The sequence below is a fragment of the Roseateles oligotrophus genome, assembly GCF_014204525.1.
GTDB lineage: Bacteria > Pseudomonadota > Gammaproteobacteria > Burkholderiales > Burkholderiaceae_C > Paucibacter_A > Paucibacter_A oligotrophus_A.
In genome coordinates, this window is record NZ_JACHLP010000006.1 from 166,360 (window position 1) to 222,848 (window position 56,489).

At 67.4% G+C, this 56,489-nt stretch carries 49 protein-coding genes and 1 riboswitch (1 of these 50 running past the window's edge); of the genes, 25 read left to right on the top strand and 24 right to left on the bottom strand.

What is annotated here, in order from left to right; translation table 11 throughout:
- From HNP55_RS15425 to HNP55_RS15435, 3 genes are all read left to right on the top strand, one after another.
- The coding region (locus HNP55_RS15425) for a YDG domain-containing protein (protein ID WP_246448445.1) at positions 1-1,718 on the top strand (1,718 nt) is incomplete at its 5' end.
- Between the two features lie 212 nt (positions 1,719-1,930).
- Complete coding sequence (locus tag HNP55_RS15430; protein WP_184301131.1) at positions 1,931-2,365, top strand: DUF4440 domain-containing protein; 435 nt, start codon at positions 1,931-1,933, stop codon at positions 2,363-2,365.
- Between the two features lie 360 nt (positions 2,366-2,725).
- A complete protein-coding gene (locus HNP55_RS15435; RefSeq protein ID WP_184301135.1) occupies positions 2,726-3,649 on the top strand; it encodes a TonB family protein in 924 nt (307 codons plus the stop codon).
- Positions 3,650-3,659: 10 nt separating this feature from the next.
- On the opposite strand, the gene HNP55_RS15440 is transcribed toward HNP55_RS15435, so the two are convergent.
- From HNP55_RS15440 to HNP55_RS15485, 10 genes are all read right to left on the bottom strand, one after another.
- On the bottom strand, positions 3,660-5,327 hold the full coding sequence (locus HNP55_RS15440; protein WP_184301137.1) for a bifunctional hydroxymethylpyrimidine kinase/phosphomethylpyrimidine kinase: 1,668 nt from the start codon (positions 5,325-5,327) through the stop codon (positions 3,660-3,662).
- The gene (locus tag HNP55_RS15445; protein WP_184301140.1) at positions 5,324-6,124 is read right to left on the bottom strand and encodes a thiazole synthase; all 801 of its coding nucleotides are present in this window, start codon (positions 6,122-6,124) and stop codon (positions 5,324-5,326) included. Before HNP55_RS15445 ends, HNP55_RS15440 begins: the two co-directional genes overlap by 4 nt.
- Before the next feature lie 4 nt (positions 6,125-6,128).
- On the bottom strand, positions 6,129-6,338 hold the full coding sequence (thiS, locus tag HNP55_RS15450; protein ID WP_184301143.1) for a sulfur carrier protein ThiS: 210 nt from the start codon (positions 6,336-6,338) through the stop codon (positions 6,129-6,131).
- Positions 6,339-6,341: 3 nt separating this feature from the next.
- Positions 6,342-7,394 (bottom strand): FAD-dependent oxidoreductase, encoded by a 1,053-nt coding sequence (locus HNP55_RS15455; protein WP_184301146.1) that lies wholly within the window; start codon positions 7,392-7,394, stop codon positions 6,342-6,344.
- A 2-nt stretch (positions 7,395-7,396) separates the two neighbouring features.
- A complete protein-coding gene (thiC, locus tag HNP55_RS15460; protein WP_184301149.1) occupies positions 7,397-9,280 on the bottom strand; it encodes a phosphomethylpyrimidine synthase ThiC in 1,884 nt (627 codons plus the stop codon).
- A 103-nt stretch (positions 9,281-9,383) separates the two neighbouring features.
- Positions 9,384-9,506, bottom strand: a riboswitch (TPP riboswitch).
- A 31-nt stretch (positions 9,507-9,537) separates the two neighbouring features.
- The gene (locus tag HNP55_RS15465; RefSeq protein ID WP_184301152.1) at positions 9,538-11,994 is read right to left on the bottom strand and encodes an EAL domain-containing protein; all 2,457 of its coding nucleotides are present in this window, start codon (positions 11,992-11,994) and stop codon (positions 9,538-9,540) included.
- Entirely contained in the window at positions 11,991-13,820 is a 1,830-nt protein-coding gene (locus tag HNP55_RS15470; RefSeq protein WP_184301154.1) for a PAS domain-containing protein, read from the bottom strand. Before HNP55_RS15470 ends, HNP55_RS15465 begins: the two co-directional genes overlap by 4 nt.
- Before the next feature lie 117 nt (positions 13,821-13,937).
- The gene (locus tag HNP55_RS15475) at positions 13,938-14,147 is read right to left on the bottom strand and encodes a DUF2892 domain-containing protein (RefSeq protein WP_184301157.1); all 210 of its coding nucleotides are present in this window, start codon (positions 14,145-14,147) and stop codon (positions 13,938-13,940) included.
- Positions 14,148-14,171: 24 nt separating this feature from the next.
- A complete protein-coding gene (locus HNP55_RS15480) occupies positions 14,172-17,402 on the bottom strand; it encodes an efflux RND transporter permease subunit (protein ID WP_184301160.1) in 3,231 nt (1,076 codons plus the stop codon).
- On the bottom strand, positions 17,399-18,514 hold the full coding sequence (locus tag HNP55_RS15485; protein WP_184301163.1) for an efflux RND transporter periplasmic adaptor subunit: 1,116 nt from the start codon (positions 18,512-18,514) through the stop codon (positions 17,399-17,401). The genes HNP55_RS15480 and HNP55_RS15485 overlap by 4 nt, the downstream gene beginning before the upstream one ends.
- A gap of 154 nt (positions 18,515-18,668) precedes the next feature.
- On the opposite strand from HNP55_RS15485, the gene HNP55_RS15490 reads away from it, so the two are divergent.
- Together HNP55_RS15490 and HNP55_RS15495 are read left to right on the top strand one after the other, a co-directional pair.
- Positions 18,669-19,028, top strand: coding sequence for an ArsR/SmtB family transcription factor (locus HNP55_RS15490; RefSeq protein ID WP_184301166.1), 360 nt, complete (start codon positions 18,669-18,671; stop codon positions 19,026-19,028).
- Positions 19,029-19,208: 180 nt separating this feature from the next.
- Entirely contained in the window at positions 19,209-20,210 is a 1,002-nt protein-coding gene (locus HNP55_RS15495) for an SGNH/GDSL hydrolase family protein (protein ID WP_184301853.1), read from the top strand.
- Between the two features lie 3 nt (positions 20,211-20,213).
- Here the strand turns inward: HNP55_RS15495 and cueR are convergent, their stop codons facing one another.
- On the bottom strand, positions 20,214-20,621 hold the full coding sequence (gene cueR, locus HNP55_RS15500; protein WP_184301169.1) for a Cu(I)-responsive transcriptional regulator: 408 nt from the start codon (positions 20,619-20,621) through the stop codon (positions 20,214-20,216).
- Entirely contained in the window at positions 20,618-23,044 is a 2,427-nt protein-coding gene (locus HNP55_RS15505) for a heavy metal translocating P-type ATPase (RefSeq protein WP_184301171.1), read from the bottom strand. The genes cueR and HNP55_RS15505 overlap by 4 nt, the downstream gene beginning before the upstream one ends.
- Positions 23,045-23,179: 135 nt before the next feature.
- On the opposite strand from HNP55_RS15505, the gene HNP55_RS15510 reads away from it, so the two are divergent.
- Positions 23,180-23,392, top strand: a complete 213-nt coding sequence (locus tag HNP55_RS15510; RefSeq protein ID WP_184301174.1) for a heavy-metal-associated domain-containing protein — start codon at positions 23,180-23,182, stop codon at positions 23,390-23,392.
- 7 nt (positions 23,393-23,399) lie between these two features.
- Here the strand turns inward: HNP55_RS15510 and HNP55_RS23995 are convergent, their stop codons facing one another.
- The 3 genes from HNP55_RS23995 to HNP55_RS15525 all read right to left on the bottom strand — a co-directional run bounded on the left by HNP55_RS23995 (position 23,400) and on the right by HNP55_RS15525 (position 27,088).
- On the bottom strand, positions 23,400-24,302 hold the full coding sequence (locus tag HNP55_RS23995; RefSeq protein WP_221439624.1) for a PEP-CTERM sorting domain-containing protein: 903 nt from the start codon (positions 24,300-24,302) through the stop codon (positions 23,400-23,402).
- A 121-nt stretch (positions 24,303-24,423) separates the two neighbouring features.
- On the bottom strand, positions 24,424-26,598 hold the full coding sequence (locus tag HNP55_RS15520) for a xanthine dehydrogenase family protein molybdopterin-binding subunit (RefSeq protein ID WP_184301177.1): 2,175 nt from the start codon (positions 26,596-26,598) through the stop codon (positions 24,424-24,426).
- A 1-nt stretch (position 26,599) separates the two neighbouring features.
- Positions 26,600-27,088: a (2Fe-2S)-binding protein gene (locus HNP55_RS15525; RefSeq protein WP_184301180.1), complete on the bottom strand. Its 489-nt coding sequence runs from the start codon at positions 27,086-27,088 to the stop codon at positions 26,600-26,602.
- A 143-nt stretch (positions 27,089-27,231) separates the two neighbouring features.
- Between HNP55_RS15525 and HNP55_RS15530 the strand changes: the two genes are divergently transcribed.
- A complete protein-coding gene (locus tag HNP55_RS15530) occupies positions 27,232-28,500 on the top strand; it encodes a DUF3142 domain-containing protein (protein WP_184301183.1) in 1,269 nt (422 codons plus the stop codon).
- A 31-nt stretch (positions 28,501-28,531) separates the two neighbouring features.
- Positions 28,532-30,904, top strand: a complete 2,373-nt coding sequence (locus HNP55_RS15535; RefSeq protein ID WP_184301185.1) for a hypothetical protein — start codon at positions 28,532-28,534, stop codon at positions 30,902-30,904.
- A gap of 130 nt (positions 30,905-31,034) precedes the next feature.
- Here HNP55_RS15535 and HNP55_RS15540 read toward each other — a convergent pair whose 3' ends face one another.
- The 3 genes from HNP55_RS15540 to HNP55_RS15550 form a co-directional block, all read right to left on the bottom strand.
- Positions 31,035-31,754 carry a DUF2306 domain-containing protein gene (locus HNP55_RS15540; protein ID WP_184301188.1) on the bottom strand — a complete coding sequence of 240 codons (720 nt, stop codon included), beginning with the start codon at positions 31,752-31,754 and terminating at the stop codon, positions 31,035-31,037.
- Positions 31,755-31,765: 11 nt separating this feature from the next.
- Positions 31,766-32,575 carry an alpha/beta fold hydrolase gene (locus HNP55_RS15545; protein WP_246448446.1) on the bottom strand — a complete coding sequence of 270 codons (810 nt, stop codon included), beginning with the start codon at positions 32,573-32,575 and terminating at the stop codon, positions 31,766-31,768.
- Between the two features lie 133 nt (positions 32,576-32,708).
- A complete protein-coding gene (locus HNP55_RS15550; protein WP_184301191.1) occupies positions 32,709-33,368 on the bottom strand; it encodes a class I SAM-dependent methyltransferase in 660 nt (219 codons plus the stop codon).
- 94 nt (positions 33,369-33,462) lie between these two features.
- On the opposite strand from HNP55_RS15550, the gene HNP55_RS15555 reads away from it, so the two are divergent.
- On the top strand, positions 33,463-34,389 hold the full coding sequence (locus HNP55_RS15555) for a LysR family transcriptional regulator (protein WP_221439625.1): 927 nt from the start codon (positions 33,463-33,465) through the stop codon (positions 34,387-34,389).
- Positions 34,390-34,464: 75 nt separating this feature from the next.
- Complete coding sequence (locus tag HNP55_RS15560) at positions 34,465-35,205, top strand: TetR/AcrR family transcriptional regulator (protein ID WP_184301194.1); 741 nt, start codon at positions 34,465-34,467, stop codon at positions 35,203-35,205.
- Here HNP55_RS15560 and HNP55_RS15565 read toward each other — a convergent pair.
- Complete coding sequence (locus HNP55_RS15565; protein ID WP_184301197.1) at positions 35,202-36,155, bottom strand: DMT family transporter; 954 nt, start codon at positions 36,153-36,155, stop codon at positions 35,202-35,204. The two genes, HNP55_RS15560 and HNP55_RS15565, sit on opposite strands and share 4 nt — an antisense overlap.
- Positions 36,156-36,339: 184 nt before the next feature.
- Between HNP55_RS15565 and HNP55_RS15570 the strand changes: the two genes are divergently transcribed.
- Positions 36,340-36,801 (top strand): Lrp/AsnC family transcriptional regulator, encoded by a 462-nt coding sequence (locus HNP55_RS15570; RefSeq protein WP_184301200.1) that lies wholly within the window; start codon positions 36,340-36,342, stop codon positions 36,799-36,801.
- Positions 36,802-36,913: 112 nt separating this feature from the next.
- On the opposite strand, the gene HNP55_RS15575 is transcribed toward HNP55_RS15570, so the two are convergent.
- Positions 36,914-37,552 (bottom strand): TetR/AcrR family transcriptional regulator, encoded by a 639-nt coding sequence (locus HNP55_RS15575; RefSeq protein ID WP_348648724.1) that lies wholly within the window; start codon positions 37,550-37,552, stop codon positions 36,914-36,916.
- A gap of 294 nt (positions 37,553-37,846) precedes the next feature.
- Between HNP55_RS15575 and HNP55_RS15580 the strand changes: the two genes are divergently transcribed.
- The 12 genes from HNP55_RS15580 (at position 37,847) to HNP55_RS15635 (ending at position 51,270) form a co-directional block, all read left to right on the top strand.
- Complete coding sequence (locus tag HNP55_RS15580; RefSeq protein WP_184301203.1) at positions 37,847-39,475, top strand: carboxyl transferase domain-containing protein; 1,629 nt, start codon at positions 37,847-37,849, stop codon at positions 39,473-39,475.
- A gap of 29 nt (positions 39,476-39,504) precedes the next feature.
- Entirely contained in the window at positions 39,505-40,776 is a 1,272-nt protein-coding gene (locus tag HNP55_RS15585; protein ID WP_184301206.1) for an alpha/beta hydrolase family protein, read from the top strand.
- A gap of 8 nt (positions 40,777-40,784) precedes the next feature.
- A complete protein-coding gene (locus HNP55_RS15590; protein ID WP_184301865.1) occupies positions 40,785-41,597 on the top strand; it encodes an enoyl-CoA hydratase/isomerase family protein in 813 nt (270 codons plus the stop codon).
- A 26-nt stretch (positions 41,598-41,623) separates the two neighbouring features.
- Positions 41,624-42,274 carry a DUF4126 domain-containing protein gene (locus tag HNP55_RS15595; RefSeq protein ID WP_184301209.1) on the top strand — a complete coding sequence of 217 codons (651 nt, stop codon included), beginning with the start codon at positions 41,624-41,626 and terminating at the stop codon, positions 42,272-42,274.
- Positions 42,271-43,629: an adenosylmethionine--8-amino-7-oxononanoate transaminase gene (gene bioA / locus HNP55_RS15600; protein WP_184301212.1), complete on the top strand. Its 1,359-nt coding sequence runs from the start codon at positions 42,271-42,273 to the stop codon at positions 43,627-43,629. The genes HNP55_RS15595 and bioA overlap by 4 nt, the downstream gene beginning before the upstream one ends.
- The gene (locus HNP55_RS15605) at positions 43,619-44,848 is read left to right on the top strand and encodes an 8-amino-7-oxononanoate synthase (RefSeq protein ID WP_184301215.1); all 1,230 of its coding nucleotides are present in this window, start codon (positions 43,619-43,621) and stop codon (positions 44,846-44,848) included. The genes bioA and HNP55_RS15605 overlap by 11 nt, the downstream gene beginning before the upstream one ends.
- A 163-nt stretch (positions 44,849-45,011) precedes the next feature.
- On the top strand, positions 45,012-45,707 hold the full coding sequence (gene bioD / locus HNP55_RS15610; protein WP_184301218.1) for a dethiobiotin synthase: 696 nt from the start codon (positions 45,012-45,014) through the stop codon (positions 45,705-45,707).
- Positions 45,704-46,804, top strand: coding sequence for a biotin synthase BioB (gene bioB, locus HNP55_RS15615; RefSeq protein WP_184301259.1), 1,101 nt, complete (start codon positions 45,704-45,706; stop codon positions 46,802-46,804). Before bioD ends, bioB begins: the two co-directional genes overlap by 4 nt.
- 17 nt (positions 46,805-46,821) lie before the next feature.
- Complete coding sequence (locus tag HNP55_RS15620) at positions 46,822-47,265, top strand: GNAT family N-acetyltransferase (RefSeq protein WP_184301263.1); 444 nt, start codon at positions 46,822-46,824, stop codon at positions 47,263-47,265.
- Positions 47,266-47,316: 51 nt separating this feature from the next.
- On the top strand, positions 47,317-47,613 hold the full coding sequence (locus tag HNP55_RS15625; protein WP_184301266.1) for a YciI family protein: 297 nt from the start codon (positions 47,317-47,319) through the stop codon (positions 47,611-47,613).
- A 736-nt stretch (positions 47,614-48,349) separates the two neighbouring features.
- Positions 48,350-50,359, top strand: a complete 2,010-nt coding sequence (locus HNP55_RS15630; protein ID WP_184301269.1) for an acetyl/propionyl/methylcrotonyl-CoA carboxylase subunit alpha — start codon at positions 48,350-48,352, stop codon at positions 50,357-50,359.
- A gap of 2 nt (positions 50,360-50,361) precedes the next feature.
- Entirely contained in the window at positions 50,362-51,270 is a 909-nt protein-coding gene (locus HNP55_RS15635; protein WP_184301270.1) for a hydroxymethylglutaryl-CoA lyase, read from the top strand.
- Here HNP55_RS15635 and HNP55_RS15640 read toward each other — a convergent pair.
- Both HNP55_RS15640 and HNP55_RS15645 read right to left on the bottom strand, forming a co-directional pair.
- Positions 51,267-51,737, bottom strand: a complete 471-nt coding sequence (locus tag HNP55_RS15640; protein WP_184301272.1) for a hypothetical protein — start codon at positions 51,735-51,737, stop codon at positions 51,267-51,269. The two genes, HNP55_RS15635 and HNP55_RS15640, sit on opposite strands and share 4 nt — an antisense overlap.
- Positions 51,738-51,949: 212 nt before the next feature.
- Positions 51,950-52,666, bottom strand: a complete 717-nt coding sequence (locus HNP55_RS15645; protein ID WP_184301274.1) for a VC0807 family protein — start codon at positions 52,664-52,666, stop codon at positions 51,950-51,952.
- 171 nt (positions 52,667-52,837) lie between these two features.
- Between HNP55_RS15645 and HNP55_RS15650 the strand changes: the two genes are divergently transcribed.
- Positions 52,838-53,323: a GreA/GreB family elongation factor gene (locus tag HNP55_RS15650; RefSeq protein ID WP_184301276.1), complete on the top strand. Its 486-nt coding sequence runs from the start codon at positions 52,838-52,840 to the stop codon at positions 53,321-53,323.
- A gap of 257 nt (positions 53,324-53,580) precedes the next feature.
- Positions 53,581-54,948: a HipA domain-containing protein gene (locus HNP55_RS15655; protein WP_184301278.1), complete on the top strand. Its 1,368-nt coding sequence runs from the start codon at positions 53,581-53,583 to the stop codon at positions 54,946-54,948.
- A gap of 219 nt (positions 54,949-55,167) precedes the next feature.
- Here the strand turns inward: HNP55_RS15655 and HNP55_RS15660 are convergent, their stop codons facing one another.
- Together HNP55_RS15660 and HNP55_RS15665 are read right to left on the bottom strand one after the other, a co-directional pair.
- Positions 55,168-55,626 (bottom strand): VOC family protein, encoded by a 459-nt coding sequence (locus tag HNP55_RS15660; RefSeq protein WP_221439626.1) that lies wholly within the window; start codon positions 55,624-55,626, stop codon positions 55,168-55,170.
- A 38-nt stretch (positions 55,627-55,664) separates the two neighbouring features.
- Positions 55,665-56,489 carry the 3' end of a CHASE2 domain-containing protein gene (locus tag HNP55_RS15665; RefSeq protein WP_184301279.1) on the bottom strand. Its footprint extends 1,224 nt past the window's final position, so the window shows 825 of its 2,049 coding nt (coding positions 1,225-2,049); the start codon falls outside the window, past its right edge; its stop codon occupies positions 55,665-55,667.

The window sequence follows — 56,489 nt, forward strand, 5'->3', positions numbered from 1 at the left end:
AGACTGTGACGGCCGGTGAGGTGGCCGTGGCGGCCAAGGTCTACGACGGCAATCGCAAGGCCGAAGTCAGCGGCGGCAAGCTGAACGGCTTGATCGAAGGCGACCAGGTCGACACCACCCGCGCAGGCGAGTTCGCCGACAAGAACGCCGGCAAAGGCAAGGACGTGGCGGTGATGCTGGGCCTGAGCGGTGCCGATGCGGGCAACTACCAGCTGGACGGCGCCCAGCGTCAGGCCAAGGGCGATATCACGCCCAAGACTGTGACGGCCGGTGAGGTGGCCGTGGCGGCCAAGGTCTACGACGGCAATCGCAAGGCCGAAGTCAGCGGCGGCAAGCTGAACGGCTTGATCGCTGGCGACCAGGTCGACACCACCCGCGCAGGCGAGTTCGCCGACAAGAACGCCGGCAAAGGCAAGGACGTGGCGGTGACGCTGGGTCTGAGCGGTGCCGATGCGGGCAACTACCAGTTGGACGGCGCCCAGCGTCAGGCCAAGGGCGATATCACGCCCAAGACCGTGACGGCCGGTGAGGTGGCCGTGGCGGCCAAGGTCTACGACGGCAATCGCAAGGCCGAAGTCAGCGGCGGCAAGCTGAACGGCTTGATCGCTGGCGACCAGGTCGACACCACCCGCGCAGGCGAGTTCGCCGACAAGAACGCCGGCAAGGCCAAGGACGTGGCGGTGACGCTGGGTCTGAGCGGTGCCGACGCCGGCAACTACCAGCTGGACGGCGCCCAGCGCCAGGTCAAGGGTGATATCACGCCCAAGACCTTGCAGACCACGCCCCTGGTGGTGAAGGACAAGTACTTCGACGGTTCGCGCGAAGCGCAGCTGGAGTCGCCTGGTCTGATCGGTGTGGTGGCGGGAGACAGCGTGCAAGCCCAGGCCAAGGGTCAGTTCGATGATTTGCTGGCCGGTGAGGGCAAGCAGGTCAGCGTCAAGCTGAACCTGGACGGCGTCGATGCCGGCAATTACCAGCTGGCGCAGAACCCGGTCGAGGCTCGCGGCCGTATCCAGGGTCTGGATACGCAAGGCCAGACGGCCGGACTGGTGCTGAAGCCGCAGGGCGGCAATGGCACCGGTGGCGCGGGCCATGGCAATGCGGGCGGGAATGGCGGTGGCAATGGCGGTGGCAATGGCGGCGCCAACGCGGGCGGCACCGTGGCCGGCTTGCAGGGCGCGAATGCCTTGCCGGCGACGGGGCCGGCATCGTCCTTGCTGGCGCTGGCCGACGGCGCGGGCGCGGGTGCGGCGGTGGCCGTTGACGGCAGCCAGCAACTGTTGCGCAACGGCGGCCAACTGAGCATGAGCCTGGCGGGCCATGCGCCGAGCGAAACGGTGCAGAACGTGTTGCCCCTGTTCCGCGACGCTGGCGCCAACGGTGGCCTGGATCGCCTGGGCCACTATCTGGTGCAAGACCAGGGTGACAGCCTGAGCCTGGTGCCGCGCAGCTTGGCCGAGGCCGAGCTGCCCCAGCTGGACAGCCAGGCCGTCAGCGCCCGCGCCGAGACCCTGCTCGATCTGGGCCGGGGCGAGACGGCCAGCATGACGCTGGAGCTGCTGGCCAATGGCACCTTGCGTGCCGCCATGCCGCCGCAGGCCGCGCAGCTGGGTACCGAGCTGCTCAGCGCCCATGGCTTGAGCGCGCTCAAGCGCAAGGCCGGCGTGTCGGTGGACCAGGTGCGCAGCATCGTGCTGCGCTTCGACGCCAAGCGCTAAGACGGCGCTGAGCCGCCCTCCTCACGCAGCCGGGTTGCAAGCGAGGCTGCCGCAGGAGGGCCCAGGCCCGGCCGCTCTTGCCTGTGTGAGCAGGTGAGGGCGGCCGGTTTTTCGTTGGGGCTAGTCGGCCGATGCGTTTGGCCTGGACTTTTCGGCGGGCGACGAGAGGTTATCGTGGCGCCGCAAACCTTTCCGCCACCCATCGAGCCGCCATGACGCAAGCCGACACCGAACTCACCCACCTGCTGCCGCAATTGCAAGCGCTCGAATGCGAGCTGCATCTGGACAAGACGGCGGCGGATTTGCCCCGCCTCCAAGCCCTGCTGCATCCAGACTTCCGCGAGATCGGCTACTCGGGCCGCAGCTACCAGCGCGAGGAGATGCTGGCCTTGCTGATCGCCGCGGGCGCGGCGCCCGCGCCCAGCCTGCACCAGGTTCAGGCACGCAACTTCCAAGCTCAGCTGCTCGTGCCCGGCCTGGTTTTGTTGAACTACGAGTCCGCCCACTGCGACGCTCAGGGCCGCCTGCACCGGCATAGCCGTCGCAGCTCCCTCTGGCGCTTGGGAACCCAGGGCTGGCAGATGCAGTTCCATCAGGGCACGCCTTGTGCGGACTGGGCGGCGGCGAATGGCAGTCCGGCAGAGTGAAAATTGCCGCAATTTGTGCGAGGCGTGGCAATTTTGCACGTCGGGCTCATCACCCCCAATTTTGATGTTGACTTTTTTGTAAGCCACCCGGATTTCCTAGGGTTGACCCGAGCATCGCAACAGGGGCTTCCATTCATACACTGCGAACCTTCCATCGCCCAGAGGGAGTCGCGGCAGGGAGGGCAAAAGTCAAAGAACTTCAGGTCCGCTGGCGCTTGGCCGACCGGTGGCGCCGCGTCAAAGCAGCGTTTGCGGGTCCAAGGTTCAGTCGCCAAGATCTACAGCCTAGCGATTCGGGGTGTTGGTTCAAGACCTGAGGGGGAGTGCTTGACCATGCGCTTGTGTGCCGGCTCATCGCCGTTGAAATTTTTCTTTGCTTCATCTGCAGCGTCGTCGGCCCTGGCCCTGAGCCTGCTGATGGGCGCCAGCCTGGGGGTCTATGCGCAGGCGCCGGGCGCCACCAAGGCCAAGGCCGACACCGATGCCGACGCCGACAGCGCCGAGGAGCGCGCGAAAAAGACCGCCGACCGCGTGTTCACCTGGATTCGCTTCCATAACGAGGCCACGGCCAAGAAGCAGAGTGCTGCCGCCGCCGCAGCCGCTCCGGCGGCGACCGCCACGGCTACGGCGAGCGATAAAGACAAGGACAAAGACAAGGCGGGCGCTTCGGCCCAGGGCAAGTCAGCCAGCAATAGCAAGACGGCCCCCGGCAATGCCTCGCGCAGCGAAGCCGAGCGGCTGGCCCAGGCGCATCGGGCCGCGCAGCAAGAAGGTGGCAGTGCAGCGGCCACGGCCGTCGCGGAGGTGCCAGCCGCGCGTGGCAACGGCAGCGGTAGCGGCAATGCGCAGGCGGCCACAACCGCCCCCGCGGCCCCTGCTGCGCCCGGCAGCAACGGCAGCGCCTTGGCCGCGGCCGAACCGGGCAAGGCCGCGCCTGCGACCCAGCTGGCCCTGGCTCCGGCCTCGGCCCGCCCGGCCGAGGCCAAGCCCTCCGCGGCCGCGCAGGCCGTCGCCGCGGTGGCGGACGAGGAGCCGGTGCTCAAGCTGATCCACCGCATCGAACCCCAGATCCCGCGCCGCTTGATGAAGGACTTCAACGGCGGCACCGTGCTCTTGCGTTTCATGGTGCAGACGGACGGCAGCGTCAAGCAGGCCGAGGCCATGCGCTCGACCAGCAGCCGCCTCAGTGCGGTCGCCATCGAAGCCATTTCGCAATGGCGTTTCGAGCCCATTGCTCGGCCGCGCGAAGGCCGGGTCGAGGTGGGCTTCCGCCCGGCGGAGTAAGCAGCGGCTCTTAGCCGCGCGGCTGAGCCCCTCTGCGCGCCCGCCCTTGCCGCCAGGCCTCCTCGAAGGCGGCCAGGCCTTGGCCCGCGCCGGCCTCGGCGTCCAGCGCCCGCACCAGGCAGGCCGCCGCCGCACCCGCGGCGGCGCAGTCGGCCACCTGGGCCGGCGCCAGCAAGCCGCCGATGGCCACCACCGGCCGGCCCGCCATCCGCACCCACCAGGCCAGATTGCGCAGGCCTTGCGGCTGCCAGGGCATGTCCTTGGTCGTGGTGGCGCAGACCGGGCCGCAGGCGATGTAGTGCGGCGCCAGGCCGCGTGCCCGCGCCAGCTCCCACAGGCTGTGGCTGGAGAGGCCCAGCTTGGCGCCGCTGCGCAGGATCTGCGTGCGCTCGCCGGGCTTAAGCGCGGCCCAATCCTCCTGGCCCAGATGCAGGGCCGTGGCACCGGCGTCCAGGGCCAGGCGCCAGTGGTCATTGATCCAGAGCTGGCTGGCGCCGCGTCGATAGCCCAGGGTGGATTCCAGCGCGGTCTGGATGCCGTACTGCAGCGCCAGTTCCGAATGCGTGTGCTGGGCCTTGATGCGCAGCTGGATCTGGCGCAGGCCCAGGCCCACCAGTTCGGCCACGCGCTCGGCCTTGTCGGTGATGGCGTACAGGCCCAGATCGAACTCCTCCTCTTGCTCGCCGCCCTCGCCGCGCAAGACCTGGGTCCAGCGCGCCAGGGTGCTGGCCTCGGGCGCCCACTCGTCATTGAAGCCCATCACCGGCATGCTGCGGGCGTCCTCGGCGAAGCCGCAGCTGGCCCTGACCGGCCCGGCCCCGGCGCCGGCGGCGGCACTGTTTTGCAGCGCCGACCAGCTCAGCATCTTGGCTAGCACCACGGCATCTGGCACCGGGTAGCCCAGGGCCAGGGCCCCGGCGGCCGCGCTGGCAAAAGTGCAGCCACTGCCGTGGTGATGGGGATTCCGCAGGCGCGGCAGGGCCAACCAGCCTTGCACGGGGGCGTTCAGCAGCTGTGCGTCCAGCCAGTCCAGTGACAGGCCTTCGGCGCCCGGCGTGCTGGCGATATCGTCGCCGCCGGTGATGCAGACCGCCTGTGCGCCCAGCTCGCGCAGGGCTTGCGCTAGCAGCGGCGTGGCCTGGCCTTGCTCCTCCCATTGCAGCAGGCGCAAGGCCTCGCGGCGATTGGGGGTGATCAGCGTGGCGCGGGGCAGCAAATGCTCGCGGTAGGCCTGGAGCAGATTGGCATCGGCGAAGGCCGCGCCACCGGCCGTGGCGCCCAGCACCGGGTCGATAACCAGGGCCACCGGCTCTTGCTGACGCAAATCATCGACGCACTGGGCCACGCAGGCGAGCGCCGCCGCGCTGGCCAGCAGGCCGCACTTGATGACGCGGGGGCGCAGGTCTTGGGCCAGGGCCTGCAGCTGCGCCCGCAACTGCTCGGGCGGCAGCGGGAAGACGGCGGCGACGCCCAGCGAGTTCTGCGCCGTCACCGCCGCCACGACGGGGCAGAGATGCACGCCCAGGGCGGCCGCCGCGCGCGTGTCGGCGGCCAGGCCGGCGCCGCCACCGCTGTCGGTGCCGGCGATGGCCCAGACGATGGGCGGTCTATCGTCCGGCGCTTCCGGCCAGGCCGGGGGCAGGCAGGGGCTGGGTAAATCATGAGTTATTTTTGTCATGCCGACCCCAGCAGAAAGGCGTGGCCGCTGACCGGGGTGGAGGCCACGGCAAAGCTCTGCGGCGCCATCAGCCCGGCCAGAAAGCCTTGGCGGCCGCCACGCACCGCGTCGCGGAAGGCGGCGGCCATGGCCACCGGTTCGCGCGCCTGGGCGACGGCGGAGTTGAGCAGCACGGCGTCAAAGCCCAGCTCCAGGGCCTGGGCCGCATGCGAGGGTGCGCCGAGGCCGGCGTCGACGATCAGCAGCGCCTGCGGCAGGCGCTCGCGCAGAGTGCGCAGGGCTTGCAAATGGATCAGGCCCTGGCCCGAGCCTATCGGCGCGCCCCAGGGCATCAGCACGGCGCAGCCGGCCTCGTCCAGCAGCCGGCGGCAAAGCACCAGATCGTCGGTGCAGTAGGGGAAGACGGTGAAGCCGGCGCGGCCGAGTTCGGTGGCGGCGGCCAGCAGCTCGAAGGGATCGGGCTGCAAGGTGTGCTCGTCGCCCACCACCTCCAGCTTGATCCAGTGCGTGCCGTAGAGCTCGCGCGCCATCTGCGCCACTTGCACCGCCTCGCGGGCCGTGCGGCAGCCGGCGGTATTGGGCAGCAGGCGCACGCCGCGGGCCTGGGCCGCTTGCAAGGCCTGGGCGACAAAGCCGTTGTCGCCCGCCAGCAGGGTGCGCTTCAGGCCCAGCGTCAGCACCGAGCATTGCGAGGCCTCGATTGCCTCTACCAAGGTTTGCGGGCTGGGATAGCCGGCCGTGCCGAGGAAGAGGCGGCTGCTCAGGCTGTGGCCATCGATGATGAGAGCGTCTTGCATGGCTTCAGCCTCCGACGATGGGTTTGAAGAGCAGGACCGAGTCACCTTCATGCAGTGGGGTGCCAGGTCTTGCCTCACGCGGTACAAAGCGGCCGTTCAGCGCCGTGGCCACGCTCTCGGGGGCGCGCTGTGCGTGCGCCAGCAGCTGGGCCAGCGTGCTGCCGGCGGGCAGGGTCAGGGCTTGCTCGTCGAGTTGCAGGGTGATGGTGTTCATCTTTCAGTTCTCCAGATTGCCCAGCGCCGTTTGCACGAGCAGCTGCTGCACCAGGGCCGGCGCTAACAGCCAGCCATGGCGGTACAGGCCGTTCAGGTGGATCAGGCCGGGCTCTGCTCGGGCCAGCGGCTTGTTATCGGGCAGGGCGGGGCGCAGATTGCGGTCCAGGCGCAGGATGCGGGCCTCGCTGAGCGCGGGCATGATGCTGTGCGCCGCCGCCATCAGCTCCACCGCCGATTGCAGGCTGACGGGCGAGCGGTCCTCGCTCTCGATCTCGCTGGCGCCCAGCACCAGCTCGTTTTGCGTGCGCGGCACCAGGTAGACGCGGTGGCGCGGGTGCAGCAGGCGCACCGGCCGGCGCAGGCCATGGGCCGGCAGTTCCAGGCCGATCACCTCACCGCGGACACCGCGCAGATTGCTCGTCAGCGCAGCGTTGCGGGCGCCCAAGCCGCGGCAATCGATGACCCAGTCGAAGTCCAGCGCCTGGCCGTTTTGCAAGAGCAGGCGGCCGGCTTGCAGCTCGCGCACCGGGGTTTGCCAATGCCATTGCACGCCATGGGCCGCGGCCTGCAGCGCGGCCATGGCCTGGGGCGGGTGGATCAGGCCCTCGCCGGCCAGCAACCAGGCCTGCAGGCCGGTGTGCAGCAGGGCGGGCTCCAGCTCGCGCAGGGCGGCGGCGTCCAGCCGTTCGAGGCCCGCGCTATCCGCGCCCAGCCTGGCCAGCACGCGCTGGGCGGCCGCCAGGTCGGGGCGGTGGGCGATCAGCAGGCTGCCTTCGCATTGCAGGCGAACGGGCGCGCTCAGGCGCGCAACGATCTGCGGCCACAGGCGCAGCGAGTCCCAGCCCAGCCGGGCGACCTCTTGCTCGGCCTTTTCCAGCTCCGCCAGCGGGCTCAGCATGCCGGCGGCCGTGAAGGCGGCCGCGCCCTGGCCGTCGAACAGCGGCGCCGGGCCGGGCCCGGCCTCGAAGACCTGCACCGCGTGGCCGGCCTGGCCGAGCGCCCAGGCAAACAGGCGGCCGGCCAGGCCGGCGCCCGCAATCGCAATGCGGGCCATGCTCAAGCCTTGTGGATGGGGATGTAAAGCTCGCCGCCCTGGGCCTTGAACTCGGCGCTCTTGTCGGCCATGCCTTCCTGCTGGGCTTCCAGGCTGGCGGCGTAGTCGCGCACGTCTTGGGTGATCTTCATGGAGCAGAACTTGGGTCCGCACATGGAGCAGAAATGCGCCACCTTGGCGCTGTCCTTGGGCAGGGTTTCGTCGTGGTAGGCGCGGGCGGTGTCGGGGTCCAGGCCGAGGTTGAACTGGTCTTCCCAGCGGAACTCGAAGCGCGCCTTGGACAAGGCGTCGTCACGCGCGCGGGCGCCGGGGTGGCCCTTGGCGATGTCGGCGGCGTGGGCGGCGATCTTGTAAGCCATCAGGCCTTGCTTCACATCGTCGCGGTCGGGCAGGCCCAGGTGCTCCTTGGGCGTCACGTAGCACAGCATGGCGCAGCCAAACCAGCCGATCATGGCCGCGCCGATGCCGCTGGTGAAATGGTCATAACCGGGCGCGATATCGGTGGTCAGCGGGCCCAGGGTGTAGAAGGGCGCTTCGTCGCAGTGCTTCAACTGCTCGGTCATATTCACCTGGATCATGTGCATGGGCACATGGCCGGGGCCCTCGATCATGGTTTGCACATCGTGCTTCCAGGCCGTCTTGGTCAGCTCGCCCAGGGTGCGCAGCTCGGCGAACTGGGCCTCGTCATTGGCGTCGGACAAGCTGCCCGGCCGCAGGCCATCGCCCAGCGAGAAGCTGACGTCATAGGCCTTCATGATCTCGCAGATGTCCTCGAAGTGGGTGTAGAGGAAGTTCTCCTTGTGGTGGGCGATGCACCATTTGGCCAGGATGGAGCCACCGCGCGAGACGATGCCGGTGCGGCGCTTGACCGTCATCGGCACATAACGCAGCAGCACGCCGGCGTGGATGGTGAAGTAATCCACGCCTTGCTCGGCCTGTTCGATCAGCGTGTCTCGGAAGATCGCCCAGGTCAAGTCCTCGGCCACGCCGCCCACCTTTTCCAGCGCCTGATAAATCGGCACGGTGCCGATGGGCACGGGGCTGTTGCGCACGATCCAGTCGCGGGTGGTGTGGATATTGCGGCCGGTGCTCAGGTCCATCACCGTGTCCGCGCCCCAACGGGTGGACCAGACCAGCTTCTCCACTTCCTCCTCGATGCTGGACGTGACGGCCGAGTTGCCGATATTGGCATTCACCTTGACCAGGAAGTTACGCCCTATGGCCATGGGCTCCAGCTCGGGGTGGTTGATATTGGCCGGGATGATGGCGCGGCCGCGCGCCACCTCCTCGCGCACAAACTCGGGCGTGATGATCTTGGGGATGCTGGCGCCAAAGGGGTTGCCCAGCAGTCGGGCTTCGCGCTCGGCGTCCGCCTCGTACTCGCGCATCCACTCGTGGCGCTGGTTCTCGCGGATGGCCACGTATTCCATCTCGGGCGTGATGATGCCTTTGCGGGCGTAGTGCATCTGGGTGACGTTGGCGCCCGACTTGGCGCGGCGCGGCTGGCGGCGCAGGCCGGCGCTCATCTCGAGCAGGCGCTGCTGCTGGGCTTCTTCGCGCAGGCCGTCGTCCACCAGCTTGATGGGGCGGCCGCTGTAGAGCTCGGTGTCGCCGCGCGCTTGCACCCAGTCGGCGCGCGGGGCGGGCAGGCCTTTGTGAACGTCGATGTCGGCCGCGCGGTCCGTGTAGGGGCCGGAGGCGTCGTACACCGTCACCAGCTCGCCATTGGTGAGCGTGATGGCGCGCTGCGGCACGCGCAGCTCGGGGTGGATCTGGCCGTGCAGGTATTGCTTGGCTGAGGCCGGCAAGGGCTCGCGGCTTTGCTGCAGGCGGGCTTGGAAATCGATCTCGGCTTCGGCCAGCTTGGGGGTGGTGAGGGTGTTCATGCGCGCAGGCTCCGGTGGGTGGGTGCTCCGGAGTGCCAGCCTTGATGAGGCTGAGGCGCAGGGCTTGCTCGGGGCCGCCGGCCGGCCAGGGGTGGCGGGCAGCAGGATCTGAGCGGGCTCTTCTTACGCCGGTATCAACCGGATCAAGTTCAGCGGGTCCGTGGCTTCCACCACATCTCAGCCCGGCACATCTTGGATGTGCGGCAGGGCTCCCCGGAGCGAAGCGCGAGTATAGGGCAGCGGCGCCGACCTCGGCCTCAAATGCCCGCAGGCTTGTTGAACCAAGTCGCCAGCTCCTGCGCCGACACGGCGGGGCTGTACAGCCAGCCCTGCGCCTCCTGCACGCCCATGGCCAGCAGGAGCTCGCGTTGCTCGGCGCTTTCCACACCTTCGGCCGTCACGGCCAGGTCCATGGTGCCGGCCAGGGCGGCGATGGCGCGGGCGATGGCCAGGTCATTGGGGTCGCGGGCCAGGTCGCGGACAAAGCTGCGGTCGATCTTGAGCCGGTTGATGGGCAGCATCTTGAGCATGGACAGCGATGAAAAGCCGGTGCCGAAATCGTCCAGCGCGAGTTGGACGCCCAGGGCGCGCAAGCCATGCAGGGCGCGCAGCACCGAGTCGCCGTTTTGCAAGCAGGACTCGGTCAGCTCCAGCTCCAGCTTCTCGGGCGCCAGCCGGGCCTGCCGCAGGGCGGCGTCCACCCGCTGGGCAAAGCCTTCGTGCTGCAGCTGGCGTGGCGAGACGTTGACGGCCACGCGCTCAAAGTGGCAGCCGGCCTGGAGCCAGCGCGCGGCCTGGCCGCAGGCTTGTTGCAGCACCCAGTCGCCGATGGCGTCGATCAGCCCGCTCTCCTCGGCCACCGGGATGAAGCGCTCGGGCGCGATGGGGCCATGCTCGGCATGGGTCCAGCGCAGCAAGGCCTCGGCGGCGCGGAGGCGGCCGTCGCGCATCGAGACCAGTGGCTGCCAGTGCAGCCGCAGCTCCTGCGCCGCCAGGGCACGGCGCAGGCCTTGCTCGATCTGCAGGCGCTCCACCGCGCGGGCCGAGAGGGCGGCGCTGTAGAAGGCGTAGCGGTCACGGCCGGCGGCCTTGGCGGCATACATGGCGCTGTCGGCGGCCTTGATCAAATCGTCCACGCTGGCGGCGTGGTCGGGGAAGAGGGCGATGCCCATGCTGGCCGAGACCTGCACCGCCTCGCCCATGCCCACATCGACCGGCTGGCGGACGGCGCCGAGCAGCTTGTCGGCCACGCCGGCCAGGTCATCGGGCCGCTGGATGGCGTGCAGCAGCAGCACGAACTCGTCGCCGCCCAGGCGTATGGGCACATCGCTGCTGCGCAGCTGGCGGCTCAGCCGGGCGGCGATCTCGATCAGCAGCAGATCGCCGGCCGCGTGGCCCAGGGTGTCGTTGATGGTCTTGAAGCCATCCAGGTCGATGAAGACCAGGGCGAAACTCTCGGGCGCCCCGCCGCCGGGGCCGCGGTTCATGCATTCGCGCAGGCAGTGGTTGAGGTGGTGGCGATTGCCCAGGCCCGTCAGCGCGTCGTGGAAGGCGAGGTGGTGGATCTTCATCTCGGCATCGCGCAGGGCCGAGGTGTCGCTGAAGCTCAGCACATAGTGCGAGACCTGCTGTTCCTTGCCCAGCACCGGCGCCACATGCTCCCAGGCCGGGAAGATGCCGCCGTCGCGGCGCTGGCAGTAGACATCGCCCTGCCAGGGCGTGCCGGCCGCGCCCGCGGCCAGGCTTTCGCGCGCGGCCACGCGGTCGCTGGAGCGCTTGGCGTGCAGGAATTCGTCCGGGTGGCGGCCCTGCACCTCCGCCTGGCTCCAGCCGGTGAGGGCGCTGAAGGCGGGGTTGGCGGCCCGCACCCGGTAGGCCGCGTCCAGGATCATGATGGCCTCGGCGGCGGACTCGAACACGACGGCCGCCTGCTGCAGGCGCTCCTCGTTATGGACCTGGGCGCTGACGTCACGGAACACGCCGATGACCTTGTCTTCGTCGGCGAAGTGGCTGGCATGGATCTCCAGCCAGATCAACTCATCGTCATCACGCTGCCACAGGGCCAGGGTGTGGACCACGCCGCCCGGCTGCAGCAGGGAGCCGAGGCGCTCGCGCACCGCAGGTTCGACCAGGCGAGCCAGAAACTCCTGGCGCGAGAATTTGAAGCCCAGCGGGCTGCCGCGCATCAGGTGGGCGATGTGGCCGTCCAGCTCCAGGGTGTCGGTGTTGCGGTGGAACTCCAGCACGCCTAGGCTGGCGGCGTCCAGGGCCAGGCGGAAGCGCTGCTCCAGGCGTTCGGTCTTTTGCTCCACCTCGCGCCGGGCCAGGGCCATGCGCAGCGTGGCATTGAGTTCGCGCAGCTCAAAAGGCTTGAGCAGATAGCCATAGGGCGCGCTCAGGCCGGCGCGTTCCAGCGTCTCCGGCTCGGCGTAGGCGGTCAGGAAGATCACCGGCAGGCCGAACTCCTGCTTGAGCTGGTGGGCGGCCTGGATGCCGTCGCCGCCGCGGCCCAGATTGATGTCCATCAGCACCACATCGGGCCGCTCGCGCCGCACCTGGGCCAGGGCCTCGCTTTCGCTATTGGCCATGCCGGTGACGACAAAGCCCAGCTGCTGCAGATTGAATTTGATATCGAGCGCGACGATGCGTTCGTCCTCGACGATCTGCACCCGCAGCGGCTTGCTCTGCGGCTTGTTTTCGATCAGTGCATTCATGCGGAGAGGCCCTCATGGCGGGGGACTTGCAGGCGCACCCGAGTCCCCGGGCCGGGCAGCAGGGCCAGGCTGGCCCCCATCTGATCGGCCAGCAGGGGGAGCAGTTGGAAGCCCAGGGAATTGGCGCTGGCCAGGCCCATGCCTTCGGGCAGGCCGATGCCGTCGTCGCTGACCTCGAGGGTCAGGGTCTTGCCCGGCGCCGCCGGGTCGTCGGCCGCGCAGACGCGGATCAGGCCGGCGCGGCCGCCGGGAAAGGCGTGCTTGAGCGCATTGACCACCAGCTCGTTCACCACCAGGCCGCAGGGCACGGCGGTTTGCAGATCGATGTGCAGGCCCTGCTCGGGGGCTTGTACCTCCACCCGCACGCGCGAGGGCTGGCCCAGATAGGACTCGCACAGCAAGGTGGTCAGCTGATGCAGATATGGCCCCAGCTCCATGCCGGCGAAGTCCTTGCGCTCGTAGAGCAGCTGATGGGTCAGGGCCATGGCGCGCACCCGGGACTGGCTGTCCTGCAGGGCGGGGCGGGCCGCCTCGGGGGCATTGGCGGACTGCAGGCGCAAAAGGCTGGAGATGATTTGCAGATTGTTCTTGACCCGGTGATGCACCTCGCCCAGCAGGGCGGTCTTTTCTTCCAAGGCCTGCTGGATCTTGGTCTGCGCCGCGACGCGCTCGCTGACGTCGGAGACGGTGGCCAGCACCTCGGGCGGGTCGCTGCCGGGAATCGGGCTCAGGCCGACCTCCAGCGGGAACAGGCTGCCGTCCAGCCTCTGCCCATGCAGGGGCTTGCGCGCGGCCATGGGCCGCACCTGGGGCGTGGCGAAGAAGCGGCCCACATGGCCGACATGGGCCTGGCGCATGGCGGCCGGCAGCAGCTCGTCGATGCAGCGCCCGGTCAGCTCGCCCGCCGCGTAGCCGAACAGGCGGTTCATGCTTGCATTGGCCAGCAGGATGCGGCGCTCGGCGTCCACCAGGGTCATGCCATCGGGCGCGGCCTCGAAGGCGCTGCGAAAGCGTGCCTCGCTGGCGCGCAGGGCACGCTCGCTGGCCACGCGGTCGGAGATGTCGATGGCCGAGGGAATCAGATGGGTGACGCGGCCCGCCTCGTCGCGCAGCGGGGCCAGCATGAAGTCGATGGTGACCAGCTTGCCGCCGGCCATGCAGACCTTGACCTCCTTGCGCACCAGGCCGCCGGCGGCCACTTCCTTGACGGCCTGTTTGAGCCAGGCTTGCTGCCCGGCGTCGTGGCGCCACCAGTAGGTGTCCCAGACATACTGGCCCTGCACCTCTTCCAGGCTGATGCCGGCCGCCTCCAGCGGCGCGCGGTTGGCCTCCTGCAGCACGCCCTCGGGGCTCAGCACGCCCACCAGCACAAACAGGCTGTCCAGCACCCGGCGCACCCGCTCCTCGCTCTCGCGCTCGCGGCGCAGGGCCAGCTCCTGCACGGTGATGTTGACGGCCTGGACCAGGATGCCACAGGTGTGGCCCAAGTCATTCTTGACCGGCAGATAACTCGCTTCCCACTCGGAGAGTTCGCCGGGAAAGCTGGGAACCTCGGCCTGGACGCGAAAGCCCTGCAGGCCGACGCCGCTGTCCAGCACCTGCTGCAGCAAGGGGCCCAGGGTGGCATAGGCCTCGGGCAGCACGGCTTTGACGCTGCGGCCCAGGGCCTGCTGGGCGGGCACGCCGTTGAAGTCCGCCAGCGTCTTGTTGATGCGGACGTAGCGGAACTCGGTGTCCAGCAGGGCCAGGCCCACGGGCAGCTCGGTGTTGAACAGCAGGTCCAGGCCCTGGCTGAGCAGGCTGGGGAAGGCAGTTGTCGCGTCCATCCATTCTCCCGATCCTTGCATGAGCATGGTTCTAACAGAGAAAGCCAGCGCAGCATACCGCTCTTCGTCCGCCCAGGCTCGCTGCTGCGCGGACGGATTTGGCGGGCCGCCGGGCCGTCAATCGCCGCGGCGCAGGCCCAGCCTGGCCAGCATGGACTCCAGCAGGCACCAGCGGCTGAAGCCGCTTTGCAGCAGATTGAAGCCCACAAAGGCGGTCAAGGCCAGCCACCCGCTGGAGTGGAAGATCGGGCTGCCGGGCAGGCCCAGCGCCAGTGACAGCAGGATGAAGCTGCCCGCGATGACGCGGACGATTTGCCAGGTGCTCATGAGTTTATCCGTTTCACTTGAAAGTTATGTTGCCGTCTTGTTCCGGTAGGCCAGGTAGTACAGCAGCGGGATCACCACCAGGGTCAGCAGCGTCGAGAGGGCGATGCCGAAGATCAGGGAGATGGCCAGGCCGTTGAAGATGGGGTCGTCGAGGATGAAGAAGGCCCCCAGCATGGCGGCCAGGCCGGTCAGCAGGATGGGCTGGGCGCGGGTCGTGGCGGCGCTGACGATGGCTTGCTCGATCGCCATGCCGCCGCGCTGCTGCAGACGGATGAAGTCCACCAGCAGGATGGAGTTGCGCACGATGATGCCGGCCAGGGCGATCATGCCAATCATGCTGGTGGCCGTGTACGGCGCGCCCAGCAGGGCGTGGCCGGGCATCACGCCGACGAGGGTCAGCGGGATGGGGGCCATGATGATCAGCGGCGTCAGGTAGGAGCCGAACTGGGCCACCACCAGCAGATAGATCAGGATCAGGCCCACGCCATAGGCCAGGCCCATATCGCGGAAGGTTTCATACGTGATCTGCCACTCGCCATCCCATTTGAGGCTGTAGTCGCGCAGGGCGTCGGAGGGGGGGCGGATGAAGAACTCCTGCAGCGTTCCGCCGCCCGGCGTCTGGATTTTCTGCAGCTCGGCACGCATGGCGAAGAGGCCGTACAAAGGGCTGTCGAGCCCGCTCTTGGCATCGGCCATATCGGCCGTCACATAGACCACCGGCAGCAGGTCCTTGTGGTAGACCGGCTGCTCGCGCACGGTGTCCGAGACCGTCAGCAGCTCGCGCAGCGGCAACAGGGTACCCGCGCGGCCGCGCACGCCCAGGGCCAGCAAGGCGTCCAGATCGCCCTGCGACTCGGGCGGCAGCTGCAGCACGGCCGGCACCGGGTATTTGCTCTGCTCGTGCAGATAGGTGACGGCTTCGCCGGCCAGGCCGGCGCGCAGGGTGCTGACGATCAGTTCCTGCGGCACGCCCAGCATGGCGGCCTTGCGGCGGTCTATCAGCAGCAGCTGGCGCGGGGCGGCGGCGATCAAGCTGTCGTCCACATCGACGACGCCGGGCTGGCGCTCGAACACCGCGCGCACCTGGCGGGCCAGGGCCGCGCGGCCGGCCGCCTCGGGGCCGTAGATCTCGGCCACGATGGGGGCGAGCACCGGCGGGCCGGGCGGCACCTCCACCACCTTGATATTGGCCTCGAAGCGCTTGCCGATTCTTTGCAGCTCGGGGCGCAAGCGCATGGCGATGGCATGGCTTTGTTCCTTGCGCGCATGCTTGTCCACCAGATTGACCTGGATGTCGCCCTGATTCGGGTCGCTGCGCAGATCGTACTGACGCAGCAGGCCGTTGAAGTTGATCGGCGAGGCGCTGCCGGCATAGGCCTGGTAATGCCTCACCTCGGGCACGCTGGCGAGGTAGGCGCCCAGCTCGCGCAGGGCGGCGGCGGTTTTCTCCAGCGGCGTGCCGGCGGGCAGGTCTACCACCAGCTGCAGCTCGGACTTGTTGTCGAAGGGCAGCATCTTCAAGAGCAGCAAGCCAGTGGCGGGCAGGGCCAGCGAGACCGCGATCAGGCCGGCCAGCCCCAGGCCCAGCAGGCCGCGATTGCGGCGGCCGCGCCGCGCGTCCAGCAAGGGCTGGAAGATGCGCTCGAACAGCGGTGCCAGCCGGGCACTGAGCCCGTGGACTTGCTGCGTTTGGGGCGACTCGGCGCTGGGCGGCAGGGGCTTCATCAAGAGCCGGGCCAACCAAGGCGTCACGGCGAAAGCGATGGCGAGCGACAGCAGCATGCCCAGGCTGGCGTTGATGGGGATGGGGCTCATATACGGGCCCATCAGGCCGGACACAAAAGCCATGGGCAGCAGGGCGGCGATCACCGTCAGCGTGGCCAGAATGGTGGGGCCGCCCACTTCGTCGACGGCGCCGGGGATGATGTCCTTCAGGCTGCGGCCGGGGTAGAGCTGCTGGTGGCGGTGGATGTTCTCCACCACCACGATGGCGTCGTCCACCAGGATGCCGATGGAGAAGATCAGCGCGAACAGCGAGACCCGGTTGAGCGTGAAGCCCCAGGCCCAGGAGGCAAACAAGGTGGCGGCCAGGGTCAGGATCACCGCCGTGCCCACGATGGCGGCCTCGCGGCGGCCCAGGGCGAGGAAGACCAGGGCCACCACCGAGGCGGTGGCGAAGAGCAGCTTGTGGATCAGCTTTTGGGCCTTCTCGTCGGCGCTGGCGCCGTAGTTGCGTGTCTCGCTGACTTCGACATCGGCCGGGATCAAGGTATTGCGCAGCTCATCCACCCGCTGCATCAAGGCATTGGCCACGTCGATGGCGTTCTCGCCCGCCTTCTTGGTGATGGCCAGGGTGATGGCCGGGTAGTTCTGCCCGCCCTCGCCGTGCCAGACATAACGCGTGGGCCGCAGGGGGCCGTCGCGCACCCGGGCCACGTCGCGCAGAAAGATGGGCTTGCCCTCCTGCACGCCGACGATCAGTTCTTCGAGCTCGCGCGCCGAGCCCAGCAAGGCGCCCGCCTCCAGCGCGATCGCCTGGTTGGCGCGCAGCAAGTCGCCGATGGGCGCACCGGCATTGGCCGACTGCAGGGCGCGGCGCAGATGGTCCACGCTCAGGCCGGTGCTGGCCATGCGGCCGGCGTCCATCTCGACGGTCACGCCGCGGCCCGGCCCGCCTATGCTGCGGACCTCGCGGCTGCCGGGCACGCGCTTGAGTTCGGCCTCCATGCTGTGGGCCACGCGCTCCAGATCGGCCGCGCCGATCTCCTCATTCGTCTTGCTGAACAGGGTCAGGCTGAGGATGGGCACGTCATCAATGCCCTTGGGCTTGATGATGGGGGGCAGGGCGCCCAGCTGGGCCGGCAGCCAGTCGGCATTGGCATCGACCGTGTCGTAGAGCCGGACCAGGGCCTCGGTGCGCGGCACGCCGACCTTGAACTGCACCGTCAGCACGGCCAGGCCGGGGCGCGAAAGCGACATCACATGCTCCACCCCGGCCATCTGCGCGAGCAGCTGCTCGGCCGGGCCGGCAATCATCTGCTCCACCTCGCCCACGCCGGCGCCGGGGAAGGGCAGCAGCACATTGGCCATGGTGACCTTGATCTGCGGCTCTTCCTCGCGCGGCGTCACCAGCACGGCGAACAGGCCCAGCAGCAGGGCGACGAGGGCGAGCAAGGGCGTGATCTGGGCGCTCTGGAAGAAGGCGGCGATGCGGCCGCTGGCGCCCAGCCGGCTTGGGGTCTCAGGGGAATTCATGGCTTGGGGCTGTGGAGGACACGGGCGGCGGCGGCCGGGTCGGTGGCAACGCGCTCGCCGGCGCTCAGGCCGCTCAGCACCTCCACCCACTCGCCCTGGGCCGCGCCCAGGCGCAGCTGGCGCAGGAGCGGTCGGCCCTGCTCGTTCAGCACATAGGCTGCTTGCAGCTCGGCACGGCGCAGCACCGCGCTGCGTGGCAGCAGCAGCTGCTGACCGGCCGGGGCGCTGCCGCTGTCGCTGAGCCAGACACGGGCGAACAGGCCGGGCGCATAAGCCTGGCTCAGGCCGGTGCTGCCGGTCCTGGGCAGGTCCAGGCGCAGCTGCACCGTGTGGGTGTTGGCGTCCACCCTGGGCAGGATCTGCACCTGGCTGGGCTGCACGCCGCTCTGGCCGTTCAAGTCCAGACTGAAGCTGGGTTTGGCGCTCAGGCCCGCCACCACGCTTTGCGGCAGATGGACCGTCACCCGCAAGGCGCTGGGGTCGTAGAGCGTCAGCAGGGGGCGGCCGGGTAAGGCCATATCGCCCAGGGCCACGGGCAGCTCGGAGACGATGCCCTCGTAAGGGCTGCGCAGCACATGCAAGTGGGTCTGGGTGCGCGCGCCGCCCGCCTGGGCCAACTGGGCATTGAGCTGGGCCTGGGTGGCTTTGAACTGGCTCTCGGCCTGCTCCAGCGCCGCCTGGCTGATATAGCGCTGCTTGAAGAGTTGCTGCTGGCGCTCGAAGTCGCGCGTGGCCAGTTGCAGGCTCGCGCGCGCGGCCTGCGCCTGGGCCTCGCTGGCCTGGGCGGCCTCCTGCGCGGCGCGGGCGTCCACCCGCAGCAAGACCTGACCCTTGGCGACACGGTCACCCACCTTGACATCGATCTGCACGATGGCGCCCGCCACCTGGGCGGCCAGCACGGTCTGGCGCACGGCTTCCACCACCCCGTCAAAGCTGCTGCTGCGCTGCAGCCCGCCAGCCTTCAGCTGATAGCTGGCCAGCGGCGCTGCCGCCTGCGACTGGGCCCGGACGGGCAGGGCGGGGGCGACAAGCCAGGCGAGCCAGCCACTGCCCATCAACAGGCCTAGCGCCACGGCCGAACGGCGGGCGAAGGAGGGAGGTGTTCTATTCATGGCAATCGTTGATGACGCGAGTGTGACGATGTATTTCGTTAAATCATTATTTGCACAATCATGCAAATAGTCAAGCAAGCAGGAGTGCAAGCACTCATCTAAACTGCGCTCCTCCAATGAAGAAGACCCCGCTCTGGCGGGTTGAGAGCCGCCCATGAAAGATCTACCTCCGGCCGCCCTGGTTCAGATCGCCGCCTATTTCCAGGCCCTGGCGGAGCCCACGCGTCTGCACATCCTCAATCTGCTGCGCCAGCAGGAGCGCAAGGTCGGCGAACTGGCCGAGCTGTGCGGTTTCAGTGCCGCCAATGTCTCGCGCCATCTGACCCTGCTGCAGCAGCATGGCCTGGTCTCGCGCGAGAGCCGTGGCACCAGCGCCTTCTACAAAATCGCCGACCCCGCCGTTTACAAAATCTGCGATCTGGTCTGTGGGAATATTGCCCGGCAGAACGAGCGGGTGGCGCAGGAGCGTGCGGCCTTCTTCCCTCTCAAACCCGCTGCCGGCAGCAAGCGCTGAGGCGCCGGGCCGATCACAAATCGACGGGCCGGGCAGGCCGTCCCGGTTGACAGTGATCGACCCCTTGCGCGATGCTGCGCCCGCATGAGCCGAGAGGCTCTGTCGGGTTGTCTTTCGACTTTTTGTGTTACGGGTCCACAGCGATCAAACGACCCGAGACCTTTTTCCTAGCGAGCACCCATGACACATTTTTCTCATCGATTGGCTCTCACCGGCCTGCTGCTGTCTCTGTCGATGGCCGCTCAGGCCGCCAGCTTCTCCCAACTGGTCATTTTTGGCGACAGCCTGTCCGATGCGGGCAATAACGCCACCCTGGTTGGCAATAGCGGCCTGGCGCCGCTCACCGATCAGGACTTCTCCAAGATTCCCTATTTCTCCGGCCGCTACAGCAATGGCCCGGTGTGGAGCGAGTACTTCGCGGCCAAGCTGGGCCTGTCGGCCCAGGCCTCCTTGCTGGGCGGTACCAACTACGCCTTCGGCGGCGCCCAGACCGGCATCGATGGCAACGACGGCCCCGGCGGCTTCCCCTTCAGCCTGCGGACCCAGCTGAATATGTTTCTGGGCGACCCCAGCAAGGCGGTGACGGGCAGCCAGCTCTTCATCATCTCCGGCGGCGGCAACAATGTGCGCGCGGCCCTGGACGCGATCGCCGCCGACCCAGGTGCGGCGGCCGGCATCATAGGCTCGACGGCCACGGCCTATGCCCAGGACGTGGGCGCCATGGTGGATGCCTTGCAGGCCCGCGGTGCCCAGCACATCCTGGTCTTGAACACCCCCAATTTCGGCCTGACGCCGGCGGCGGCCGGTGGCGGCCCGCTGGGCCAGGCGACGGCCTCCATCGCCTCGGCGGCGATGGACGCGGCCCTGGCCGCCCGCCTGAACGGCGAGGCCGGCGTGCAAACCTTTGATTTCTACGGCTTCCTGACCCATACGGTGAACTCGGCCAGCAGTCTGGGCCTGACGAACGTCAGCAATGCCTGTGGCCGCACGGACAATATCTGCGACCCCGCCACCTCGCTGTTCTGGGACTCCATCCACCCCACCACCAACGGCCACCGGCTGCTGGCCGATGCGGTCTTCGCCCAGGCCGTGCCCGAGCCCGCCAGCTACGGCCTGATGGCCCTGGGCCTGGTCGGCCTGGGCCTGCTGCGGCGCAAGCAGATGGCGACGGCAGCGGCCTGATTCTCAGGCCGCCAGCCCGTCCAGAATCGGGCAGTCCGGCCGCTCATCACCCTGGCAGCAACAGACCAGTTGCTCCAGGGTTTTTTTCATCGCGCTCATCTCGGCCAGGCGGCGCTCCAGGTCCTCGATATGGTTTTGCGCGATGCGTTTGACATCGGCGCTGCTGCGGCGCCGGTTCTGCCAGAGCTTGAGCAGGTCGGCAATCTCGGCCATAGCGAAGCCCAGGTCGCGCGCCCGGCGTATGAAGCGCAGGGTGTGGACCTCGCGCTCGGAGTAGAGCCGGTAGCCCGCCTCGGTGCGCGCCACCTTGGGCAGCAGGCCCAGCGACTCGTAATGCCTCAGCATCTTGGCCGAGACGCCGGAGCGCGCCGCCGCCTCGCCGATATTGAAGAGTTCAGCCGCTGATTTCATGGTTTGGCCTTCCAGCGCTTGAGCAGCAGCGCATTGCTGACGACCGAGACGCTGGACAGCGCCATGGCCGCACCCGCCAGCATGGGGTTGAGCAGGCCCAGCGCCGCCAGCGGGATGCCGACCACGTTGTAGGCAAAGGCCCAGAACAGGTTCTGGCGAATCTTGCCTACGGTGCGGCGGCTCAGGTCTATGGCTTGCGCGACCAGGCGCACATCGCCGCGCATCAGGGTCACGCCGGCCGCGGCCATGGCCACATCGGTGCCGGTGGCCATGGCAAAGCCCACATCGGCGGCGGCCAGGGCGGGGGCGTCGTTGATGCCGTCGCCCACCATGGCCACGCGCAGATGCGGGCCCTGGCCCGCCAGTTCTTGCTTCAGCTCCGCCACGATGCGGGCCTTGTCGGCCGGCAAGACCTCGGCGCGCACCTCGTCCAGGCCTAGCTGCCGGCCCACAGCCTGGGCGGCTGCCTCGTTATCGCCGCTGACCAACAGGCTGCGCACCTCCAGCCCATGCAAGGCCTGGATGGCCGGGGCGGCGCTGGGCTTGAGCGCATCGCCAAAGGCCAGCGCCGCCAGCAGGCGGGGCGCGCCGCCCTCGCTGGGCGCCGCCTCGGCCAGCCAGGAGATGCTGTGGCCCTGGCTTTGCGCCAGATCGGCGGCCGCTTGCAGGGGCGCGAGATCGGCGCCTAACTCCTTGAGATAGCGGCTGCTGCCCAGCAGATAGGCTCGGCCCCCCAGCTGGGCACCGAGGCCGCGGCCGGGCAGGGCGCGCAGCTGCGTGGCCTCGGGCACGGCCAGACTCAGCTGCTGCGCGCGCTCGCGCACGGCCTGGGCCAGCGGGTGTTCGCTGCCTTGCTGCAGGGCGGCGGCCAGGGCCAGGGCGGTGTTGTCCTCCAAGCCTTCGACGGCTTGCAGATGCATCAGCTTGGGCGCTCCCTGCGTCAGCGTGCCGGTCTTGTCAAAAGCCACCAGGCGGATCTCGGCGGCCAGCTCCAGGGCCTCGGCGTCCTTGACCAGAATGCCTTGGCGCGCCGCCACCCCGGTGCCGACCATGATGGCCGTGGGCGTGGCCAGGCCCAGGGCGCAGGGGCAGGCGATCACCAGCACGGCCACGGCGTTGAGGATGGCGTGCTCCCAGTCGCCGCTGGCCAGGCCCCAGGCCAGCAGGGTCAGCAGGGCGATGCCCATCACCACCGGCACAAAGATGGCGCTGACCCGGTCCACCTGGCGCTGGATGGGTGCCTTCTTGGCCTGGGCCGACTCCACCAGGCGCACGATGCGGGCGAGCGTGGATTCCGCCCCCAGGGCCGTGGTGCGCAGCATCAGCAAGCCCTCGCCATTGACGGCGCCGCCCACCACCGTGTCGCCGGGGTGTTTGTCCACGGGCAGGCTCTCGCCGGTGATCAGCGACTCGTCGACCGGGCTTTCGCCGCTGATCACCTCGCCGTCCACCGGGATGCGTTCGCCCGGCCGCACGATCACCTCGTCGCCCAGGCGCAGGGCGGCCAGGGGCAGCAAGGTCTCGACCCCTTCGCGGCGCACTCGGGCGGTCTCGGGGCGTAACTTCTTGAGTGCGCGGATCGCCGCCGTGGTCTGGCGCTTGGCGCGCGCCTCCAGCCACTTGCCCAGCAAGACCAGGGTGATGACGACGGCGGCGGATTCGAAGTAGAGATTCATGCTCAGCGGCCCGCGCAGCCAGAGCTCGTAGACCGAGAGCCCAAACGCGGCCGAGGTGCCCAGGGCCACCAGCAGGTCCATATTGCCGCTGCCCGCCCGCAGCGCGGCCCAGCCGGCCTTGTAGAAGCGCGCACCCAGCAGGAACTGCACGGGCGTGGCCAGCAGCAGCTGCCACCAGCCGCTGAGCATCCAATGCCGGCCGAACAGATCGCCCAGCATGGGGACGAGCAGGGGCGCCGACAGCAGGGCGGCCAGGGCCACCGGCCCGGCGCTATGCGACCAACTGGCGGGGGCGTTCTGTTCGCCGGGCGAGTGGGCGTCCAGGCGCTGCGCCGTGTAGCCGGCCTTGATGATGGCGCCCAGCAGCGCGTCCGGCTCCACCGTGGACAGGACGCGGACCACGGCCGTCTCGGTCGCCAGATTGACCTCGGCCTCCAGCACGCCGGGCAGCTTCAATAGCGCCTTTTCGACCCGGCCCACGCAGGAGGCGCAAGTCATCTCGCCCACCTGTAGCCTGTGGGTTTGTTCGCGCAGCGCGTAGCCGGCCTTCTTCACGCCGGCCTGCAGGGCCGCCAGCGTCAGCTCGGGCCCACCCTCGACGCTGGCCGTCTCGGTCGCCAGATTGACCTGGACCGAGCGCACGCCGGGCAAGGCCTTGAGGGCTTTTTCCACCCGGCCCACGCAGGAGGCACAAGTCATGCCCTCGACGGGCAGGGTCCAGGCGCTGTTTGCTTTGTTGATCATCATGGCGACAGTATCAAGCTTGCCATGATGGCAAGGTCAAGCCCGCCCCCGGATGAGCAGAGATTTTTCTGTCGCTTGACCTTGCCATCGTGGCAAGGTCTATGCTCCTGCCAATCCCAAAACTCAGGAGAGCCTTTGATGAGCAATACCCTTCAAGCCCATGATTTCAAGCTGCCCGATATGAGCTGCGGCCACTGCGTGGCGGCCATCACCGCCGCGCTGGGCGAGCTGGACCCGGCCGCCCGGCTGGACTTCAAGCGCGACAGCCGCGAGCTGCAGGTGCAGAGCGGCTTGTCGCGTGAGGAGCTGGCGGCCGCCTTGGCCGAGGCCGGCTACCCGCCAGCGGCTTGACGCAGCTTCAGCCTTGCCGGCGCTTGCGCGCCAGGCCGGCCAGCAGGGCCAGGCCGCTCAGCGCCAGCGCGTAGCTGGCCGGTTCTGGCACGGCGGCGGTGGGGGCAATGGTGACGACGCCGCCGCCAAAGCTCAGGCCGTTGTGGCCCACGGGCAGATCGGGGTCGCCGATCTGCGGCGGCAGGGGGTTGACGATGATGCTGTCGCTGCCCATGCGGGTGATCAGGGTCCAGGCCGTCTGGTCCGGGCCCAGCATCTTGCCGGCCTGGGCCTGGAAGCCGAAGCCCAGGCCCGCGCAACCCTCGTTCCACAGCATCAGCCCGCACTGGGTGCCGCCGAACTTGGCTTGCGCCTGAGGGTCGGCCATCGCTTCGCTCAGGGAGGTACGCGTCAGCCATTCGGAGGGATGGATGGCGTGGTTGGCGATGTGCTCGATGGCATTGCTCGCGTTGGCGCTGTCCACATACCACTGCAGCAGGCGGTAAGGCTTGTCAAAACGTGCGTCGCCGGTGGTGTTGACCCAGGCGCCGGGCTCCTGGCTGAGGTCGATGAAGCGGTAAGACCAGCCCTCGGGCTGGAAGATGCTGCCCGGTTGGATGGCGTTCAGCGCAAACTCGCTCATGATGGGCGCCTCGTAGGTCCGCATCATGGGCGTGTCCGTGCGCCAATCGCGCTGCCAGCTGTTCGGGCCGGTCTGGGTCGTGCGCTCCTGATAGGCCACCGTGCCCAGATTGATCACCGCGTACTGGAACAGCTTGTTGCCCGCCCCCAGGTCTTCGGTGAACCAGGCGGTGGCGTAGTCCTGGGTATAGGGGCCGGGGTTGGGGAAGAGTGTTTGCGGGTCTGCCATGGCAGCGGCACTGCAAACGCTCAGGCCCAGCAGGGATGTCTTCAGAAGGCTTTTGGTCATGATGGGAGGCAAGAGTTGAGCCCGCATTCTGGCCAAACATTGCCCCCGCATAACCCCCTCTCTTTGGGGAGTTTTGCCTTCAAACTAGGGGTGATGCGGGCGGGCCCGGGCCCGCGCGGCATCAGGATTTTTTCAGCAAGCCTGGTTCGATCGGTAGCTTGCGTATGCGCACCCCCGTGGCCGCAAAAATGGCATTGGTGAGCGCAGGCGCGATCGGCGGGGTGCCGGGTTCGCCCACGCCGCCGGGGGCGGCCGTGCTGGGGAGGATGTGAACCTCGACCTTGGGCATCTCGCTCATGCGCAACACCGGGTAGTCGTGGAAATTGCTTTGCTCCACCCGGCCGTCCTTCAGCGTGATCTGGCCGTAGAGTGCGGCGCTGAGGCCGTAGACGATGGCGCCTTCGATCTGGCGGGCAATGGTCTGCGGGTTGACGGTCTGGCCGCAGTCCACGGCGGCGACCACGCGGTGGACCTTGGGCCTGCCATCGCTTGAGACCGACACCTCGGCCACCTCGGCCACAAAGCTGCCAAAGCTCTCGGCAAAGGCAATGCCGCGCTTGACGCCCGCTGGCAAGACCTGACCCCAGCCGGCCTTGGCCGCGGCGGCCTCCAGCACGGCGCGGGCGCGCGGCTGCTTGTCCAGCATCTGCAGGCGGTATTGCAGGGGGTCGGCCTTGGCGGCGGCGGCCAGCTCGTCGATGAAGCTTTCGATGAAGAAGGCGTTCTGCGAGTGGCCCACCGAGCGCCAGAACCAGACCTGCGGGCCGGGCTCGGCGCGGCCGTAGGCGATGCGCTGGTTGGGGATGTCGTAGAGATGATCCGCCAGGCCCTCGACGGCCTGAGCGTCCACGCCACTCTCGGGCAGCTGCATGAAGCCGGAGCCGGCCATGATGGAGGGCGAGGCCACATCGGCGCGCAGCGAGCTGGCACGGCCGGCCTCGTCCAGCGCGGCCTCGAACTTGACCAGGGCCGCCGGGCGGTAATAGGCCGCCGCCATATCGTCCTCGCGGCTGTAGATCAGCTTGACCGGTCTGCCGCTGAGTTTGGACAGCAGGGTGGCGTCGACGGTGAAGTCGGGTGCGAAGCGGCGGCCAAAGCCCCCGCCCAGCAGCAAGGTGTTGACCTTGACCTTGGCCGGCGTGACCTGGGCGATCTGGCCCAGAATGCCTTGCGCGGGGCCTTGGCTTTGGGTGCCGGCCCAGATCGTCACTTCATCGTTCTTGACCCAGGCCAGGCAGTTCAGCGGCTCCATGCAGGCATGGGCCAGATAGGGCACCTCGTAGCTGGCGCTCAGGCGCTGGGCCGAGTTGGCCGCGGCGTCCTTCAGATTGCCCTTGTCCACCGCGATGGCGCCGGCCGTATTGGCCGCGTCGTTCAGCATCTCGCTGATCTTGGCGGTGTTGAGCTGCGCTTTCTCGCCCAGCTCCCATTGCACGGCCAAGGCGTCCCGGCCCTGCTTGGCCGCCCAGTAGCCCTCGGCCAGCACGGCCACGCCCTGCGGGATGCTGATGATTTTCTGCACGCCCTTGATGGCGCGGGCCGCGCTCTCGTCCATGGACTTGAGCTTGGCCTCGGCAAAGGGGGCGCGCGCCATCACGGCGACCAGCATGCCCTCGATCTGCGCGTCGATGCCGAACCTGGCCTTGCCATTGACCTTGGCCGGCGTGTCCAGGCGGGCGGTGGGCTTGCCCAGGATCTTGAAATCGGCCCGGCTCTTCAGCAAGGGCTTGTCGGGCACAGGCTGGCGGCTGGCGGCTTCCACCAGGGCGCCGTAGCTGAGCTTTTTGCCGCCGGGCGCGATCACATGGCTGCGCTCGCTACGCAGGTGGCTAACGTCGATTTTGAGCTGCTCGGCCGCGGCGGCCAACAGCATCTCGCGCGCCGCCGCGCCGGCCTGGCGCAGCGGCGTCCAGTGCGCCCGTATGGTGGTGCTGCCGCCGGTGGCTTGCATGCCGAATAGGGGGTTGTTATAGGCCGTGTGGGCGGGGGCTTGTTCGACGGCCACCAGTTTCCAGTCGGCATCCAGCTCCTCGGCCACCAGCATGGGGATGGCGGTCAGCACGCCCTGGCCCATCTCGGCCGCGCCGCACAGCACGGTGATGCGGTTGTCCGGCGTGATGCGCAGCCAGGCATTGGGGGCAAAGGTATTGGTTTGCGGCGCGCTGGCGGTGGCGGCCTGGACCTTGGCGGCCAAGCCGCCGGCCAGGGGCAGGCTGAAGCCGACGACCAGGGCCGAGCCGGCGCTACGTTGCATGAAGCCGCGGCGGGTGGTGCTCAAAGCGGTGTGGTCCTTCATCTCATGCTCCCACGGTCTTGACGGCTTTGCCGGACTTCAGCGTGTCGGCCGCCACATGGATGGCCTCGCGGATCTGGTTATAGGTACCGCAGCGGCAGAGATTGCCGCTCATGGCGGCGTCGATGTCAGCGTCGTTGGGTGACTTTTTGCTGGCCAGCAGGGCACAGGCGCTCATGATCTGGCCGCTCTGGCAATAGCCGCATTGCGGGACATCGATCTTGACCCAGGCCGCTTGCACGGCCCGTCCGGTCTTGCTGCTAGCCACGCCTTCGATGGTGGTGATTCTTTTACCGGCCGCGGCCGACAAGGGGGTGGCACAGGCGCGCACCGGCTGGCCGTCGAGATGCACGGTGCAGGCGCCGCACAAGGCCATGCCACAGCCGAACTTGGTGCCGGTGAGTTGCAGGTCTTCACGCAAGGCCCACAGCAGGGGTTCATTCGCGTCGGCATCCAGCGCGACGGCGCGGCCGTTGACGGTCAGTTTGATCATGGCTGGGGCTCCGTGATTGAGGTTGTGGGCGGCGGCTGCGTCGGGCCTTGCTCGACAATGGCCGCAATTCGAGACGGGGAAGGCGGGCTAGAGCGTAACGCCTTCTGAGCAAATCTGCTGGGGCGTGGGTGGTTGGCGGGACGATGAATCTGGGGGGGCGAAGACTGTGGATCGCGTTGGCGCTGGGGGCGGCCCTGGCTGCGGGCTGGGCTTGCTTGCGCCCGCCGGCCGCCCTGGCCCTGAGCCAGGAGGCCTATATCTGGCAGATGCTCTGGCAAGAGCCCTTGCGCGCGGCCCTGCGTGAGGCTTCGCAGGCCGGGCAGGGTGCGCCGCTACGCCGCTGGCGGGTGCTGATGAGCCATATCGCCGCCGATGGCAGCCAGCGTTTTGCGGCCGTGGATGCCGCCGCCCTGCAGGCCACGGGCGGGGGCGTGGTGGCCGTCGTGCGCATCGAGGGCCAGTTGCAGCGCCTGGACCCGGCCCGCGTGCGCGCCGCCGTGCTGGCGACGCTGGCGCGTGCCCGCGCCCAGGGCCTGGCGCTGGAGGCGCTGGAGATCGACCATGATTGCGCCACCGCCCGCCTGCCCCAGTACCGCGAGTTCCTGCAAAGCCTGCGCGCCGAAGCGGCGCTGGCGGGCCTGCCGCTCTTCATCACCGCCTTGCCGGCCTGGCTGGGTTCGCGCGAGCTGCCGGCGCTGTGGCGGCAGGTGGATGAGTTGACCTTGCAGCTGCATGCGGTGCAGAACCCGGGCCAGGGCCTGTTCGACCCGCTGCTCGCCCTGCGCTGGGCGCAGCAGATCGAGGCCATCGCCGCGGCAAGCCCCGGCCCGCTGCGCTATCGGCTGGCCTTGCCCACCTACTCGGCCCAGCTGCGCTTCGATGACTTCGGCAATCTGCTGGCGGTGGAGAGCGAGACGCCCTTGCTGGGCGGCGCCGCCGGCAGCGCCGAATGGGCGGTGGACCCGCAGCAGCTGCAGGACTTTGTGCACCAGGCCTTGCCGCGCGCCCGGCCGCGCCTGGCCCATCTGCAAGGCATCGTCTGGTTCCGCCTGCCCACGCTGGCCGACCAGCGCGCCTGGCATCCCGCCACCTGGCGCATGGTGATCAGCGGCGCGCCGCTGCGGCCCGGGCTGCGTGCGCAAGCCCAGGCGGATGTGAGCGCGCCGGGCCTGTATCGCCTGCAACTCGTCAACACCGGCACCAGCGATGCCTTGTGGCCCAGCCGTCTGGACCTGCCCGCCGATTGCGGCACGGTGCAAGGCCGCCTGGGCTATCGCAGCGTGATCGGCGAGCGCGGCGCCTGGCAGTTGCAGCGCTCAGGCAGCCGTTTGCTCAAACCGGGGGCGAGCAGCGAGGTGGCATGGCTAAGATGCTCGCGCTTTCCAGTGATAGAGATCCATGAAAACCGCTAAGAACAAAGAGAATAGACGCGCCGCATCCCCCTTGACCCGAGCCGCTTCCGACTTTATCCGCCGCCCCCTGTGGCTGGCTTTGGCCGCCAGCAGCGTGCTCGGTGTGGCCCTGGCTTGCGGGCCGGACTTCCAGGTCTACCTGAATTCGCGCGCCGTATTTTTGAAGGCCGCCATCCCCGGCAACTTCTTCCGCGATGCCGCCCAGCTGCACCCGGCGCCGGCCAAGAAGTTTCCCAGTGGACAGGGGCAGGACACGGCCGATGGCAAGGACGGCGAGCAGGACCCCGAAGGCCAGGGCCTGAGCGCGGCCCAGCGCAAACTGGTGCGCGAGATGCGTGCCGCCGAGCAAGGCGACCAGGCCTATGCCCTGGGTGCGGCCCTGCCCGCGGCCCTGCGGCTCTACACCGCCGCAGCGGTGGACTATCGCCGTGTCGTGCCCCTGTCCGGCGACGCTGAGGGCGAGCCCGAGGAAAGCAGTTGCGAGCTGGAGGCCGAGGCCGCGGAGACGCCCGCCTCGGCGGCTTCCCAGGCCGCCAGCCCGGATCAGGCCTGCCCCAGGCCCTGGCCCCACGCCCCGGGCCTGAGCGAGGCCGATAGCAAGCCCTTGCTGGCCAAGGTGCGCCAGCGTTTTGAGGCCGTCCTGATGCTGCCCGAGAAGGAGCGGGCGATACGGGCGACCTGGGCCGCCTATTCCCTGGGCCTGGTCGACATCGCCGAGGCGGGCGAGGGCTATCTGGCCAAGGCTGACGCCCATTTTGAGCTGACCCGCAAGCTGGCCGCCGCCGGCGCGCCCGACCCCGAGTTCCTGGGCCTGGACAGCTTCGGTGCCCAGGCCCGCGCCCATCTGCAGGCCGGCAACTACAGCCGCGCCACCGAGCTGTATGCCGAGCAGGCCGCGCACGAGAGCTGGAAGCCGGGCGAGTCCTTGCTGATCGTCGCCCAGCGCCTGCTCAAGGACGAGGCCGGCCTGCAAGCCCATATCCAATCGGCCCTGGTGCAGCGCCTGCTGGTGGGCTATGTGCTGTCCTACGGCGCGGATGAACCCCATCTCGAGGGCGGTGACGGTGCCAAGCTGCGCCCGGCCTCGCCGCTGAATCGCCTGGTCAAGGCCTTGGACGCCGCCGGCATCCAGCAACCCGCCGCCGCCGACAAGCTGGCCGCCGCCGCCTACGCCAGTGCCCGCTACGATCTGGCGCGGCGTTATGTGGGCAATCTGCAGACGCCCACCGCGCATTGGCTGCGTGCCAAGCTGGCCCTGATGGCGGGCGACAGGAAAGCCGCCGCGGCCGCCTTCGCCAAGGCCTTGGAGGCCGAGCGGGCCGAGAAGGCTGAGGACAAAAAGCTGGCGGCCGAGGACGTGCAACTGCTGTCCGCCCAGTTCGCCGCGCTCAAGCTGGGCAGCGATGAATTCGTGCAGGCCCTGGACCTGCTCTACGGCCAAGGCCCCGAGTACTGGATTGATGCGGCCTATGTGGCCGAGCGCTTGCTGACGCTGGACGAGCTGAAGGCCTTTGTGGACCGGCGTGCCGCCAAGGCGGTGCCCGCCGCCGAGACGGGCTATGCCCAACTCAACAATGCCGGTTCCCTGCGTGATTTGCTGGCCCGTCGCCTGGTGCGCGAGCAGCGTTTTGACGAGGCCCTGGATTACTTCCAGGAGCGCGAATTGCAGGCCGTGGACGGCGGCGCCAAGCCCGAGCAGGCGCGCGTGCATGCCAAGGCCTATGCCAAGGCCTTGCGCGCCGCGGCCAAGGCCTGGACCCAGGTGGGCCGGGCCCAGTCCCTGTACGAGGCGGCCGAGATCGCCCGCTGGCATGGCATGGAAATCATGGGCTATGAAGTCAACCCCGACTTCGCCATGGTCGGTGGCAACCACGACCTGGCCGGCATGGGGCCGGAGTCGGACAAGACGCGCACGCCCGCCGAGCGCCAACGCTTCCAGGCCACGCGGGGCGAGTTTGGCGACAAGCGCTTCCACTACCGCTTTGAAGCCGTCAAGCTGGCCAGCCAGGCGGCCGATCTGCTGCCCGCGCGTTCACGCACCTATGCCGATGTGCTCAGCAATGCCACGTCCTGGGTGATCCATCTGGACCCGGAACTGAGCCAAAGCCTGTACCGGCGTTACCTCAAGACGGGCGCCTATATCGCGCCCCAGGGGGATGAGCTGGACTTTCTGTTCGGCCAGCTCCAGCAAGAGCCCAATTTCTGGCAGGCCCGCCGCTTTGTCGCCCGCCAGTCCCTGCAAGAAGCCCGGCTGTGGGCGCGTGAACATCGGCCCCTGGCCTGGGGGCTGATTGCGCTGGGCGGCTTTGGGCTGCTGGGTGCCTTGGCCTTGCTCAGGGGCTGCGTGAGGAAGTGCCGGGGCCTCGGGGCCAGGGCCGGCGCGACCAGGGAGACGCTGGCCTAACGCAATAGGGCCACAGATGCTCTGCATGTGGATACCGATGGTGATGGGCTTGGCTTCGGGGCGAGGGCTTGCGGATCGAGCTCGGGGATGTGAACTGCCGCCTGTTGGCGCGCCCGCATCGCATCAACCGCTACGCCCGTTGGCAGGCCTGGCCGCTGCTGCGCGACTTGAGTGGGCGGGCTCGCAGGATGAGGCATTCGGCGACGGCCAGATTGAGGGCCCAGCCGGCCCCCATGCAAACCGTACGGGCCAGCTCCCCTTGGATGCCGGGAAATAAAAACCAGGGGATATGGGTGAAGACCTGGCTGCCCGCGCCGAGGCCTAGCGCGTAGGCCCGCATCATCCAGGCACGATGATCTTGGATGTCTCGCTGCCGGATGGCCCAGAACCCCCGGCCCAGGGCCAGCAGCATGGCGAGGCCAACCAGCAGCCTGATGACGAAGAGCCAGGGGCCATCGAAACTGGCCGGGGGCGATTCGACGCGGGGGTAGAACAGCGTCATCCACAGGCCTGAAGCGGCGCAGCCGCAGCCACCCAACAGCACCAGGCGGCCGGCGCTTCGGTGCAGCTTGGGGGCTTGGCTGCGCAGCCAGGGACTGAACTGAAATGCGCCCAGAAAAGCAAAGACGCTGCTCGCCACGATGTGCACGACGATGGGCAGCGGGGCGGCCATGAAGCGCGCATTGGTGGCGCTGAGGTCGGTGCCGCTGGCCAATTGGGCCAGGCGCAGGGCGCCGACCAGCAGCGGCAAGGCCGCGAGCATCAGCAAGGCCAGCGGGACCAGATAGTCCGATTTTTTGAGGGCGTTTTCCTGGCGATTCGCAGCCGGCTTTTTGTTCGAGGAGTCCATCGGGGGCTTGCTCAGCGGCGCTCACGGATCAAGGCCAGCGCGGCTTGAATGGCGGCGATGACGGCGTCGGGGTTTTCGATCGGAATGGCGTGGCCGCCCTCGACCCAGATCTGCCTGGCCCCGGGGTAGAGCGTGGCAAGCTCGGCCCGCTTTTGGCGGGCAAATTGCGCGGCTTCCGAGTTGTCGCTGGGGTCCGCCTTGGCGCTCAGGATGAAGACCGGGATGCCCGTCACGGTGGGCAGGCCGAGCACCTGCTCACCGCTACGCTTCAGCAACTCAAGCTCTTGCCTGGCCGTGCCGGTGATCAGCAGCTTGAGTGCGCTGCGCACAAACAGAGACTGGTTTTCAAGCGCTCCCGCGCCCTCCAATTGTTGGGGATGGGTCGAGTCCACAAGAACCAGCGCGGCAACGTCCTGTGGATACTTTCTGGCGAATAGCTGCATATAAAGCCCGCCCAGCGAATGCCCGACCAGGACATAAGGCGGCTGCAGGCCTTGGCTTTGCAGCAGCTGGCGCAACTCGTCCACGATGGATTGCCCGTCGCGGGGCGTTTGCACCGGGCTGCTATTGCCATAGCCCGGCCGGTTGTAGGCAAACACGGCGGTTTCTTCGGCAATCCTGGGCAGGACCTTGCTCCACCACTCCATGCGCCCGCCCAAGCCGTTTTCAAACACCACCACCGGGCCTTCCGCCATCTGTGCGACGAGTTCGATCTCGCGCTCGGCGAGCTGCGTCGTTTGCGCCGCCGGCAGGCTGGCGCAGCCCGATAGCGCGGCCAGCAGCGCCATGGCTAGCGTGGCAAGAAGAATGCGAAAAAGCATTGCAAATGACTCCTCTTGAGGCTCGTCCCGGAGCGCTGAGCGCAAGTCTTGGAACCCGGGCTTACAATGTAAGCTTACGGCGTAAGCTCGTCAAGCATCGAGGTTTGGGATGTGGATTTGAGGGGAGGGGGGCTTAGAGCGGCCGCCGCGCGACGATGAAGGCGCGCCAGTCGCGGCGCTTGCTGCCATGCCGCTCCAGCGCTTCGATCGCAAAACCTTGCTGCTCCATGCGCTGGCAGAGTTGCTGGGCGTCGAAGCATTGCACCAGGGGGGCCTTGCCCAGCATGCGCATCAGCGGCAGGGCAAGACGGGGGATCAGCGGGTTCATCTCGTTCAGGCAAGCCGTCTTGCTGATCAGCAGGCCGCCGGGCTTCAAGAGCCGCAGCAGGGATTGCAAGGTCTTGTCCAGATCGTGCATGAGGTGCAGCAGATTGAAGGCCAGGACGATGTCATAGCCCGGTTCTTTGGCGGGCAGAGTCTCGGCATCCGCCTGCGCGAAGCGCAGGGGCGCCGGAGGCAGGGCAAGCTGTTTGGCTTGGGCGATGGCGATCATTTCTGCGGAGACATCGGTGGCCAGATAGCTGGCCGTGCCTGAGGCCAAACGCAGGGCCGTGCTGCCGGTTCCACAGCCCAGTTCGAGTACGTGAAGGTGGGGCGCCAACAGGCCTTGCACCCGGGCCAAGGTTTTTTCATAGCCAGGCAAGTCGCAGATGGGGCTGGCGGCGTATTTGCGCGCGGCGCGGTCCCAGAACAGGGCTTTGTCGCTGGCGCTCAATTGCGGGCTGGAGGGCATGGGGCGAGATGGGTTTGGATACGCTGCGCGAAGAGGCAGGGGGATGCTAATAATTCGTCCACAAATCGTCTTCACCCAGATTTGGATGTGCCCCATGCGAAATTGCATTGACGACCTGGACTGGAACCAGCTCAAAGCCTTTTTGGAAACGGCGGAGTTGGGATCGCTGTCTGCGGCCGCGCGCAAGCTGGGCCTGGCCCAGGCCACGCTCAGTCGCCAGGTTGCCGCCATCGAGGCACAGCTGGGCCTGACCCTGTTTGAGCGGGTGGGCAAGGCCATGGCGATCACCGGCCCGGGCCTGGCCCTGCTGGAGCATGCGCGCGCCATGGGCGCGGCTGCCGAGGAATTGCGCTTGGCGGCCAGCGGCCAGTCGCAGACGGTGGAGGGCGTCGTACAGGTTTCGGCCACCGGGCCGGTCGCGGCCTATTTGCTGCCGCCGGTGTTGCATCGGCTGGCAGAGCTGGCGCCCAAGCTGCTCGTCGAGGTGATCAGTTCGGACGCCATCAGCGACCTGATGCGCCGCGAGGCCGATATCGCCGTTCGCCATGTGCGGCCGGAGCAGGCGGATTTGATAGGCCGCTTTGTCCGGCAGGCCAGTGCCGGCTTTTACGCCTCGCGCAGCTGGGTCAAAGCGCATGGCCGGCCGCGCACCGCGGCCGATGCCAGGCGCTGCGCCTTCGTCGGCGCGGAGCGCGATGGGCGCTACCTGGCCTATTTGCGCGGCCATGGCCTGGACCTGCAGGAAGCCAATTTCAGCTGCTATGGCGCGGACGCCGCGACCGGCCTGGCTTTGCTGCGGGCAGGCATGGGCATAGGCGCGATGATGGAGGAGATCGCCGCTGAGATGCCCGATTTGCAGCGGGTGCTGGACGAGGTGGCGCCGATCCAATTTCCGATCTGGCTGGTGACGCATCGGGAGCTGCGCACCTCGCGTCGTATACGGCTGGTGTTTGACGTCCTGGCCGAGGTGCTGGGAGATCCTGGGCAGGCGCGCTGGAATTCGGTTGAAAATGGCGCTTGAACTGCCCAGCGCCCCGTTAGGGCAGTGGGTCTGTCAGCCAGGCTCAGGAAGGCGGTCGCGAGTTGCCCACAAAACATGACGCAGAAGAAATCTAGTCCGGACGGCTCGTTGCCGGCCCGGGTCCCGCTGTCCAAGGAAAGAATTCTCCAGGTCGCGCTGGACTTGGCGGATCAGGAAGGCCTGGATGCGCTGTCCATGCGCCAAATTGCCCAGGGCCTGGGCGTCGAGGCCATGTCGCTTTACAAGCATGTGGCCAATAAGGAGGCCTTGCTGGATGAGATGGTGGAATGGGTCGTTGCGGAAATGGGTGCCGCCGACCCGGCTGCGGAGTGGCAGGCGGCGCTGTTTGAGCGCGCGAGGACTTTGCGCCGCGTTTTGAATCTGCATCCCTGGGCGGCCAGCTTGATTGAATCAAGAAGCTCGATAGGCCCGGAACGGCTGCGCCATAACGACCGCATGATAGGGATTCTCAGAAGTGCGGGCTTCTCCATCGAACTGGCCTTTCACGCCATGATTGCGCTGACCAGCTATGTCTATGGTTTTGTGATTCTCGAAGAAGGGAATCGACGCAAAGGCCGGCCCAAGGCCGTGGATCATTTGCAGTCCGCCATTTCCCCCAGCGACTACCCCTATCTCTTCGAAATGATCAAGTTCGCCTACTCGAAGAAGAGCGCGGATGCCGCTGCGGGGCAGGCGCAGACTGGCCCTCAATTCGCCGACTTCGAGTTTGGGCTGCGGCATCTGGTCGCCGGGTTCGAGGCCGTATTGCGGGAGATGCAGAATCCGCCCAGCAAGGCTTGCGACAGGCCTGCTTAGCGCTGCCCTCGCTGGCTCCACAAGACCCCCGCCGCGATCAGCAGCATGCCGATGATGGTGGCCAGATCGGGCCGCTCGCCGAACAGCGGCAGGGCCAGCAAGGTGGCCAGCACGGGCGTCAGCGCGCCGGCGGTGGCGCTGCGCTGCGCCCCCAGCCTGGCCACGGCAAAGCTATAACTCAGCGTGGACACCAGGCCCACGCCTATGCTTTGAATGCCCAGTTGCAGCAGCAATTGTTCTGTTGCGATGCCGGGCAAGGCCAGGCTGCCCAGGCCTTGCTGGCCGACCTGCCACAGCAGCCAGGGCAGGAGCAAGGCCAGGGATACGCTTGAAATCAGGGCGGCGGCTTCAATCGGCGCCAGCCTGGCTTCACGCAAGGCCAGGGTGTAGGCCGACCACATCAGGCTGCCCAGCAGGAACAGGGCATAACCCTGGGCCAGATCGGCATGACCGGCCTTCAGGGCCAGCAAGGTGGCGATGCCCGCGGCGATGCAGAGCAGGGCGGGCCAGCGCGCCAGCGCCGCGCGGCCATGCAGGGCCGCCGCCAGCAAGGCGGTGAACAGGGGCAGGGTGCCGGGGATCAGGGTGGCGCCATCGGCCACCGGCGCATGGCGCATGCCCCAGCCGGCGATCAGAAAGTAAGGCAGGCCGGCGCCGGCGACGATCAGCAGCCAGAGCCTGGCCGGCACGGCCGCCAGGCGCGCCCGGCGCCGCCACAGCAGGGGTGCCAGCAAAAGGCCGGCCGGCCCGAAGCGCAGCAGGGCCAGCTCGGCCGGCGGCAGGGCCGCGCGGGCGCCGGCGCGCAGGGAGATGAAGAAGGCGGCCCAGATGCATAGCGTCAGGGCCAGGGCGGCCCAGCCGGCCAGTTCGGCCCGCTGGAGCCGTGGCGCAGTTGCGAGCGAAGGGGTGGCGGGAGCAGAGGAAACCGTCGAGACAACTGGCGTGGGCATGGGAAGGAAAGAGAGGGGGCGCTCAGACTGCGGAAAAGGATGCCGCGGCCCTTGAGGGCCAGGGCGGCGGTCGGCAGAATTTTCCGGCGCAAGCTCGGGTGATATTGGGCGTGTGCTGCGTTGCCGCGCCGGGAATTGAGTGCTTATCGCCAATAGAATTTGGAAAATTGGTGAAAACAAGCGTATGGACCGAATCGATATTCAATTGCTGGAGCTGCTGCAGCGCGAGGGACGCCTCAGCGTGGCCGAGCTGGCCGAGCGGGTCGCCCTGTCGCAAAGTCCTTGCGCGCGCCGCCTCAAGCGCCTGGAGGAGGACGGCTTCATTGCCGGCTACCGTGCGGTGCTGGATCGCAAGGCGGTGCAACTGGCCACCACGGTGTTTGTCAATGTGCGCCTGATGCACCACCGGGAAGACGCCGTGCTGCAGTTCGAGGCGGCGATGCAGGCCATGGCCGAGGTGGTGGCCTGCCATGTGGTGTCGGGCGCGCACGACTATCTGCTGGAGGTGGTGGTGAACGAGCTGAGCAGCTACGAACACATCGTGCGCCGTCTGCAAGTCCTGCCCATGGTGCAGGACATCACCAGCAACTTCGCCATCCGCTGCGTCAAGAGCGGGGCGCCACTGCCTTTGAAAATGGGCGGCTAAGAAATTAATGGGGTCAGAAGAAATTAATGGGGTCAGAGTCATTTAATTGAAGTAATTAAATGACTCTGACCCCATTAAATCCAGGGCGGCGGGCGCGGGAGCAGCGGGGCCTTCAGGCCCCGCCTTCCAGCAGGGCCCTGAGCCCCGCCTTCATTTGCCGCAACTCGCCCAGCTCCTGTTCGGGTGCCTGCAGGGCGGGCCAGAGCAGGGCGACCAGATCGCGGGCGCTGCTGGCGATGTCGATCTGCCGGCCGGTGGCGATCACCTCCCACAGCATATGCTCCATCGGGCCGAAGACCAGGGAGCGCATCAGGCGTAACGGGATGTCCTGTCGCACGGCGCCACTGGCCTGGCCGCGCACCAGCAGGTCCATCAGCGGGGCGGTGTAGTGGCGCTGCAGCTCGACCAGGGTCTGGCCCAGCTCCAGGCCCTGGCCCTTGGTGCGGCCTTCGGACAGAACCAGGGCGCACAAGCCCGTGCCCTGGATCAGGAACAGGCGCAGATGGGTCTGCACCACAAACTCCAGCTGCTCGCGCACGCCGGCCTGGCGGGGCAGGCCGGTTTCTATCGTGTCGATGATCTCGTCGTACCAGTCGCCGATGACCCGCATGCACAGATCGCGCTTGCTGTGGAAATAGGTGAAGACGGTGGCCTCCGAGATGCCCAGGCGCTGGGCGATCTCGATGGTGGTGGCGCGCTCGAAGCCGCGCTCGGCAAACACCTCACGGCCCACGCGCAAGATGTCGCGCACCCGCTGCTCGGCCTTGGCGCTGGCCGGCGAGCGGCGTTGCGGGGCGGCGGCCGCGCGTGGCTTGGCCGCCTTGCTGGCGGCACTGCCTGCGGATTTGGGTTTGCTGGCGATCAGGGTGGGTGCGTTCACGGCCGCATTCTGCGCAATAATTGAGTAAAGCTCAAGTAGTGGCTTGTGCGTCGATTCCGCTTGGAATATCCTTCGCCACTCGATTTGCTTAGAAATAGCCGCTGGCTACTCAATAAATATTGAGCTGCACTCAAAATGGAGTGCGATGCTCTGGATGGAGACCCCATGGCCGCTCTCACGACCAAGCTCAACGCCCGTTCCGCCGACTTCAAGGCCAATGCCCAGGCCATGCAAGGCCTGCTGGATGATTTGAACCAGCGCCTGGAGCGCATCGCCCAGGGCGGCGGCGAGGCCGCGCGGGCCAAGCATACGGCACGCGGCAAGCTGCTGCCGCGCGAGCGGGTGGAGATGCTGCTGGACCCCGGCACGCCTTTTCTGGAGCTGGCACCGCTGGCCGGGCTGAATATGTATCTGGATAAAGATGGGGTCGGCGCGGCCCCCGGCGGCGGCCTGATCGCTGGCATCGGCCGGGTCAATGGTGTGGACTGCATGATTGTGTGCAATGACGCCACCGTGAAGGGCGGCACCTACTACCCCATCACCGTCAAAAAGCATTTGCGTGCGCAAGAGGTGGCCCAGCAAAACCGCCTGCCCTGCGTCTATCTGGTGGACTCGGGCGGCGCCAATCTGCCCAATCAGGACGAGGTCTTCCCGGACCGCGACCACTTCGGCCGCATCTTCTACAACCAGGCCAATCTGAGCGCCCAGGGCGTGCCGCAGATCGCCGTCGTGATGGGATCCTGCACGGCCGGCGGGGCCTATGTGCCGGCCATGAGCGACGAGACCATCATCGTCAAGAACCAGGGCACCATCTTTCTGGGTGGCCCGCCCCTGGTGAAGGCCGCCACCGGCGAGGTGGTGACGGCCGAAGACTTAGGGGGCGGCGATGTCCACACCCGCCTCTCCGGCGTGGCCGACCATCTGGCCGACAACGACACCCACGCGCTGGCCCTGGCCCGCCAAAGCATCGCCGGCCTGAACTGGCGCAAGCTGGGGGTGGATCAGCTGCTGAGCCAGGCGCCGCGCCCACCGCTGTTTGACGCGGCCGAGCTGCACGGCGTGATCCCCACCGACACGCGCAAGCCCTTCGATGTGCGCGAGGTGATTGCCCGCGTGGTCGATGGCTCGGACTTCGACGAATTCAAGGCCCGCTACGGCGCCACTTTGGTCTGCGGCTTTGCCCATATCGAGGGCATGCCGGTGGGCATCGTCGCCAATAACGGCATCCTGTTTGCCGAGAGCGCCAACAAGGGCGCCCACTTCATCGAGCTGTGCTGCCAGCGCAAGATCCCGCTGGTGTTCTTGCAGAACATCACCGGCTTCATGGTCGGCCGCAAGTACGAGAACGAGGGCATTGCCCGCGCCGGCGCCAAGATGGTGACGGCCGTGGCCTGCGCCCAGGTGCCCAAATTCACCATCATCATCGGCGGCAGTTTTGGCGCCGGCAATTACGGCATGTGCGGCCGCGCCTACTCGCCGCGCTTCCTGTGGATGTGGCCGAACGCCCGCATCTCGGTGATGGGTGGCGAGCAGGCCGCCTCGGTGCTGGCCACCGTCAAGCGCGACGGCATCGAGGCCAAGGGTGGGGCCTGGAGCGCCGCGGAGGAAGAGGCCTTCAAGGCCCCGATCCGCCAGCAGTACGAGGATCAGGGCCACCCCTATTACGCCTCGGCCCGGCTGTGGGACGATGGTGTCATCGACCCGGCCGATACCCGCCGCGTGCTGGCCCTGGGTCTGAGCGCCGCGCTGAATGCGCCGCTGGCGGAGACCAAGTTCGGCGTCTTCCGTATGTAAGCACGTGGCGAAGAGCGGTCTTGTCACGCATGCAGTACTTGCTTTTGAGCTGGAAGAAAGTCGCCGGATCGCGAGCTCTTGTCAGCATCGGCCTAACCCTGGCCGCGAGCGGCTTGCTGGCCCAGACCGCGACCTTGCAAAAAGACGTGAATGAAGAAGTCATCCAGGTGCCGGCCAGCGTCAAGGACGCGTTCGGACGCGAAATCAGCGGCGACTTGACGGTCACCGTGTTCCACCCCGAGGGCCCCGGCCCGCACCCGCTGGCCATCATCAGCCATGGCCGCAGCAGCGATGCCCGCAAGCAGTACGGGCGCCAGCGCTATGAATCGGCCGCGCGCTTCTTGCTGCGCAAGGGCTTTGTGGTGGCCGTGCCCCTGCGCCTGGGCTATGGCGAGACGGCGGCCCTGGGCGACCCGGAGGACAGCGTCTCCTGCGCTGCGCCACGCTACGGCGCCGCCGCGGCCGCCGCGGCCCAGCAAATCCTGCGGGTGGCCCAGTATCTGGCGGCCGAGCACTCGGTGGACCCGACCCGGCTTTTGTTGATGGGCCAGTCGGTGGGCGGCTTTGCCACCATCGCGGCGGCGGCCCTGCGGCCGCCCGGCCTGGTGGCCGCCGTCAACTTCGCCGGTGGCCATGGCGGCAGCCCCACGGCGCACCGGGGCGAGCCCTGCCAGGTCAGCTTGCTGACCAAGTTCTATGCCCGCCTGGGCGAGATGAATGCCAGAAGGCCGGCAGGCGCTGCATCGGCCGGTGCAGCTGCGGGCCAGGAGTTCGATTCCGCCTTGATCAGCGGCCTCAACCCCCAGGGGCCGACGCCCACCTTGTGGGTCTATACCGAGAACGACCAGTACTTCGCGCCGCACTACTCGCGCGCCTGGGCCGAGGCCTATGCCGCCAGCGGCGGCCAGGTGGACTATCGCCTGCTGCCCGCGATTGGCGACGATGGCCACCGCCTCTTCATCGCCGGCAACGAGGTCTGGCAGCCGCTGGTGGATGAGTTCCTGATCAAGCAAGGCTTCAGCCAGCCCGGCGCGCTCAAGCCTCCGGCAGCCAGTGGTTTTGCCGCCCTGCGGGATGAGGATGCGCTGCCCGCCAAATCGCCCGCCCTGATCGAGGGTTACCGCAAATTCCTGCAGTCCAAGCCGCCGCGCGCCTTTGTGCTCAATGACCAAGGGCAGTGGGGCTATTCCTCGGGCGACGACTACCTCTCGCGGGCGCTCAGCAACTGCCAGCGCCGCAGCGGTGAGCCCTGTTTTTTTTACGCCGTCAATGACGACGTGGTCTGGAAAGCCAAGCAATGACAAGCATGATGCCTAGCGCAGAGGCGTCCTTCGAGACGATCGCACTCACCACCCTGGCCGGTGTGGCCCGCGTCACCCTCCGGCGGCCCGAGGTCCGCAATGCCTTCAACGAGGCGGTGATCGCCGAGCTGACGGCCGCCTTCGCCCGGCTCGGCGCCGACCCCGAGGTGCGCGTCATCGTGCTGGCGGCCGAGGGCAAGGCTTTTTGTGCCGGGGCCGACCTGAACTGGATGAAGGCCATGGCCGGCTATAGCTGGGCCGAAAACAAGCTTGACGCCGAGCGCCTGGCCCAGATGCTGTGGACGATTTACAGCTGCCCCCAGCCGGTGATCGCCCGCGTGCAGGGCGATGCCTACGCCGGTGGCGTGGGGCTGCTCGCGGTGTGCGACATCGTGGTGGCGGTGGAGACGGCGGGCTTCTGCCTGTCCGAAGCCAAGCTGGGCCTCTTGCCCGCCACCATCGCGCCCTACGTCGTGCGTGCCCTGGGCGAGCAGGCCTCGCGCCGCTACTTCCTCACGGCCGAGCGTTTCAGCGCGCAAGAGGCCTATCGCCTGGGCCTGGTCCATGAGCTGGCCGATGCCGAGGCCCTCGATGCGAAAATAGCCGCCCTGGCCGGCGCCATCAGCGCCAACGGCCCGGCCGCCGTGCGGGCCTGCAAGCGGCTGGTGCAGGACGTGGCTCACCAAGCCATCACAGCCGAATTGCGCGATGACACGGCCCGCCGCATCGCCGACATCCGGGCCAGCTCCGAAGGGCGCGAAGGCGTGCAGAGCTTTCTGGGCAAGCGCGCGCCGAACTGGTTGATGCCCACTAACGACTGAATCCGACGAGCCCCAGCGCTCACACCATGAACCTGCCATCCCTGCCCTTTGACCTGCCGCACGCCTGGTCCAGCCTGACATCCGCTCAGCTGCTGGCCTTGGCCGCGGCCGTGGGCTGGGCCAGCGGGCTGCGTCTGTATCTGGTGGTGTTCCTGCTGGGCTTCAGCGGTTTCATGGGCTGGCTGCCGCTGCCGCCGGGCTTGCAAGTGCTGGCCTCGCCCTGGGTGATGGGGGCCGCGGGCCTGATGCTCTTCATCGAGTTTTTTGCCGACAAGATCCCGGGCCTGGACTCGCTCTGGGACGCCGTCCACACCTTCATCCGCATCCCTGCCGGCGCGGCCCTGGCCGCCGGCATGCTGGGCACCGACTCGCAGACCTGGGGCCTGATGGCCGCGCTGATGGGCGGCACCCTGGCCGCCACCGCTCATGCGGCCAAGGCCAGCACGCGGGCGGTGGCCAATACCTCGCCCGAGCCTTTTTCCAATATCGCCCTGTCCCTGGGCGGCGACGCCCTGGTGCCCAGCATGCTGTGGCTGGCTTACACCAGCCCGCTGTACTTCTTTGGCGCGCTGGCCGTGCTGCTGCTCGTGATGGGGGTTTTGATCGTCGTGCTGTTCCGTTTTCTATCCGCTGGGTTTCGCCGTTTGACCGGCCGCCGCCTCTCGCCCTCTCCATGAGCCAATCTCCCCATTTTTCACCCGCCGGCGCCGACTGGCAGCAGCGCAGCCTCGCCGCCGTCTGGCACCCCTGCACCCAGATGGCCCGCGCGGCCCAGCTGCCGCCCCTGGCCATCGCGCGCGGCGCCGGCCCCTGGCTGTATGACTACGAGGGCCGGCGCTATTTCGACGCCAACAGCTCCTGGTGGGTCAATCTCTTCGGCCATGCCGATGCCGGCATCAACGCCGCCATCAAGCAGCAGCTCGACACCTTGCCCCATGTGATGCTGGCAGGCTGCACCCATGCGCCCGCCGTGCGCCTGGCCGAGCGTTTGAGCGCGCTGACCGGCGGCGCCCTGGGCCATGTCTTCTACGGCAGCGACGGCGCCAGCGCGGTCGAGATCGCGCTCAAGCAAAGCTTCCACAGCTGGCGCAACCGCGGCCGTTCCGACAAGCGCGAGTTCGTCTGCCTGAAGAATGGCTATCACGGCGAAACCATAGGTGCCCTGGCCGTCACCGACGTCAAGGTCTTCCGCGATGCCTACGACCCGCTGCTGATGCGGGCGCATATCGCTCCGTCTCCCGACGCCCGCCTGGGCAACGAGGCCCAGGCCCTGGCCGCCATGCGTGACTTGTTCGTTCAGCGGCATCAGCAGCTCGCCGCCCTCATCATCGAGCCCCTGGTGCAAGGCGCCGCCGGCATGGTGATGTATGGGCCCGAGTATCTGCGCGGCCTGCGGGCGCTGTGCAGCGAGTTCGAGGTGCATCTGATCGTCGACGAGATCGCCATGGGCTGTGGCCGCACCGGCACCTTCTTTGCATGGGAGCAGGCCCAAGCCCCTTGGCCCGACTTCATCACGCTTTCCAAAGGCATCACCGGCGGGACGTTGCCGCTGTCCCTGGTGCTGACGACCGAGGCCGTCTACCAGGCCTTCTGGAGCGAGGATGTGGCGCGCGGTTTTCTGCACTCGCATTCCTACACCGGCAATGCCCTGGCTTGCGCGGCGGCCAATGCGGTGCTGGACCGTTTCGAGGCCGGCCAGCTGCAGGCGATTGCCGCGCAGGCCGAGCTGCTGCGTGCCGCTTTTGCGCCGCTGGCGGCGCACGCCCGGGTCAGGCATCTGCGCCAGCAAGGCATGGTGCTGGCCTTTGATGTGCAGGACGGCGGCCTCCGCTTCGCCGAGCGCTTCCATCTCACCGCCCGCACTCACGAGCTGCTGATTCGCCCCATCGGCAACACCGTCTACCTGATGCCGCCCTATGTGATCGACGCCGAGGCGGCAGCCTTCCTGGCGCGTGCCGTCACATTGACCCTGGACGAAGTCCTGTCCCAATCCATAGCGTCCGATTGCCCGGACCAGCCCCATGTTGCTTGAACACCTGAGCGCCAAGCTGCGCACCATCGAGGCCCAGAGCCTCACCCGTTTTCTGCGCCAGGCCGAGAGCGTCACCGCCCCGCGCCAGCAGGTGCGCGCTAACGACGGCCGCACGCGCGAGCTGCTGATGTTCTGCTCCAACGACTATCTGGGTCTGGCCGCCGAGCCGCAGATCCACGCCGCGCTGATCGAAGGCGTCAGGCTGTACGGCGGCGGCTCCGGCGCCTCGCCCCTGGTCAGCGGCCACAGCCGCGCCCACGAGCAGGTGGCCGAGACCCTGGCCACCATGCTCTCGCCCCACATCCCCCAGGCCCGCGCCCTGGGCTTTTGCACCGGATACATGGCCAATCTGGCCGTGGTGACGGCGCTGGGCGAGGAGGGCGCGGAGATTTTTTCCGAGTCCTGGAACCATGCCTCGCTGATCGACGGCACCCGTCTGGCACGCGCCGAGGTCAAACGTTACGGCCATGCCGATGTTGCCGGCTTGCGCGAGCTGCTGGCCGCCAGCCGAGCCAAGATCAAGCTCATCGTCACTGACGCTGTCTTCAGCATGGACGGCGATCTGGCGCCCCTGCCCGAGCTGCTGGCCCTGGCCGAGGAATTCGACGCCTGGCTGATCGTGGACGACGCCCATGGCTTCGGCGTGCTGGGCGAGCAGGGCCGCGGCTCGCTGGAGCATTTCAATCTGCGTAGCGAGCGCCTGATCCTGGTCGGCACCCTGGGCAAGGCCGCGGGCCTGGCCGGCGCCTTTGTGCTGGCCCATGCCACCATCACCGAATACCTCTTGCAGGCGGCGCGCAACTACATCTTCTCCACCGCCTCGCCGCCGGCCGTGGAGCATGCGCTGCTGACCAGCTTCGCCCTGATCAGCGGCGAGCTGGGGCAATCAAGACGCGCCCGGCTGCGCCTGCTGCAAGCGCGCTTGCGTCAAGGCATTGAGGCGCTGCTGCAGCGCCACCCGGCCCTGGGCTGGCGCCTGAGCCCCTCGGATAGCCCCGTCCAGCCCCTGATCATCGGCGGCAATGCCGAGGTCATGGCCCTGGCCGCGCGCCTGGAGGCCGGCGGCATCCGCGTGCCCGGCATACGCCCGCCCACCGTGCCCAAGGGCGAGGCACGCCTGCGCATCACCCTGTGCGCCACGCATACCGAGGCCGATGTGGATGAGCTGGTCGCTGCCCTGGCCGCTGCCGCGCGCGACATGGACAAGGCCGCCGCATGAGCATCCGAAGCCCCTGGCGGCACCCCCCGTTCGCGGAGAAATTTTCAATTCAATTTCAACCACAGAGACACAGAGACACAGAGGTGGATCGGATTTTTGGCTTGCATTGCTATTTCTCTGTGTCTCTGTGTCTCTGTGGTCGTATTTCGGAGTTTTGTTTCTCATGAAGGGCTTGTTCATCACCGGCACCGACACCGAGATCGGCAAGACCTGCATCACCGCTGCCCTGACGCACAAGCTCTCGCAGCAAGGCCTGCTCGTCACCCCCATCAAGCCCCTGGCCGCCGGCCAGGACTTGGTGGAGGGCGTTTGGATCAACGAGGATGTGCAGCAGCTGCACGCCGCGCAGAACATCGGCATGCACCCGGATCAAGTCGGCCCGCTGCAGTTCCGTGCCGCCTGTGCCCCGCATATCGCCGCCGCGCTGGAAGGGCGCTCGATTGAGCGCGCGCCCCTGCTGGCCGCCATCCGCACCAGCGCCGCCCTGGGCGACTTCGCCCTGGTGGAAGGCGTGGGCGGCTTCCGCGTGCCCTTGTGCGCCGGCTTTGATACCGCCGATCTGGCGGCCGAGCTGGCCCTGCCCGTGCTGCTGGTCGTGGGCCTGCGCCTGGGCTGCATCAACCACGCCCTGCTCACGGCCGAGGCCATACGCGCCCGCGGCCTGAGCCTGGCCGGCTGGGTGGCGAACACGATTGACGCCGGCATGCCCCATGTCGCCGACAATCTGGCCGCGCTGGAGGCCGCGCTGGCCGCGCCTTGCTGGGGCCATGTGCCTCGCTTACCTCTCCCCTCAGCGGCGGCCGTGGCCGCCCATCTGACTACACCGTCTTTCTCGCCCGTCCTGGAATCATCGCTATGAGCCACCCTCTGCACAGCCAAACCGCCAATCAAATTCAGTCCTTGACGCCCACGCGCGACGAAGACCGCCGCAACGCCAAGCCCTGGACGGTGAACGAGGTGGCCGCCCTGTACGACCTGCCCTTCAACGACCTGATGTTCAAGGCCCAGAGCGTGCACCGCCAGTACTTCGATGCCAATGCGGTGCAGCTCTCCACCCTGCTGTCCATCAAGACCGGTGGCTGCGAGGAGGACTGCAAGTACTGCCCGCAGTCGGCTCATTTCGACACCGGCCTCAAGGCCGAGAAGCTGATCCCCCTGCAAGAGGTGCTGGAGGCCGCCCGCGCGGCAAAAGACAACGGCGCCACCCGCTTCTGCATGGGCGCGGCCTGGCGCGCGCCCAAGGAGCGCCATCTGGAAGCCATCGGCGAGATGGTCAGAGAGGTCAAGGCCATGGGCCTGGAGACCTGCCTAACGGCCGGCATGCTCGGTGACGGCCAGGCCGAGCAGCTGCGCGAGGCCGGCCTGGATTACTACAACCACAACCTCGACACCTCGCCCGAGTTCTACGGCCAGATCATCACCACCCGCACCTACCAGGACCGGCTGGACACCCTGGACCGTGTGCGCAATGTGGGCCTCAAGGTCTGCTCCGGCGGCATCGTGGGCATGGGCGAGACCCGCCGCCAGCGCGCCGGCCTGATCGTGCAACTGGCCAATCTGAACCCTTACCCCGAGTCGGTGCCCATCAACAATCTGGTGCAGGTCGAAGGCACGCCCTTGAGCGGCACCGAGGCCCTGGACCCCTTCGAGTTCATCCGTTCCATCGCCGTGGCCCGCATCACCATGCCGCGCGCCATGGTGCGCCTGTCGGCCGGCCGTGAAGAGATGCCCGAGAGCATGCAAGCCCTGTGTTTCCTGGCCGGTGCCAACTCCATGTTCTACGGCGACAAGCTGCTGACCACCAGCAACCCGCAGGCCGAGAAGGACCGTGCCTTGCTCAAACGCCTGGGCATGCACTGCGCGACCGAGGCCGATCTGGCCGCCGAGGGCAAGATCGATTTGTGCCGCAACAAGGTGGACTCTGCCGAGCAGGGCCAAGCCTGCGCCTCGCACTGATGGCCGCCGCGCCCGGGATGAAAACCCGCCTCGCCACGCTCGCCGATCTGGACGCCCTGGCGCCCTTGTTCGACGCCTATCGCCAGTTCTACGAGCAGGCGCCGGATCTGGACTCGGCGCGCGAGTTTCTGCGTGCCCGCATGGCCGCGGCCGAGTCGGGGCTGATCGTGCTGGAGGCTGGGAATGAGCTGCTGGGTTTCTGTCAGCTCTATCCCAGCTTCTGCTCGGTGCTGGCCCGGCCCATCTTCGTGCTCTACGACCTCTTCGTGAGCCCTTCCGCGCGGCGCGGTGGTGGGGCCAGCGCCTTGCTGCAAGCCGCCGTAGACCTGGCGCGGCAGCGCGGCAAGGCTCGCATGGATCTGACGACGGCCCGCACCAATCACCAGGCGCAGGCGCTGTATGAGCGCATGGGCTGGCGCTTGGATGAGGTGTTTTTGGCTTATCAGCGGGAACTGAGCTAAAGCGGGGCTAGACCCGCCAACCCAAGCCTCGCGCATCCATCGAATCCAACCATGCTCTTCATCGTGCACTTCGTCGACCACCCTCAGCGGCAGGCGCTTCGCCAGTTGCAGATGGCGGCGCATTTACTCTGGTTGAACGAACATCAAGAGACTGTTCTGCAGGCTGGCTCATTGCGTGAGCGAGTGGATGAGCCGGCAAAGGGCGGCCTTTGGATTGTTGATGCCGCCGACAAAGAAACGGTGCTAAGCCTGCTCAAGACGGACCCGTTTTGGATTCATGGGTTGCGGGCGTCGGTAGAGGTTTTGCATTGGTCCAAGGCGTTTGAGGATCGAAAGGTCTTGATATGAGTTTTGACCCTGTTTGTGTCAGTTGTTTTGGTGGCAAGGCCCAGCCGGGTGTTCGGCCCGGCGGCCGACCTACTTTCTTTGCTTCGCCAAAGAAAGTAGGCAAAGAAAGGCGACCCGAATGCCTGGCCCCTGCGGGGTCCGCTGCGGTGCTCGAATTCGCCGGCCCGCGCCGAACTCACTGCGCTACGCTCCGTTCAGACATGCGGCGCGAGCTAGAAGTTGAGGGCGCTGCGCGCCGCCCGTCGAATTCTGTGCTCCTCGCCCAGGCAACACGGGGAATGCGAACCCCACTCGGCTCGCTGCGCGTCGCCTCGATGACGCGGCAGCTAACGCTGCATGCTCCTGGCGCATGCAGCCCTTCAAGCCGATGCGTAGCGAGGCGTGTCGGTATTCAAATCCCGTTGAGACTGGGTGAGGAGCGGAAGCTTCGCTGGGCGTCGCGAAGCGACCTCAAGGACTGGCTTCGCGCCCCTTGTCTGAACGGAGCGTAGCGCAGTGAGTTGGGCGCGGCCCAGTGAAGCTGAGCACCGCAACGAACCCCGAAGGGGCCAGGCGTCGGGTCGCCTTCTTTTGCTTACTTTTCTTGGCGAAGCAAGAAAAGTGAGTCGCCCGCCGGGGCGAACTCCCGGCATGGGCCTTGGCAACACCGCATCCAGGTGCGAAGCCCAGGCGGAACTGGTTGATTGAATGCATGTCAGTCTGGGATGAATTCCAGGCCCTGAAGGAGACAAACAAAATGTTCAAAAAAATTCTGATTGCGAATCGCGGCGAAATCGCCTGCCGCGTCGCCGCCACCGCCCACCGCATGGGTGTCAAGACCGTGGCCGTCTACTCCGAGGCGGATGCAAAAGCCAAGCATGTGCAAGCCTGCGACGAGGCCGTCCTGATCGGCGGCGCCGCGCCCAAGGACTCCTATCTGCAGTGGCAGCGCATCATCGATGCCGCCAAGGCCACCGGCGCCCAGGCCGTGCATCCGGGCTATGGCTTCTTGAGCGAGAACGAGGACTTTGCCAATGCCTGCGCGACGAACGGCCTGGTCTTCATCGGCCCGCCGGCCGCGGCCATTCTGGCCATGGGCCTGAAGGCCGAGTCCAAGCGCCTGATGGAAAAAGCCGGCGTGCCCCTGGTGCCCGGCTACCACGGCGCCGATCAGGATGCCACCCTGCTCAAGCGCGAGGCGGAGCGCATCGGCTTCCCGGTGCTGATCAAGGCGAGTGCGGGCGGCGGCGGCAAGGGCATGCGAGCGGTGTTCGCGGCCGAGGAATTCGACGCCGCCCTGGCTTCCTGCAAGCGCGAGGCCATCAATAGCTTTGGCGACGATGCGGTGCTGATCGAGCGTTATGTGCAGCGCCCCCGTCATGTGGAGATCCAGGTCTTTGGCGACAACTTCGGCGACTGCGTCTACCTCTTCGAGCGCGACTGCTCGGTGCAGCGCCGCCACCAGAAGGTGCTGGAAGAAGCGCCCGCCCCCGGCATGAGCGAGGCTCGCCGCCAGGCCATGGGCGAGGCGGCGGTGGCCGCGGCCAAGGCCGTGGGCTATAGCGGCGCGGGCACGGTGGAATTCATCTGCGAGCACGACTTTGTTGAGTCTGGCCGCTTCTACTTCATGGAGATGAACACCCGCTTGCAGGTCGAGCATCCGGTGACGGAAGCCATCACCGGCCAGGACCTGGTGGAGTGGCAGTTGCGCGTGGCCGCCGGTGAGCCCTTGCCGCTCAAGCAGGGCGAGCTGAAGATGCAGGGCCACGCCATCGAGGCCCGCATCTGTGCCGAGAACCCCGAGGCCGGCTTCCTGCCCGCCACCGGCGCCTTGGCGGTGGCGCGCTGGCCCGAGCATGTGAAGTTCGAGCGTGGCCATGTCCGCATTGACGCCGGTGTGGGTGAGGGCGATGAGATCAGCCCCTTCTACGATTCCATGGTGGCCAAGCTCATCGTCTGGGGCGAGGATCGCGCCCAGGCCCTGGCCCGGCTGGACGCGGCCTTGCGCGACACCCATATCGTCGGCCTGCAGACCAATGTGGCCTTTCTGCGCCGCTGTGCCGCCACCGCTTCTTTCTCTCAGGCCGATCTGGACACGGCCTTGATCGAGCGAGAAAAAGAGGCCTTGTTCGGCCAGGCCGGCCTGGCGACGGACATCACGGCCGCCGCCGTCGTCGCCCACAAGCTGGCCCAGGAGGCGCAAGCGCAAGACAGTGACCCCTGGAGCCGCCGCGACGGCTGGCGCCTGTACGGTGCCTCGGTGCGCCGCTTCGATCTGCGCGTCGGCGAGGCCAAGCTGCAGGTCAGCCTGTCTCGTCACCATCAAGGCGGCATGCAACTCGAGGTAGAGGGTCAGGTCTTGCCCTTCGCCGTCAATTCGCGTAGCCTGGAGTCGCATGAGCTGCTCTTGGGTGAAGGTTTGGCCCAGCGCCGCGTGGTGGTCAATAGCTATGCCCAAGGCGAGACGATTGCCGTCTTCGCGCCGCAAGGCTCGGCCCTGGTGACCGAGATCGACCCGATTGCCCATGCGGGTGACGGTGCCGCTGAAACCGGCCGTTTGACGGCGCCCATGCCCGGCAAGCTGGTGTCCTTCCTGGCCCAGGTGGGCGATAAGGTGGCCAAGGGCCAGGCCCTGGCGGTGATGGAGGCGATGAAGATGGAGCACACCATCCTGGCGCCGCGTGACGGTGTCGTCAGCGAGCTGCTGTTCGCCGTCGGCGACCAGATCGGCGACGGCGCCGAGTTGCTGAAACTGCAGGAGGCTTGAACATGACACTCCCTACCCGAGTCAGCCTCGTCGATGTCGGCCCGCGCGACGGCCTGCAGAACGAGAAAGAACCCGTCTCCACGGCGCACAAGGCTCAGCTGGTTGCCATGCTGCAGGCCGCCGGCCTGAAGGAGATCGAGGTCACCAGCTTTGTCTCGCCCAAATGGGTGCCGCAGATGGCGGACAACGTGGCGGTGATGGCCGCCATCGAGCGGCGTGCCGACGTCAGGTACTCGGTGCTGACGCCCAATCTCAAGGGACTGGAGGCGGCGTTGCCCACCCGGCCCGATGAGATCGTCGTCTTCGCCGCTGCGTCCGAGGCCTTCAGCCAGAAGAACATCAATTGCAGCATTGCCGAGAGCATTGAGCGCTTCGCTCCCGTGGTGCAGGCGGCGCATGCGGCCGGCATCAAGGTGCGCGGGGCCCTGTCCTGCGCTCTGGGCTGCCCGTACGAGGGCGAGATCAGCCCCGACAAGGTCGAGCGCGTGGCGGGCCTGATGCGCGCCATCGGCGTCGATCATCTGGGCGTGGCCGACACGATTGGCGTGGGCACGCCGCGCAAGGTGCAGGCTGCGCTGGAGCGTGCCCTCAAGCACTTCCCCCTGCAGGAGCTGAGCGGTCATTTCCACGACACCTACGGCCAGGCCCTGGCGAATATCTACGCCAGCCTGGAGCTGGGCGTTCACACCTTCGACGCCAGCGTGGCCGGCCTGGGCGGCTGCCCCTACGCCAAGGGCGCCACGGGCAATGTGGCGACCGAAGATGTGGTCTTCATGCTGAACGGACTCGGGATTGAGACGGGTGTTGACCTCGACAAGCTGGTCGATGCCGGTGCCTTCATCAGCGGCGTGCTGGGCCGCCCGCCGGTCTCGCGCGTGGCGCGGGCGGTCTTGGCCAAGCGGGTGGGCTAACGCACTAGCCGAACGGCCGCGATGGCCAGCCAGCCCAGGGCGAAGTTGAGCATGACTAACTTCTGGATCAGGGCGGCCGATTGCGCGGCCTGAGTCCATTCAGCCGCGGCCACGCGCCGCTTGAACCTGGCAAAGCCGGCGAAGTAGATGTGGCCGAAGACGGCGAACATTAGCAGGCCGATGCCCAGCATCAGGTTCCAACCCAGCGGCACGCTGCCCGCGCCGGTGGCGGCCTTGACGGCGCGGAAGGCCGTCGTGTACAGATTCATGCCGCTGAAGAACAAGACCAGCACCGAGACCGCTGCGGCGGCGAAGAAGCGCTGCCACACGGCCACCATCAGCCGCGCGCGCGGCTGGCCTTCCAGGGCCAGGGCGGCGGCGGGCCGCAGCGCGAAGAGCATGAAAGTCATGCCACCCAGCCAGACGATGGCGGCGGCCAAGTGCAGCAGTTTGACGAGTTCGTACATGGTGGTCTTTCAATCAGTTGTCCATGGCAATGTGAGTCACCCCCAGCCGATGAAACAAGGGTATTGCGGGCCGAGCGCCGGGCCGCTCCCAAGCCGGTCCGCGCTGGCGATGTGCTTGGCGGTCGATCCGCCAAGCATCGCCGTCCCCCCGGGGGACCGACCAGTCTTGCCCGCGTTCAGCGGGGCAAGACTGGGCGAGGGGTAGTTTCACGTCAGGACTTGCGTAGGCAGTCTTCCAGCGTCAGCCCGGTCAGGCGGCGGATATTGCGGGCCAGGTAGAACAGCACGCCGAGGGTCAGCAGGGTGGAGGGGATGACGATAACGGGCCAGCTGAGCAGATTCATGCGGCCCAGCTCGGCATTGAAGGCCTCGCTGCCGGCCGGGCTCTGCACGATCCAGCGTGCCAGGCCGTAATTCATCAGGCTTGAAAAAGCAAAGCTGCCGGCCAGCATCAGCGTGCCCAGGCGCAGGCTGCGCTCAAAGGCGGCGCTGGCCCCTCGCTCGGCCAGGGCGGCTTCAATACGCGGCACATCCATCAGCTGTGGGCTGAATACCAGCAGATGGACCAGCGGTCGTTTGGTCAAGGCCGAGGCGGCCACCACCAAGCCGATCACGCCCGGCACGGCGGCCTCCTTGACGGCCAGCCACTGCGGGTCCAGGGCCAGCAAGCCGATGCCGCCGGTCAGCAAGGTGCTGAGCACGCCCAGGCCCGCCATCCAGCTGAAGCGGCGCTCGCGCCAGGCGGTGTAAGCGGCCCAGCCCAGGGGCAGGGCCAGGGCCAGCAGCAAGGCGCCCACGGCGCCCAGGCGGGCGGGGCTGCTGAGTTGCATCAAGACCAGGGAGGGCGCCAGCAGCGTCACCATCAGCTCGGTCATGGTATTGGGCTGGCTGGGCGCGGGGCGGGAAGCGTGGGGGTGAGGGACAGACATGCCTGCAATGTAAGGGCTTGCCCACTGCGTTCAAGCCGGCATTCGCCCGCTGGCGTGTGGGCGAAAGGATTGGTGCGAATGCCGGAGTTGGGGGAGGGCTCGGCGAATGCTCTTGGGCCCCCTTGATAATCAAGACCTTTCCCCGCTTGTTCGAGACGCTTGCCTTTCATCATGGATAAATTCTTGCTGCAGCAGCAGGTGCTGGAACGGCTGGCCGTTGACCTGCTGCAAGTCGAACAGGCAGCACGGGCGGCCCATGAAACGGCGACTCACGAAGAAAACATCGCCGAGAACAAGTACGACACCCTGGGTCTCGAAGCCGCCTATCTGGCCAGCGGCCAAGCCCGTCGCGCCGAAGCCATCCGCCAGGTCATGGTCGATTGGCGCCAATTCCGCCCGCGCCCCTACGAGGCCAGCAAAGGGATACAACTCGGCGCCCTGGTCTGCCTGCTTGATGCCGACAACAACAAGCAGCAACAGCTCTTTCTAGGCCCAGCCGGTGGCAGCATGAAGCTGCTCGGCGGCACTCAACCCGTTCAGGTCATCAGCAGCGAGGCGCCCTTGGGCAGGGCCTTGCTGGGTAAGTGCGAGGGCGATGAAGTGGCGATTCAGGTCGCTGCAAACCGGCAGCAGTTTGAGGTGCTGCGGGTTTGTTGAGTTGCGGGTGAGTTCATGCCGAATTGATTTGCAATGAGCCGCCCCAATCCCTTTAGGGACGTGCTGCGCAAGGCCTGGCCAGCGTACGGCGCTTGTCAGTGCTTTCGGCCTCGGGTATATCAACTCACTGCGGGGGGAGGGGGTGTTGACGGCGAGGTTGAGCGGTGCCCACATCTGAATTTCGAGGCGCTCTAAGGATGGCGTTGAAGCATTCATGTTTGCATTCCTATAAAATGCACTGAACTATTCACAAGGGAATGCGGGTGAGCGCCAAAAAGAGTCAATCGAACGTCGAACTGTCTCAGGAGATTGAGCGGCAGCTTCGGTACGGGAGTCGTACTGCTGCGCAACTCATTTCCGCGCTCGGAATCAGTCAATCAACACTCTCTCGAACTATTCATGGGCTATCTCTCACGGTGACGAGCTTTCGTGTGACGGGGGTTCGTACGCCGATGTACGGCCTTCTGCGTCAACTTCCCATGGGCCTGAGTGCGCGCCAGCGAATTTACCGGCATATGCGCAAAGGCAATATTGAGCCGTTTGCCGACGTCGAGTTCCTGGCTGGTGGCGCCACTGTCGAGCGTATCGGCGACGTGACACGCCTCTATGAAGGCTTGCCGCCATACATGCTCTTCGCAGCACCCTCTGGCTTCCTGGGGCGGCAACTGGTACATGAGGTGGCGAGAAATCAGCCGTTCCCGATCAGCCTCAAGGACTGGAACGACGACCACCGGGTTGCATACCTCTTCACGCAGGGCCTGAACCTGCCCGGCAACCTGATCTTCGGTGATGCCCCTCTTGCAAGGGAGCTGGACTTCCGGGCCGTCGATCCAACGTCAGCCGAGGACAAGATCGACTATTACGTCGGCATGGCCACCGCTTTGCGGGGTGCTGCCTATGGTTCCAGTGCAGGCGGCGAGCAGCCAAAGTTCCTCTGGCTGACGGAGGGCATCGGGCATGTCATCGTCAAGTTCGCCAAGGTCGGTAGCCGCATGGCTGAGCTTTTGCCGCTTGAGTACCTGGCCCTGCGGTCTCTGACCGAGGTCGGCGTTCCCGCGAGCAGCACTCAGTTGCTTGCAGGAGGCGACTATGTTTTCCTGGAAGTGCAGCGTTTCGACCGCATCGACTTGAATGGCCGAGTCGGCATGCTTTCAGCCGGCTCCGTCGACGACGAGTTCTTCGGGATGAGGGATACCTGGTCCGAGTTCGCAGCACGCTGCGAGCAAAAGCGCTACCTCACCGCCGAAGATGCGAGGAACATCGATGTCATGGCCGCCTTCAGCGAGCTCATTGGCAACAATGACCGGCACTTCGAGAACATCTCGTTGCTCATCCGCGAGGATGGTGAATACCAAGGCGTCGCGCCGGCCTACGACATCCTCCCGATGCGCTACGCCTCGTTAGGCGGCGGGGTGGACCCGGACCTGACTCCCATCGAGCCGAAGGTCGGCGCCATCGGTGCCCAGCCCGAGGTGTGGGCACGCGCGGCCGCAGCGGCTGAACGGTTCTGGATGGCTGCAATGCAGGAGGATCTGCCGGTCCCTCTGTCGCAGGAGATGCGTCAGCTGGCTCACGAGAATCTGAGGGCCGCCTTGGCGTTTGTGGCGCCACTCCTTCCGCGCTGAAATGGACGGGGCGCTGTCGCCAGTAGCGAACCGCTTGCTTCCCGCCTGTGCCGAAGGGATTGCGCCATGAAACCCAGTCGACACGGTTTCTGGCCGCGCCTTTGGTCATGCTGACCGTCAGCCCTGGAGATGTACTTCGGCTTTTGGCGCAAAGCCACCGAATCATGCCTCCGTATTCAAACTGGCCACTTAGCACCAAAACCAGCTCTCACCCAGCCCTCAAGCCGGATCCCGCACCCTCTGCGTGAACCACCACATATGTCCGTCCGGGTCTTTGGCGCCGTAGCTGCGGTCGGCCCAGTACTCGGGGCCGTAGTCGTGCAGCGTGGGCTCGGCGATGATTTCGGCGCCCGCGGCGCGGGCTTGTTCGCAGTGGGCGTCGACATCGTCAACAAACAGCATCAGGCATTGGCTGTTGGCGCCGCCCAGCTGCAGGGGGCTGCGGCAGGGGATGCCGAACTTGGGCTCGCGGTGGGCGCCGCCTTCGCCCACCATGATCAGCGCCTCGCCGAACATCAGCTGGCTGTGCAGCACATGGCTGCCGTCGGGGCTCATCACCTTCAGGGCGATCTCGAAGCCGAAGGCCTCGACCAACCAGTCAATCGCGGTTTCGGCCTTGTCGTAGAACAGGGTGCTGCTCAGGCGCGGCCAGCCGGCCGGTGGGTTTTTCATCGACATGGTGGGTGCTCCGGTGGGTGAATCTGCGAGCAGGCATGCTACAGCTGGAATACTTCAACCGGCGCCTCGCGCCCGCGCACATGGACCTCGCCCAGGCTTTCGCAGGGGCGGCTCAGCGGCCAGTGGCTGGAATCTTTGGCGATGGCGGTCTGGGTGCTGGCACCGATCAGGATGCCAGCGCCGCGCTCGGCGCACAGGGCTTGCAGGCGGGCGGCGAGGTTGACGGCGTCGCCCAGCACCGTGTAGGCGCGGCGTTGGCGCGAGCCCAGATCGCCCACCACCATATGGCCGGTGTTGATGCCGATGCTGATGGCCAGGCGGGGCCAGCCGCGGGCGGCGAAGCGCAGGTTCAGCTCGCTCAGGCGTTCATGCATGGCCAGGGCCGCCTCCACGGCGTGGCGGGCGTGCTGGGCGTCGGCCAGGGGGGCGCCCCAGAAGGCCATCACCGCGTCGCCCATGAATTTGTCCAGCGTGCCGCGATGGCGGCCGATGACGCCGGCCATCGCCGTGAAGTATTCATTCATCAGCTCGGCCAGCTCGCTGGGCTTGAGGTGTTCGGACAAGCCGGTAAAGCCTTTGACGTCGACGAACATGACGGTCAGCTGGGCGCTGCGGCTGGCCATGGTGTAGCGCTCGGGGCTGCGGCTCATCTCCTCGACCAGGGCGGGGGGCAGGTAGTGGCCGAACAAGCGCGTCAGTTGCCGGCGCGCACCGCGGGCGCCGAAGTTGGCGATGACCAGTTGCAAGGTGGCCATGCCCGCCAGCAGGCACAAGGGTCCGGCCAGGGGCCAGGCCTCGTGCCAGCCTTGCCAGGCCCAGAGATTGAGCGCCAGCAGGCCCAGCAACAGGCCGGCCAGCAGGGC

Coding starts and splice junctions, on each gene's coding strand:
- HNP55_RS15430 (WP_184301131.1), top strand. CDS start 1,931: ATGACGCAAGCCGACACCGAACTCACCCACCTGCTGCCGCAATTGCAA.
- HNP55_RS15440 (WP_184301137.1), bottom strand. CDS start 5,327: ATGACAAAAATAACTCATGATTTACCCAGCCCCTGCCTGCCCCCGGCC.
- HNP55_RS15445 (WP_184301140.1), bottom strand. CDS start 6,124: ATGCAAGACGCTCTCATCATCGATGGCCACAGCCTGAGCAGCCGCCTC.
- thiS (WP_184301143.1), bottom strand. CDS start 6,338: ATGAACACCATCACCCTGCAACTCGACGAGCAAGCCCTGACCCTGCCC.
- HNP55_RS15455 (WP_184301146.1), bottom strand. CDS start 7,394: ATGGCCCGCATTGCGATTGCGGGCGCCGGCCTGGCCGGCCGCCTGTTT.
- thiC (WP_184301149.1), bottom strand. CDS start 9,280: ATGAACACCCTCACCACCCCCAAGCTGGCCGAAGCCGAGATCGATTTC.
- HNP55_RS15465 (WP_184301152.1), bottom strand. CDS start 11,994: ATGAATGCACTGATCGAAAACAAGCCGCAGAGCAAGCCGCTGCGGGTG.
- HNP55_RS15470 (WP_184301154.1), bottom strand. CDS start 13,820: ATGGACGCGACAACTGCCTTCCCCAGCCTGCTCAGCCAGGGCCTGGAC.
- HNP55_RS15475 (WP_184301157.1), bottom strand. CDS start 14,147: ATGAGCACCTGGCAAATCGTCCGCGTCATCGCGGGCAGCTTCATCCTG.
- HNP55_RS15480 (WP_184301160.1), bottom strand. CDS start 17,402: ATGAATTCCCCTGAGACCCCAAGCCGGCTGGGCGCCAGCGGCCGCATC.
- HNP55_RS15485 (WP_184301163.1), bottom strand. CDS start 18,514: ATGAATAGAACACCTCCCTCCTTCGCCCGCCGTTCGGCCGTGGCGCTA.
- HNP55_RS15490 (WP_184301166.1), top strand. CDS start 18,669: ATGAAAGATCTACCTCCGGCCGCCCTGGTTCAGATCGCCGCCTATTTC.
- HNP55_RS15495 (WP_184301853.1), top strand. CDS start 19,209: ATGACACATTTTTCTCATCGATTGGCTCTCACCGGCCTGCTGCTGTCT.
- cueR (WP_184301169.1), bottom strand. CDS start 20,621: ATGAAATCAGCGGCTGAACTCTTCAATATCGGCGAGGCGGCGGCGCGC.
- HNP55_RS15505 (WP_184301171.1), bottom strand. CDS start 23,044: ATGATGATCAACAAAGCAAACAGCGCCTGGACCCTGCCCGTCGAGGGC.
- HNP55_RS15510 (WP_184301174.1), top strand. CDS start 23,180: ATGAGCAATACCCTTCAAGCCCATGATTTCAAGCTGCCCGATATGAGC.
- HNP55_RS23995 (WP_221439624.1), bottom strand. CDS start 24,302: ATGACCAAAAGCCTTCTGAAGACATCCCTGCTGGGCCTGAGCGTTTGC.
- HNP55_RS15520 (WP_184301177.1), bottom strand. CDS start 26,598: ATGAAGGACCACACCGCTTTGAGCACCACCCGCCGCGGCTTCATGCAA.
- HNP55_RS15525 (WP_184301180.1), bottom strand. CDS start 27,088: ATGATCAAACTGACCGTCAACGGCCGCGCCGTCGCGCTGGATGCCGAC.
- HNP55_RS15530 (WP_184301183.1), top strand. CDS start 27,232: ATGAATCTGGGGGGGCGAAGACTGTGGATCGCGTTGGCGCTGGGGGCG.
- HNP55_RS15540 (WP_184301188.1), bottom strand. CDS start 31,754: ATGGACTCCTCGAACAAAAAGCCGGCTGCGAATCGCCAGGAAAACGCC.
- HNP55_RS15545 (WP_246448446.1), bottom strand. CDS start 32,575: ATGCTTTTTCGCATTCTTCTTGCCACGCTAGCCATGGCGCTGCTGGCC.
- HNP55_RS15550 (WP_184301191.1), bottom strand. CDS start 33,368: ATGCCCTCCAGCCCGCAATTGAGCGCCAGCGACAAAGCCCTGTTCTGG.
- HNP55_RS15555 (WP_221439625.1), top strand. CDS start 33,463: ATGCGAAATTGCATTGACGACCTGGACTGGAACCAGCTCAAAGCCTTT.
- HNP55_RS15560 (WP_184301194.1), top strand. CDS start 34,465: ATGACGCAGAAGAAATCTAGTCCGGACGGCTCGTTGCCGGCCCGGGTC.
- HNP55_RS15565 (WP_184301197.1), bottom strand. CDS start 36,155: ATGCCCACGCCAGTTGTCTCGACGGTTTCCTCTGCTCCCGCCACCCCT.
- HNP55_RS15570 (WP_184301200.1), top strand. CDS start 36,340: ATGGACCGAATCGATATTCAATTGCTGGAGCTGCTGCAGCGCGAGGGA.
- HNP55_RS15580 (WP_184301203.1), top strand. CDS start 37,847: ATGGCCGCTCTCACGACCAAGCTCAACGCCCGTTCCGCCGACTTCAAG.
- HNP55_RS15585 (WP_184301206.1), top strand. CDS start 39,505: ATGCAGTACTTGCTTTTGAGCTGGAAGAAAGTCGCCGGATCGCGAGCT.
- HNP55_RS15590 (WP_184301865.1), top strand. CDS start 40,785: ATGCCTAGCGCAGAGGCGTCCTTCGAGACGATCGCACTCACCACCCTG.
- HNP55_RS15595 (WP_184301209.1), top strand. CDS start 41,624: ATGAACCTGCCATCCCTGCCCTTTGACCTGCCGCACGCCTGGTCCAGC.
- bioA (WP_184301212.1), top strand. CDS start 42,271: ATGAGCCAATCTCCCCATTTTTCACCCGCCGGCGCCGACTGGCAGCAG.
- HNP55_RS15605 (WP_184301215.1), top strand. CDS start 43,619: ATGTTGCTTGAACACCTGAGCGCCAAGCTGCGCACCATCGAGGCCCAG.
- bioD (WP_184301218.1), top strand. CDS start 45,012: ATGAAGGGCTTGTTCATCACCGGCACCGACACCGAGATCGGCAAGACC.
- bioB (WP_184301259.1), top strand. CDS start 45,704: ATGAGCCACCCTCTGCACAGCCAAACCGCCAATCAAATTCAGTCCTTG.
- HNP55_RS15620 (WP_184301263.1), top strand. CDS start 46,822: ATGAAAACCCGCCTCGCCACGCTCGCCGATCTGGACGCCCTGGCGCCC.
- HNP55_RS15625 (WP_184301266.1), top strand. CDS start 47,317: ATGCTCTTCATCGTGCACTTCGTCGACCACCCTCAGCGGCAGGCGCTT.
- HNP55_RS15630 (WP_184301269.1), top strand. CDS start 48,350: ATGTTCAAAAAAATTCTGATTGCGAATCGCGGCGAAATCGCCTGCCGC.
- HNP55_RS15635 (WP_184301270.1), top strand. CDS start 50,362: ATGACACTCCCTACCCGAGTCAGCCTCGTCGATGTCGGCCCGCGCGAC.
- HNP55_RS15640 (WP_184301272.1), bottom strand. CDS start 51,737: ATGTACGAACTCGTCAAACTGCTGCACTTGGCCGCCGCCATCGTCTGG.
- HNP55_RS15645 (WP_184301274.1), bottom strand. CDS start 52,666: ATGTCTGTCCCTCACCCCCACGCTTCCCGCCCCGCGCCCAGCCAGCCC.
- HNP55_RS15650 (WP_184301276.1), top strand. CDS start 52,838: ATGGATAAATTCTTGCTGCAGCAGCAGGTGCTGGAACGGCTGGCCGTT.
- HNP55_RS15655 (WP_184301278.1), top strand. CDS start 53,581: ATGCGGGTGAGCGCCAAAAAGAGTCAATCGAACGTCGAACTGTCTCAG.
- HNP55_RS15660 (WP_221439626.1), bottom strand. CDS start 55,626: ATGTCGATGAAAAACCCACCGGCCGGCTGGCCGCGCCTGAGCAGCACC.